This window comes from Streptomyces sp. NPDC059909 (assembly GCF_042730885.1).
In the GTDB taxonomy this organism is placed as follows: domain Bacteria; phylum Actinomycetota; class Actinomycetes; order Streptomycetales; family Streptomycetaceae; genus Streptomyces.
In genome coordinates this window covers 71,063-114,136 of record NZ_JBHWKX010000023.1, presented here as the reverse complement: position 1 = coordinate 114,136, position 43,074 = coordinate 71,063, and the positions used below count along the sequence as shown (strand labels likewise).

General features: G+C 71.6%; 30 protein-coding genes and 1 pseudogene. 9 read left to right on the top strand and 22 right to left on the bottom strand.

Features of this window, described 5'->3' with window-relative positions; translation table 11 throughout:
• The first annotated feature begins 626 nt into the window (after positions 1-626).
• Complete coding sequence (locus ACFV9O_RS18050; protein ID WP_385418740.1) at positions 627-1,613, top strand: lytic polysaccharide monooxygenase; 987 nt, start codon at positions 627-629, stop codon at positions 1,611-1,613.
• A gap of 92 nt (positions 1,614-1,705) precedes the next feature.
• Here the strand turns inward: ACFV9O_RS18050 and ACFV9O_RS18045 are convergent, their stop codons facing one another.
• From ACFV9O_RS18045 to ACFV9O_RS18035, 3 genes are all read right to left on the bottom strand, one after another.
• Positions 1,706-2,566: an esterase/lipase family protein gene (locus ACFV9O_RS18045; RefSeq protein WP_385418701.1), complete on the bottom strand. Its 861-nt coding sequence runs from the start codon at positions 2,564-2,566 to the stop codon at positions 1,706-1,708.
• A 185-nt stretch (positions 2,567-2,751) separates the two neighbouring features.
• On the bottom strand, positions 2,752-3,708 hold the full coding sequence (locus ACFV9O_RS18040; protein ID WP_385418737.1) for a hypothetical protein: 957 nt from the start codon (positions 3,706-3,708) through the stop codon (positions 2,752-2,754).
• 611 nt (positions 3,709-4,319) lie between these two features.
• Positions 4,320-7,814, bottom strand: coding sequence for a DNA polymerase III subunit alpha (locus ACFV9O_RS18035; protein WP_385418698.1), 3,495 nt, complete (start codon positions 7,812-7,814; stop codon positions 4,320-4,322).
• 318 nt (positions 7,815-8,132) lie between these two features.
• Between ACFV9O_RS18035 and ACFV9O_RS18030 the strand changes: the two genes are divergently transcribed.
• Positions 8,133-9,242, top strand: a complete 1,110-nt coding sequence (locus tag ACFV9O_RS18030) for an AI-2E family transporter (RefSeq protein WP_385418695.1) — start codon at positions 8,133-8,135, stop codon at positions 9,240-9,242.
• A gap of 75 nt (positions 9,243-9,317) precedes the next feature.
• On the opposite strand, the gene ACFV9O_RS18025 is transcribed toward ACFV9O_RS18030, so the two are convergent.
• Positions 9,318-10,403 carry a S1 family peptidase gene (locus tag ACFV9O_RS18025; protein ID WP_385418733.1) on the bottom strand — a complete coding sequence of 362 codons (1,086 nt, stop codon included), beginning with the start codon at positions 10,401-10,403 and terminating at the stop codon, positions 9,318-9,320.
• A 379-nt stretch (positions 10,404-10,782) separates the two neighbouring features.
• Here ACFV9O_RS18025 and ACFV9O_RS18020 point away from each other — a divergent pair, with 379 nt between their 5' ends.
• Positions 10,783-11,655 (top strand): alpha/beta fold hydrolase, encoded by an 873-nt coding sequence (locus ACFV9O_RS18020; RefSeq protein WP_385418693.1) that lies wholly within the window; start codon positions 10,783-10,785, stop codon positions 11,653-11,655.
• A 74-nt stretch (positions 11,656-11,729) separates the two neighbouring features.
• Here ACFV9O_RS18020 and fxsT read toward each other — a convergent pair whose 3' ends face one another.
• The 5 genes from fxsT to ACFV9O_RS17995 all read right to left on the bottom strand — a co-directional run bounded on the left by fxsT (position 11,730) and on the right by ACFV9O_RS17995 (position 20,302).
• Positions 11,730-15,659 carry an FxSxx-COOH system tetratricopeptide repeat protein gene (gene fxsT, locus ACFV9O_RS18015; protein ID WP_385418690.1) on the bottom strand — a complete coding sequence of 1,310 codons (3,930 nt, stop codon included), beginning with the start codon at positions 15,657-15,659 and terminating at the stop codon, positions 11,730-11,732.
• Positions 15,643-16,995, bottom strand: coding sequence for an FxsC protein (fsxC, locus tag ACFV9O_RS18010; RefSeq protein ID WP_385418687.1), 1,353 nt, complete (start codon positions 16,993-16,995; stop codon positions 15,643-15,645). The genes fxsT and fsxC overlap by 17 nt, the downstream gene beginning before the upstream one ends.
• A 110-nt stretch (positions 16,996-17,105) precedes the next feature.
• Positions 17,106-17,882, bottom strand: coding sequence for an aminoglycoside N(3)-acetyltransferase (locus ACFV9O_RS18005; RefSeq protein WP_385418683.1), 777 nt, complete (start codon positions 17,880-17,882; stop codon positions 17,106-17,108).
• Positions 17,872-20,097, bottom strand: a complete 2,226-nt coding sequence (gene fxsBH / locus ACFV9O_RS18000; protein ID WP_385418680.1) for a radical SAM/SPASM protein FxsBH, inactivated beta-hydroxylase extension form — start codon at positions 20,095-20,097, stop codon at positions 17,872-17,874. The genes ACFV9O_RS18005 and fxsBH overlap by 11 nt, the downstream gene beginning before the upstream one ends.
• A gap of 40 nt (positions 20,098-20,137) precedes the next feature.
• Positions 20,138-20,302, bottom strand: a complete 165-nt coding sequence (locus ACFV9O_RS17995) for an FXSXX-COOH protein (protein ID WP_385418678.1) — start codon at positions 20,300-20,302, stop codon at positions 20,138-20,140.
• Positions 20,303-20,533: 231 nt separating this feature from the next.
• Here ACFV9O_RS17995 and ACFV9O_RS17990 point away from each other — a divergent pair, with 231 nt between their 5' ends.
• A complete protein-coding gene (locus ACFV9O_RS17990; RefSeq protein ID WP_385418674.1) occupies positions 20,534-21,436 on the top strand; it encodes a DUF4231 domain-containing protein in 903 nt (300 codons plus the stop codon).
• A 30-nt stretch (positions 21,437-21,466) separates the two neighbouring features.
• Here ACFV9O_RS17990 and ACFV9O_RS17985 read toward each other — a convergent pair whose 3' ends face one another.
• From ACFV9O_RS17985 to ACFV9O_RS17955, 7 genes and pseudogenes are all read right to left on the bottom strand, one after another.
• Entirely contained in the window at positions 21,467-21,946 is a 480-nt protein-coding gene (locus tag ACFV9O_RS17985; protein WP_385418672.1) for a hypothetical protein, read from the bottom strand.
• Positions 21,947-22,104: 158 nt separating this feature from the next.
• Positions 22,105-23,007 (bottom strand): S1 family peptidase, encoded by a 903-nt coding sequence (locus ACFV9O_RS17980; protein ID WP_385418669.1) that lies wholly within the window; start codon positions 23,005-23,007, stop codon positions 22,105-22,107.
• 252 nt (positions 23,008-23,259) lie between these two features.
• Positions 23,260-24,074: pseudogene (locus ACFV9O_RS17975) on the bottom strand (DUF1684 domain-containing protein).
• A 13-nt stretch (positions 24,075-24,087) separates the two neighbouring features.
• Positions 24,088-25,443, bottom strand: a complete 1,356-nt coding sequence (locus ACFV9O_RS17970; RefSeq protein ID WP_385418666.1) for an NtaA/DmoA family FMN-dependent monooxygenase — start codon at positions 25,441-25,443, stop codon at positions 24,088-24,090.
• The gene (locus ACFV9O_RS17965; protein ID WP_385418664.1) at positions 25,440-26,507 is read right to left on the bottom strand and encodes an LLM class flavin-dependent oxidoreductase; all 1,068 of its coding nucleotides are present in this window, start codon (positions 26,505-26,507) and stop codon (positions 25,440-25,442) included. The genes ACFV9O_RS17970 and ACFV9O_RS17965 overlap by 4 nt, the downstream gene beginning before the upstream one ends.
• A gap of 98 nt (positions 26,508-26,605) precedes the next feature.
• Entirely contained in the window at positions 26,606-28,399 is a 1,794-nt protein-coding gene (locus ACFV9O_RS17960; protein WP_385418661.1) for an FAD/NAD(P)-binding protein, read from the bottom strand.
• Positions 28,400-29,160: 761 nt separating this feature from the next.
• Positions 29,161-30,384, bottom strand: coding sequence for a DUF5685 family protein (locus tag ACFV9O_RS17955; protein ID WP_385418659.1), 1,224 nt, complete (start codon positions 30,382-30,384; stop codon positions 29,161-29,163).
• Positions 30,385-30,679: 295 nt separating this feature from the next.
• Between ACFV9O_RS17955 and ACFV9O_RS17950 the strand changes: the two genes are divergently transcribed.
• Positions 30,680-31,114 carry a cell division protein SepF gene (locus tag ACFV9O_RS17950; protein WP_385418656.1) on the top strand — a complete coding sequence of 145 codons (435 nt, stop codon included), beginning with the start codon at positions 30,680-30,682 and terminating at the stop codon, positions 31,112-31,114.
• Between the two features lie 255 nt (positions 31,115-31,369).
• Here the strand turns inward: ACFV9O_RS17950 and ACFV9O_RS17945 are convergent, their stop codons facing one another.
• Together ACFV9O_RS17945 and ACFV9O_RS17940 are read right to left on the bottom strand one after the other, a co-directional pair.
• Complete coding sequence (locus tag ACFV9O_RS17945; RefSeq protein ID WP_385418653.1) at positions 31,370-32,560, bottom strand: acyl-CoA dehydrogenase family protein; 1,191 nt, start codon at positions 32,558-32,560, stop codon at positions 31,370-31,372.
• Between the two features lie 77 nt (positions 32,561-32,637).
• Entirely contained in the window at positions 32,638-34,359 is a 1,722-nt protein-coding gene (locus tag ACFV9O_RS17940) for an MFS transporter (protein ID WP_385418650.1), read from the bottom strand.
• A gap of 422 nt (positions 34,360-34,781) precedes the next feature.
• On the opposite strand from ACFV9O_RS17940, the gene ACFV9O_RS17935 reads away from it, so the two are divergent.
• Positions 34,782-35,843 carry a phosphatase PAP2 family protein gene (locus tag ACFV9O_RS17935; RefSeq protein WP_385418647.1) on the top strand — a complete coding sequence of 354 codons (1,062 nt, stop codon included), beginning with the start codon at positions 34,782-34,784 and terminating at the stop codon, positions 35,841-35,843.
• A gap of 141 nt (positions 35,844-35,984) precedes the next feature.
• Here ACFV9O_RS17935 and ACFV9O_RS17930 read toward each other — a convergent pair whose 3' ends face one another.
• On the bottom strand, positions 35,985-36,200 hold the full coding sequence (locus tag ACFV9O_RS17930) for an I78 family peptidase inhibitor (protein ID WP_385418644.1): 216 nt from the start codon (positions 36,198-36,200) through the stop codon (positions 35,985-35,987).
• Positions 36,201-36,655: 455 nt separating this feature from the next.
• On the opposite strand from ACFV9O_RS17930, the gene ctaD reads away from it, so the two are divergent.
• On the top strand, positions 36,656-38,368 hold the full coding sequence (gene ctaD, locus ACFV9O_RS17925) for a cytochrome c oxidase subunit I (RefSeq protein ID WP_385418641.1): 1,713 nt from the start codon (positions 36,656-36,658) through the stop codon (positions 38,366-38,368).
• Here the strand turns inward: ctaD and ACFV9O_RS17920 are convergent.
• From ACFV9O_RS17920 to ACFV9O_RS17910, 3 genes are read right to left on the bottom strand one after another with little or no spacing between them, the layout of a single operon-like run.
• On the bottom strand, positions 38,325-39,284 hold the full coding sequence (locus tag ACFV9O_RS17920; RefSeq protein ID WP_385418638.1) for a helix-turn-helix transcriptional regulator: 960 nt from the start codon (positions 39,282-39,284) through the stop codon (positions 38,325-38,327). The two genes, ctaD and ACFV9O_RS17920, sit on opposite strands and share 44 nt — an antisense overlap.
• Before the next feature lie 56 nt (positions 39,285-39,340).
• The gene (locus ACFV9O_RS17915; protein WP_385418635.1) at positions 39,341-40,117 is read right to left on the bottom strand and encodes a hypothetical protein; all 777 of its coding nucleotides are present in this window, start codon (positions 40,115-40,117) and stop codon (positions 39,341-39,343) included.
• Entirely contained in the window at positions 40,114-41,397 is a 1,284-nt protein-coding gene (locus ACFV9O_RS17910; RefSeq protein WP_385418632.1) for a glycosyltransferase family 4 protein, read from the bottom strand. Before ACFV9O_RS17910 ends, ACFV9O_RS17915 begins: the two co-directional genes overlap by 4 nt.
• Before the next feature lie 263 nt (positions 41,398-41,660).
• On the opposite strand from ACFV9O_RS17910, the gene ACFV9O_RS17905 reads away from it, so the two are divergent.
• A complete protein-coding gene (locus ACFV9O_RS17905) occupies positions 41,661-42,482 on the top strand; it encodes a hypothetical protein (RefSeq protein ID WP_385418629.1) in 822 nt (273 codons plus the stop codon).
• A gap of 110 nt (positions 42,483-42,592) precedes the next feature.
• Positions 42,593-42,931 (top strand): hypothetical protein, encoded by a 339-nt coding sequence (locus ACFV9O_RS17900; protein WP_385418626.1) that lies wholly within the window; start codon positions 42,593-42,595, stop codon positions 42,929-42,931.
• Positions 42,932-43,074: the final 143 nt, after the last annotated feature.

The following is a 43,074-nucleotide window of genomic DNA, read 5'->3' as shown; positions in this document are numbered from 1 at the left end:
CGCACAATCAGCAGTCGGGCGGCCCCGGCCCGCCCACCAGGGTGGACACATGAGCTTGTACGCGGCTGGTCACGTGAGGTTGTACGCCGACAAGCCGGCTCGGAGGCGACGCAGCCCCCATGGACATCCACGGACAACGCTGCGCCGGACCGCGTGGTCGGAAGTGCGCTCTGCGCGCCGTTCTTGAGGCCCTTCTTACCGCAGAGTTGTTATCCGCCGGACGGCGGGGTGAGTAGCGGGTCCTGTCGCCGCATCAGTTCGCCAGCACTTGCGCGCCACTGAATGGACCCAGCGGGGAGCCAAACGGGGAGCCAAAGGGGGAGCCAAACACGGCGGCACGGAGTGGCTCTCCGTGGACAACCACGGAGAGCAGCCCGCCGAACCGCGTGGTCAGGCCCCCACGCTCCGCACCGTTCCTGAGCCCCCTCTTACCGCTGTCTTAAAGGCACCATAAGGATCGCCATCACCCCCTCCCAGCAGCGGATTTCGCGGTTTCGAGGGGCTAGCTTGCTTGTCGTCCGGGCGGGATCCGGGCATCGATGCGGTCGATCGGGGGGCCGCATCGCGGTGTGGATCCTGCCCGGAAACCCGCTCGTATGCCCCTGCTGTTGAAGGAGTTCCTCACCATGACCGCTCGCCGCAGGGCCGCCGCCGTCGCCGCGTTCGGAATCGCGCCTCTCGCGCTGACCGGGCTGACCGCATCGCCGGCCGTTGCGCACGGATCGATGAGTGATCCGGTGAGCCGGGTCGCCGCCTGTTACGCCGAGGGGCCGGAGAGCCCGCAGTCGGCGGCGTGCAAGGCCGCGGTCGCGGCCAGTGGGCCGCAGGCGTTCTACGACTGGAACGAGGTCAACATCGCCAACGCCGCGGGCAACCACCGGCAACTGATCCCGGACGGCAAGCTGTGCAGCGCGGGCCGGGACAAGTACAGGGGCCTGGACCTGCCGCGCGCGGACTGGTCGGCGTCGAAGCTCGGCAGCGGTGGTCACACGTTCCGTTACAAGGGGACCGCGCCGCACAAGGGCTCGTTCGAGCTGTACATCACCAAGGACGGCTACGACCCGTCGAAGCCGCTGAAGTGGTCGGACCTGGAGGAGAAGCCGTTCGCGAAGGTCACCGACCCGCAGCTGGTCAACGGTGAGTACGTCTTCGACGGAACCGTCCCCGCGAAGTCGGGTCGGCACCTGATCTATTCGATCTGGCAGCGGTCCGACTCCCCCGAGGCGTTCTACACCTGCTCGGACGTCGTGTTCGGCCAGGACAACGGCGGTTCCGCGCCGGGCGGATCGGCGCCCGCGCCGACCGCGTCCGCGCCGACCGACGAGCAGATCGAGGAGGGGGCGGACGAGTCCACCGTGGACCACGGCGGTCACGGGGGCGACAGCCCGCAGGAGCACGCCCAGCAGCCGTCGGCGGACGCCACCGCGCCGGAGACGCGGACGGAGAGCCAGGCCCCGGCCGGCAACGCACCCGCGGCCAACGGCGCCGGTGAGAACCTCGCCGAGACCGGTGGCAGCAGCTCCACCGCGTACCTCGCCATGGGTGGCGCCGCGGCGCTCGCGATCGGTGCCGCAGTGCTGTTCGGCACGGTCCGCCGCCGGGCCACTCGCTGAGTCGTGGAGTGACCGTCGTGAAGTGACCGTCGTGAAGTGACGGGGGGTGGAGTGACGGGGGTGCCGCCTGTGGGTGGCACCCCCGCCGTTGTCTACTCGAAGACCGACGCGCAGGTGGTCGGGGTGGCGTGCGCCGGATCGAGGGCGTTGGCCACCTCGTGGTACGCGACCCGGTCCCACAGGCCGATCGCCACGTGCTCCGACAGATCGAGGGCGCACAGGTCCTGCAGCGTCACGTTCCGGACGCCGGGCCCGTCGAGGAAGCCCGAGCGGTACGGGGTGACGACCTCGTCGTACTTGGTGGCGATGACGGTGTAGCGCACACCGGCGACCGTGTCGCCGCCCGCGTTGAGCTTGGCGAGGAACGCGGAGCCCGCGATCTGGTCGGCGAGGCCGGGGGTCGCCGCGCTGAGCAGGTCCTCGGCACCGGGGAAGTACGGCAGCAGGTTGGCGAGGCCGCTGAGTGTGGTGCCGTGGTTGTCGGGTGCGATGCCGACGAGGGCGTTCACCTTGTCCGCGCCGCCCAGGAACTTCAGGTAGTAGCGCGGCATCATGCCGCCCTGTGAGTGTCCGACCAGGTCGGCCTCGGACGCACCGGTCGCGGCGAGGACCTGGTCGACGTACGCGTCGAGTTGCTCGGCCGACTTGTCGATGGGGCCGAGGCCGTGGAAGAACGGGACGCCGGGCAGTTGGCCGTAGTCGAGCGAGAAGACGCAGTAGCCCCGGTGGACGAGATAGGGCGCGAGGGCGAACCAGTTGTCGATCGCGTTGCCGAAGGTTCCGTGGACGAGGACGACGGGACGCGGATGTGCGGCGGAGGGCTTGCAGCTGTAGTTGTTCCAGCCACTGGTGGGGGCCGTTGAGGCGGTGGCGGTCGCGGCGGGGGCGAGTCCGATCGCGGCGGCCAGCAGCAGGGCGGCGAGTGGTCTGAGGGCACGCTTCAAGGGCAGCATCGGGCGATCTCCTTGCGGCTCAAGGGAATGGCGATGACTGGGGATGTGGGGATTCCCTGCGGCCCGGACCACAAGAGAGAGCTGTGCTCATGCCAACGTACGCACGAGTAACCAGCTCTGGGAAGTTACGCGTCGGTAAAAACTGATGGATGGTCAGAGCAACGCTCTTGTACGGAAAGATCCGTTTACGCGGCCAGCGAGCCCGGAATGACCGCCCGTGGGCCGAACCTGGCACGGGCGCGGTCGGCGGCCGCCTCGATCCGGCGGGCCTTCTCGTCGGCCGGGTCGAAGGTGAGCTGGTGCGCGGCGCGCTCGGCCGGGATCAGCCCCTCGGCACGCAGGGCGAGGGCGCGGACGCGGGCGCGTTGCAGGCCGAGACCGTCGAGGAGGCGGTAGGCGGCGGCGGTGAGGGACGCCGAGTGGGCGGTCGGTTCGGGGAGGGCGCGGGACTTGGTGGTCGTGGTCCGGTCGGCGTAGCGCACGGTGAGCGTCAAGGTGCGGCAGACCTGGTCCTCGGCGCGCATCCGGGCGCCGAGCTCCTCGCCGAGCGAGAGCAGGGCGCGGCGGTGCCGGGTGGGGTCCAGTTCGTCGCGGGGGAAGGTGCGTTCGGCGCCGACGGAGCGGGCGGCGGCGTTCGGGACGACCTGGGTGCGGTCGATGCCGCGCGCCTTTTCGTACACATCGCGCCCGGCGCGCGCGCCGAGGATCCGCTGGAGTACGGCGAGGGGCGCGGCGGCGACCCGGTCGACGGTGTCGAGCCCGTACCCGCAGAGGGAGCGGGCGGTAGCGGGTCCGACGCCGTGCAGCGCGGCGACGGGGCGCCCGGCGAGGAACTCCGCCGCGTCGCCCACGACCAGGGTCGTGCCCGGTCCGGCCTCGCGCGCCGCCATCCTGGCCAGCAGCGGGTTCGGGCCCGCCCCGATCACGCAGTCGACGCCGTACAGGGCGAGCGCCCGTACCCGTATCAGCGAGGCGAGACCTGCGGCGTCCCGCCCGAAGTAGCGCAGCGCACCCCGCACATCAACGAGCGCCCCGTCCGGCGGCGCCGACTCGACCACGGGCGTGAACGCACCGAGCAGCGCGAGCACCCCCGCGTACGCGGCCCCGTCCGGCGCCCCTCCCCCGGCCTTGCGGAACCGCAGGTACAGCACGGCCGCCTCGGCCGTCGCCTCCGCCCCGGCCCCGTCCGGCCCGCCGGTCGCCGCCGCGCCGCGGCCCGGACCGCGGCTGGCCGCCACACCACTGCCCGATGCCGACAACGCACCGATCGGCCCCGACGACTGAGCCGGACCACAGGTTGGCTCCGCCACGGCCCGGTCCTGACCGGCATCAGGCCGTACGGGCCTGCCCGGCACACGGGCGGCCGGCATAGCTGACCGGGCGTCAGTCTCCGCCGCGCCCCGGCCCGGACCGCGGTCGGCCGCCGCGCCGCTGCCCGATGCCGACGCGGCCCCCGTGGGCCTGTCCTGACCACGGTTCGCCGCCGCAGGCGCGCTGCCCGGCATCGGCGCCCGGGCCGGACCCACCGCATTCGTGGCCGCAGCGGATCGCGGGCCGGCCCGCCGCGCCGACGCGGCCCAGGCCGACCCCGACCCCGACCCCGGCCCCGGCCCCGACCTCGCCGCAGTCGCCGGGTCGGCCTCGCGGGTGGGCCGGGGGGCAGTATTGCCGCCGGCGTCGGCAGTACGCGCGGCCCGGGCCGGCTCCCGTCCCGGCTCCCGTTCCGGCTTCCGTCCCAGCCTCCGTTCCGTCGTCATCCCGCGCTCCCCGGGCTCTGGTGCCACAACTTCCGTGCCGGCGCCGTGCCTTCACCCGCCGGGCGCAGGTCCGCCCAGGCGTTCAGCTCGTAGCCGGTGGGCATGCGGATGGTGCGGTCCGTGGGTGGTGCGGCGGACGGTGCCGAAGAGTCCGCCGGGGAGTCCGTCGCGGCCAGCCGCTGGGCCACCGCGTCGAGACCGCCCGTACGCCGGACCTCGATCAGGTCCGCGAGGTTCCAGGCCGCCGAGCCGACCACGCTGAGGCTGCGCGGGCCGCGGCGCTGGACCACGCCGCGCACCAGGAGCAGCCAGGAGTGGAAGACGGTGTGCGCGCACGCCTCGTGGCTGTCGTCGAAGAAGGCCAGGTCGACCAGGCCCGTACCGTCGTCCAGGGTGGTGAAGATGACCCGGCGGCCGGAGCGGATCGGCGGGGTCTGGGTGGCCGCCTTGGCGCCCGCGACCAGCACGGTCGCGCCGTGCTCGGCGTCGCGCAGCCGCCGCGCGGGGATCGCGCCGAGCTCGTCGAGGAAGGCGTGGTGGTCCGCCATCAGATGGCGGGACGCGTCCATGCCGAGGACGCCCAGCTCGGCGCTGAGCCGCTCGGCCTCGTTGAGGTCGGGCAGGCCGACGGACGCGGTCCTGTGGCCGCCCCCCAGGGGCAGCTGGGCGCCACGGACGCCATGGGAGGCCAGGCCCCGCTGCGTACGGTGGAGTTCGGCAAGGTGCAGCAGCAAGTCGCGGCGGTTCGCGCCGAATTCGTCCAGCGCGCCGACCTGCGCGAGCCGTTCGGCGACCGGCCGCCCCGGCCGCGCCCGCTCCCAGAAGTCCAGCAGGGACGTGTACGGCCGTCCCGCCTCGATCCGTGCCGCTTCCGCCTCGCTGATGCCATGGACATCGGCGAGCGCGAGCCGTATGCCCCACTCCTCACCTTTTTCGCCAGACACCAGTTCGATCTGATAGGCGACCGCCGACCGGTTCACATCCAGCGGCAGCACCGCCACCCCCCGCCGCCGCGCATCCGCCAGCAGCAGCCGCTTCGGATACATCCCGGGGTCGTGCGTGAGCAGCCCCGCGTAGAAGGCCGCGGGGTGGTGCGCCTTCAGCCACGCCGACTGGTACGTCGGTACGGCGAAAGCGACAGCGTGCGCCTTGCAGAAGCCGTACGAGCCGAACGCCTCGATGATCTCCCAGGCCCGCGCGATCACTTCGGCCGTGTACCCCTTCCGCTCCGCCTGCTGCGCGAACCACACCTTGATCCGCCCCTGCGACTCCGGGTCGGAGAGCCCGCGCCGCACCCGGTCGGCCTCGTCCCGGCCGCACCCGGTCATGATGTTCACCATCTCGATGATCTGCTCGTGGAAGACGACGACCCCGTACGTCTCCCCCAGCGGCCCGGCCAGATCCGGGTGCGGGAAGCGGACCGGTGCCCGCCCGTGCCGGGCCTCGATGAACGGCCGGACCATGTCCGCCGCGACCGGCCCCGGCCGGAACAGCGAGATGTCGACGACCAGGTCGTGGAAGTTCGCGGGCTGCAGCCGGCCGACCAGATCACGCTGGCCCGGCGACTCGATCTGGAAGCAGCCCAGCGTCTCGGCGCTGCGGATCAGCCGGTACGTCTCCGGGTCGCCCGGCGCCACCTGCTCCGGGTCGTCCAGCTCGATCCGCTCGCCGGTCGCCCGCTCGACCTCGGCGACGGCGTGGGCCATCGCGGACTGCATCCGTACGCCCAGCACGTCGAGCTTGAGCAGCCCGAGGTCCTCGACGTCGTCCTTGTCGAACTGCGACATCGGGAAGCCCTGGCCGCTGGTCGGCATCACGGGCGTACGCCGCAGCAGCGAGGAGTCCGAGATGAGCACCCCGCACGGGTGCATGGCGACGCCGCGCGGCAGCGCGTCCAGGCTCTCGACCAGCTCCCACAGTCTGCGGTGTCCGCCCTTCTCCTTCGCCACCTCGCGCAGTTCGGGCAGCTCCGCCATCGCCGCGCGGGCGTCGCGGGCGCGGATGTGCGGGAACGCCTTGGCCAGCCGGTCGATCTCGGCCGGGTCCATGCTCAGCGCGGCGCCCACGTCCCGGATCGCGTGCCGCACCCGGTAGGTCTCGGGCATGGCGACGGTCGCGACCCGCTCCTCGCCGAAGCGGTCGATGATCGCGCGGTAGACCTCCAGCCGGCGCGCGGACTCGACGTCGATGTCGATGTCGGGCAGCACGAAGCGGCGCTTGGAGAGGAAGCGTTCCATCAGCAGATGCTGCTCGACGGGGTCGGCGTGGGCGATGCCCAGCAGATGGTTCACCAGGGATCCGGCGCCGGAGCCGCGTGCGGCCACCCGGATGCCCAACTCCTTGATGTCGTCGACGACCTGGGCGACCGTCAGGAAGTACGAGGCGTTGCCGTGGAAGTCGATGATGTCCAGCTCGGAGTGCATCCGCTCCCAGTAGGCGCGGGCGTCGGGCCTGCGGTCGTAGCCGCGCAGGACCATGCCAGCGGCGGTGCGGGAGGCGAGGACGCGCTGCGCGGTGCGCCGGCCCGCGCCGACGAGATGGGGCTCGGGGAAGTAGACGGACCCCATGCCCAGGTCGTCCTCGGGGTCGACGAGGCACTCGGCGGCGGTCTCCTCGGTCACGGCGAGCAGCCGGTGTGCGGCGTCGCGCCGCCACCCGGCCGCCTCGGCGATCAGCTCGGCCGCGCGGTGCATCTCGTCCGCGCCCTTGAGCCAGCGCTCTCCGCTGTCCAGGCCCTTGGCCGGGTCGACCGGGACGAGCCGGCGGGCCGCGTCCAGGACGTCGGCGACCGGGCCCTGGCCGGGGTCGGCGTACCGTACGGCGTTGCTCAGCACGGCCCGTACGCCCTGCTCGGCGGCGAAACCGGCGGTACGGGCGGCGAGCCGCAGCGAGCCGGGGCCCGTGCCCGCAAGACCGTGGTGCACCGCTTCGAGGCGCAGGGCGTCGCCGTACCGCTCCCGCCAGGGGGCGAGCAGCCGGGCCGCCCGGTCGGGGCGGCCCGCGGCCAGCGCCCTGCCGACCTCGGAGGCGGGGCCGAGCAGCACGGTGAGCCCGTCCGGGGCCCCGGGAGCATCCAGCGCGTCCCACTCGACGACGGGCTGACCGGCCGCGGTGTGCGCGGCGGTGATCAGCCGGCAGAGCTCCGCCCAGCCGGCCGCGCCGTCGCGGGCGAGGAAGGTGACCCGGGGTGCCGACTCGTCGACGAAGGCTCCGCCGCGCACCGGGGTACGCCGCCGGGCGGCGGTCGTGGGCGCGTGCTCCCGTACGGCGAGCTCGGCGCCGAACAGCGGACGCACCCCCTCCTTGACGCAGGCCTTGGCGAACCGGACCGCGCCCGCGAGGGTGTCGCGGTCGGTCAGGGCCAGCGCGTCCATGCCCCGCTCGGCGGCGCGCTCGACCAGCCGCTCCGGATGCGAGGCTCCGTACCGCACGGAGAATCCGGACACGGTGTGCAGATGCGTGAACCCGGGCACCCGCACCTCCTGGATCAATCCGTTCTCACCTCCCCCTCGCCTCCACCATAGACCAAGTTTCGAACATTCGTGCGACCCTCGCGGCGCTCATGCCCCATCCGCCACCCGATCCCGCCCCACCTGCGCAAACGGCACTCAGGACGCCCCGCACACGGCCTTGCTCGACCCGGCCGCGTTCGAGGTCGACGAGGACGACAACGACGGCCAGGAGCGCCGGCTGCTCGTACGCGGTCCGGGCGCACCCGGGGCCGGCCCGGGCACGGGCCCTGGGGTGCCATCGGGGGAATGTCGGTCCCGGGCCGTTGGCCGCCGCCCCCCGGGTGGTACGAGTCGGGCGTGCCGGGAAGTGGTGACGGGCAGCTGCCGGGGCGCACGGGCGGCGAGCCGCCGGTCGCGCCCGTCCTGCGCGCGGCCGCCGCCTACTCCTGGCGGCTGCTGGTCGTGGGCACCCTGGTGTACGCCGTCTTCTCGGTCCTCGGGCGCTTTCACGAAATCACCGTCGCCGTCTTCCTCGGGCTCGTCGTCACCGCGATGCTCCGGCCGGTGGCCGACCTGCTGGCCCGCAGGCTGCCGCGCCCGCTCGCCGTCGCCGTCGCGCTGATCGGCAGCATCGTCGTCGTCCTCGGCATCCTGGCCCTGGTCGGCGAGACGGTCGCCGGAGAGCGGGCCTCACTGCAGCGGGAGTTCGGCGACGGGATCGAGCGAATCGAACGCTGGCTGGAGCAGCCGCCGTTCCGGCTGAACCCGGAGGCGCTCACGGACGTCCAGTCACGGATCGGCCGGTTCCTGTCCAGCCATCGCTCGACGGTCATCAGTACGGCCCTGAGCGGCGCCGGACGGCTGGTGGAGGTGCTGACGACTCTCGCGCTGGCGCTGTTCAGCTCGGTCTTCTTCCTCCACTCGGGCGACCGGCAGTGGCACTGGTTCTGTGCCCAGCTTCCGGTGTCGGTGCGGGACCGGGTGTCGGTGGCGGGCTGCGCGGCCTGGAGGACGTTCACCGGGTACACACGGGGCATCGTGCTCGTGGCGGCGACCAACGCGGTGCTCGTCGGCGTGGCCCTCTACGTCCTCGGTGTGCCGCTCGCCGTGCCCCTCGCCCTGCTGGAGTTCTTCGCGGCCTTCATTCCGCTGATCGGCTCACCCATCGCCCTCGCCGTGGCGGCCGTGGTGGCGCTGGCGGCCAAGGGCCCGGTCATCGCGGCCGTCGTCATCGCGCTGATCGTGGTCATCGGCCAGATCGAGGGGCATCTGCTGCACCCGATCGTGATGAGCTGGGCCGTCCGGCTGCACCCGTTGGTCGTCGCGCTGTCGGTCATCGCCGGGGCCGTCGCCGCCGGAGTGATCGGCGCGGTCGTGGCCGTACCGCTGGTGTCGGTCCTCTGGTCGGCCCGCCAGGCCCTGCGCGCCACGCACGCCAAGCACGCCGAAGGCCCGGCCGGCCCCTGACGGGCGACCGGGCCGGACCGAGGGGTACGGGGTCCCGAGGTCTCCCGTATCCCCCGTATCCCTCGGCCGCCGACGTCAGCCGATCTGGGCGCCGAAGACCTCCAGCGCCTCCGTCACCGGCTGGAAGAACGTTTCGCCGCCCGAGGTGCAGTCACCGCTGCCGCCCGAGGTCAGGCCGATCGCGGAGTCGCCGGAGAAGAGCGAGCCGCCGCTGTCGCCGGGCTCGGCGCAGACGTTCGTCTGGATGAGGCCGTTGACGATCTGGCCGTTGCCGTAGTTCACGGTGGCGTCGAGGCCGGTCACCTCGCCGTCGTGCACCTGGGTGGTGGAGCCGCTGCGGCTGACCTGCACGCCCACCGTCGCCTCGGCCGCCCGGGTGATCTCCTGCGAGCTGCCGTCGTAGAGGTCCACGGCGCTCGGGTGCTCGGTGTCGCCGTCATACTTGACGAGCGCGAAGTCGTTCCCGGGGAACTGCGAGTCGACCATCGTGCCGATCCCGGGCCCGCCCGCGGACTCGGACCACTCGCTGCCGGCCTCGCCGCAGTGGCCGGCCGTGATGAAGTGCGGGGCGCCGTCCTTGACGACGTTGAAGCCGAGCGAGCAGCGCCCGCCCCCGCTGTGGATGGCGTCACCGCCGGCGATGAAGGGCTTGAACTCCCCCGCCGTCTTCTTCAGTTCCGCCTTCTCGCCGAGTCCCTTCACGACCTCCTGGAGCTTGGTCCAGTCGGCGCCCTTGACCGTGCGGTCGGCGGTGACGACCACCTTGTTGGTCACGGGGTCGGTGGCCCAGGAGGTGCCGGGGATGGTGGCGCGGTCGGTGAGGGTCTCCCGGGCGGACGTGAGCTCGGCCAGCGTGTTCCGGACGATTCTGGCCTTGCCGCCCGCCTCGCGCACGGACTTGGCGGCCTCCTCGTCCACGACGTTCATCACGAGCGCCTTGGCCTCGGCGTCGTAGTACGCGCCTGCCACGTCGCCGCCCAGCTCCTGACCGAGCGTCGAGGCGAGGTTTCCGGCCGCCGTCGCCGTCAGGGTCTTGACCGTGAGCTCAGGGGTTTCCTCGCTGGCGTTCGCAGTCTGGAAGGTGACTCCCGCGGCCACGAGGGCGACGACGGCTCCGGCAGCCGCCGTCGCGCGCTTCTTGGATATGCGTCGGTGCTTCAACATCGACCTCCTGTGGGGGCCGCGTACGGTCAAGTGGGGTGACCGCACACGGAGGATGGGGCGCCCACTATTCCGAGACCCGCCAGTAGCACACAAGGTCGACTTCCGGACGGGCACACGACCGCTCGAATGCGCCCTCTGTTCGTTCACAACCGCCGGTCACCACCGCCGGTTTCGATTGCGAACACCACCTGCGATCGGACCGTGGGCGGCGTGTGAGGACTAGTCCTGTCCGGATTTCGCCGCTGCGCGGCACTCCGCATCCCCCCACTGATGGGTAATCATCTAAGGGGCGGGGAATGCCAGGACAGTATTGCTGTAGACCGCACACAGCGGCACGGCAACACAACAGCACGCCACACAGCTGAGGAGGCGGGGGTTGCGACGTCGGGTGCGCGCATCGGACGGGCGGCATCTGATGGTGGAGCGCATCGGAGATCCGCGGGGCAGACCTGTCTTCCTGCTCCACGGCACCCCGGGCAGCAGGCTGGGCCCGGCCCCGCGCGGCATGGTGCTCTACCAGCGCGGAATGCAGCTCATCGCGTACGACCGCCCCGGCTACGGCGGCTCCGACCGGCTGGCGGGCCGCAGCGTGGCCGATGTCGTCGAGGACGTACGGGCGATCGCCGACGCCCTGGGGCTCGACCGCTTCGCCGTGGTGGGCCGCTCGGGCGGCGCGCCGCACGCCCTGGCCTGCGCCGCGCTGATGCCCGACCGGGTGACCAGGGCCGCCGCCCTCGTCACTCTGGCGCCGCGGGACGCGGACGGTCTCGACTGGTTCGAGGGGATGGCCGCGTCCAACGTCCTCGAGTACACGAGGGCCACCGCCGACCCGGACGGTCTCACCGCCCGGTTCATCAGCCGTTCCGACGAGATCCGCCGGGATCCGATCAGACTCCTCGACGAGCTGCGCCGGGAGCTGACCGACTCCGACCGGATGGTGGTCGCGGACGCCGGCGTACGGGCGATGCTGCTGCGCAACTACCAGGAGGCGCTGCGCTCTTCGGCGTACGGCTGGATCGACGACGCGCTCGCGTTCTGCAGCCCCTGGGGCTTCGACCCGGCCGAGATCAAGCCGCCCGTGCTCCTGTGGCACGGCGAGAAGGACGTCTTCTCGCCGGTCGGCCACTCCCGCTGGCTCGCGGAGCGCATCCCGGGCGCGACGGCCGTACTGGAACCGGCCGCCGCGCACTTCGACGCCCTGCACGCCCTCCCCCGGATCCTCACCTGGCTGCTGGAGCCGGACAGCTGAGGCCCGGTTCGTCCGGCGAGTGAGCCGAAGGGGCGCGCACGCTGCAGCGCCCCGTAGACGAACCGGGCCTCGGATCACACGGCAAGCGGCTCCAGATCCCGGTGGATCCTGCGCTCGTCCCGCGCGATCCTCGTCATCGCGTGGTCGTCGCCCAGCAGCCGCCCCAGCTCCTCGACGGTTTCCGCGCGCAGCGCCGCCGCCTCGTCCTTGCGGCCCAGTGCGCCGAGCGTGACGCACATGTTGGAGGCGACGGCGAGGGTCTCCGGATGGTGGGCGCCCAGCACCTCGCGGAGTTTCATGACGGCTCGCCGCTCGGTGTCCAGTGCCGCCTCCAGTTCGCCCATGTCCGCACGGGCGTTGGCGAGGTTGACGGTGCAGAACAGGGTGTGCGGGTGGGCACTGCCGAGGATGTCGGTCATCCTCCTGATGGCGGGCTGCAGCAGCTCCTCGGCGAGGTCGGGGGCGCCGCAGCCCCAGTGGTAGATGCCGAGGTTGTTGATCGCGGCGAGGGTGTAAGGGTGCTTCTCGCCCGGCACCTCCCGGTACTGGTCGACGACCTCCTGCGCCAGGTCCCTGGCGGCGACGGGCTCCCCGGCAGCGAACAGGTCCGCCGCCAGGTTCAGGTCGCAGGCCAGCGAGTCCGGGTGGGCGTAGGTGTACTTGGCGCGATAGCGGTTGCGCGTGGCCGTGGTGAGCCGGCGCGCGTCCTCCGTCCTGCCGGCCTTGCGCAGTGACACGGCGAGGCTCTTGGCCGCCGCCAGCGTGCCCGGGAAGGCCCGGCCGAGCGTCTCCTTGTAGCTGTCGTACGTGCGCGACAGCAGCGCCACCGAGTCCTCGTACCGGCCGACCTCCCGCAGGTCGCGGGCGAGTGAGGTGGCCGAGGAGAGGGTGTACGGATGCTCGGGGCCGAGCACCTCGGTGCGCCGGTCGAAGACGTCCTGGTCGATCTCGCGGGCGCGCGCGTACTGGCCGACCATGCGCAGGTTCAGCGCGAGGTTGTTGGCGGCGGCCAGGGTGCGCGGGTGGGACTCGTGGAAGATCTGGCTGAAGCCCTCGTGGGCCTCGGTGGCCAGCTCCATCGCCTTGCCGTACTGGCCGAGCGTGCCGAGGTCCATCGCGAGACCACTGGTGGTCATGTACGTATGCGGGTGGGACGGTCCGAGAACGGCCTGCTGCCGCTCCAGCGTCACCTCGTCCAGCTCCCTCGCCTCCACGTAACGCCCCTGCGAGCGGAGGATGTTGGAGAGGTGGAAGCGCAGGTACAGATACTGCAGGTCGTCGTTTCCGAGCATCTCCCGCCAGGAGTCGCGCAGTTCCTCGGCGAGCACTCCCGCGGTCTGCCAGTCGCCGCGCTTCCACAGGTAGCGCACACGGTCGATGAGCAGACGCCGGGTCTCCGGCTCCTTGCAGAAGCGGGCCTCGGAGGGGCCGAGGTGCGGCCAGATGGTGTTGAACCGCGGCCACGTCTCGGGGTTGTCGATCGGCTCGTCGTCGTCGGGGCGTGCGCCGGCGAGGATCCGGTGGACGGCGTGCCGCGCGTCCATCTGCTCCTCCTCGCTGAGCTGGGCCCTGATGACGGCCTGCACCAGCCGGTGGACCTGGATGGAGTTCGAGACCTGGTCGACCTTGGCGAGGGCGAACCGGCCGATCTCCCGGATGACCCGGCCGAGGACGAGCTTCTCCTGGAGCGACGGGTCGTACGGCTTGAGTGCCTCGATCATCTCCTTGCTGTAGAGGAGGTTCGCGGAGATCGGCTCGGGTGCGAAGAACGCACAGAGCTGGAGCAGCCGCACGGCCGCGGGCGAGCGTTCCTTGAGCCGTTCGATGGAGACGTTCCAGGTCGCGGCGACCGGCTCGGGATAGCCCGCGGGCTGGTTGAGTGCGAGGACGCTCGGCGCCTGCTGGGCCAGCTGTTCCAGGTAGGCGGCGACGGGCGTCGCGGTCTCGGCGATCCACGCGGCGGCCTGCTCGACGGCGAGCGGCAGGTCACCGACGGCGGCGGCGACCTGGTCGGCATCCTCCAGGGTGAGTCCGGGTGCCCGGCGCTGCAGGTGCTCGACGGACTCCTCGCGCAGGAAGACGTCGACCGGCAGCGCGTCCCCGTACTGCGACCAGGCCTGGTTCCTGGAGGTGACCAGGATGTGGCCGCCGGTGGGGAAGAACCTCTTCAGCTGCTCGGGGTCGTCGGCGTTGTCGAAGACCAGCAGCCAGCGCGACGACGGCACTCCGCGCCGCAGGAGGTCGACGGCCTCCTGGGAGGCCGCTGCCATGTCCTCGCCGCCCTGGGCGCCGAGCCGGACGGCGAGTTCGGCGAGACCGGCGACGACGTCGTCGGGCTGCTCCGACGAGATCCACCACACCAGGTCGTAGTCGGCCATGAAGCGGTGCACGTACTCCAGCGCCACCTGGGTCTTGCCGACGCCGCCGAGTCCGTACAGCGTCTGGGGCTGCGGCAGGACGACGGCCATGCCGCCGCCGAGCTGGTCGCGCATCCGCTCCAGGACGACGGAGCGGCCAGTGAAACCGGGGTTGCGGGGCGGTGCGTTCCAGATCTTGGGGACGGTGCCGGGGAAGCGCGGACCCGGCGAGACCCCGTCGGCGAGCTGCACGGGCCGGTCGAGGGCGCGCAGCAGGGCGGTGGTGGCGTGCACCTCGTCGAGACGGAAGAGGTCGACGGGGTTGCGGTCGATGTAGGGCGTGGTGAGGCGTACGTCGCCCACGCGGAGCGGCAGCAGATGGCGCCGGCCGCCGCCGGGGTCCTCGGACGCGGCGCGTTCCCACACCTCCATGGCCCGCGAGGACTTGAGGTAGGCGCTGGACAGGAGCACGACGGTGCGTGCGGCGGTCTCGGCGGCGTGCGCGGCGGTGCCCTCCTGCGGCGGTTCGGCGGAGACGTCGCGCGGGACGACGCGGAAGCCGGCGCGGGTGAGGACGGACTCGATCCAGTCGGCCCACATCCGGTTCTCGGCGACGTAGCTGAGGAAGAGATCGGCGGGCAGGGCGGGGCGGCGGCGGGTGAAGGCGTCCCTGATGCGCAGCCTGACCTCCTCGCCGACCGCGGGCATGGAGGTGATCTCCCCGTCGGTGATGACGGAGGTGAGCCGCTCGAAGGCGGAGAGCAGGGAGTTGGTGAGTCCCGCCTCGTCGCCGAAGGTGGCCAGGGTCTCCTCGTACGCGTAGTAGGGGCGGTAGGGAATCTCCACTGCGCCCCAGTAGGAGGTGAGTTCGTCGCCCGCGAGTCCGTTCGGGAAGCGGTCGAACTTCAGCCGGGCCAGCGCCCGTCCGGCGTCCGCCTTCTCCTTCTCGCCCTCGTCGATGCGCATCGGGACGGGGAAGATCCGGATGCCGCGGCCGCCGTAGCGTTCGTCGATCTGGCGGGCGACGGCGGCGGCGCCGTCGATGGACTGGTCGCTGAGGGTGAAGCAGTCGACGAGGACGTCGGGCAGATGGACGGTGCAGATGTCGGCGATGTCGCTGAGGCCGGTACGGCTGTCGATGAGGACGTAGTCGTAGTTGGCCTTCATGTCGTCGCGCAGCGCGTCGAAGAAGTGCCCGCCGCCGAGACGGTCGTAGAAGTTGTCCCAGTCGAAGGTGGAGACGGTCGCCGAGTACTCGCGGTTCTGCTTGCCCGCGGAGACGAAGTCGAGGGTGCCGCCCTCGGGGAACTCCCAGCCCAGGTTCTCGGGCGTGAGGGAGACGGCGTGCGGCTGTATGCGCGCGTAGTCGCGGTGCCAGTCGTCGGGGCGCTGCACGGGGCTGGTGGCGGCCCAGGCGTATTCGGTGATCAGGTCGATGACACCGGTGGTGGCGCCGAGCGTGGACGGGTCGAGGAAGGGGTGGAAGAACTTGTGCAGGCCGGGGGCCTCGAGGTCCCAGTCGACGGCGAGGACCCGCTTGCCGTTCGCGGCGAGTATCCAGGCCGTGTTGGCCATGGCCATCGTCCGGCCGGTGCCTCCCTTGTACGAGTAGAAGGTGACGATGCGTCCGTCACGACTGGCTGTCATCCGTGTCCTCCGCATCGGGCGCCTGGTCGAGCATGTCGTGGATGAAGTGCGTGGTGGCGTACTCGGCGGCCATCGGGCCTCGCAGCCGGGGGCGTTCGGTGTGGCTGCCGCCGGCCGGTGGATAGACCTGGGCGTGTCTCAGGTACTGCTGGGCGGCCGCTTCCACCACCTGCGGGAGGATCTGGCCGAAGGCCTCCATGCTGGGTACGCCGCGGGCGGCGGCCCGGCAGGCGGCACGGCCCTGGCTCAGCTTGGTGGGCAGGGTGGCCTCCAGTTTGGCGGTGAGTTCGCTGTCGGCGGCCCGGCTCTGGTGGTCGTCCCGGTTCCAGGGGACGACGACGCTGACCCAGGGGCGGTGCTCGGCGTCGAAGGCGGCGAGCCGTGCCCGTCTCTCCTCGTCCTCCAGCGCCCAGCGGTCGATGAGCAGCAGCTCGGGCTGGACCGGAGGCTGTTTGGCGTCGCCGGGCGAGGCGTCGAGGTCGAAGGAGGCCACGGTGGCCTGGTAGTTGAGGGAGCGGACCAGGTCCTGTGCGACGTAGCCGAGTGGCCGCGCCGAGTCCGGGTGGTACGGATTCCAGTCCTGCGGCATGTCGCCGTAGTACGCGGGGTCGCGTCCCTCGGGCAGTTCGTGCCGCGTGGGGGCGGCGACGGTGACCTGGATGGGGCGGGGCCCGCTGCTGCGGGACTCGGAGGGGTTGGGTGTGCCGAAGGCGCTGGGCGCCTGCCGGTAGTCGAGGGGCCTGCTGGGCCCGACCCCGGCGGTGTCGGCGACGCTGACGATCCGTTTGGCGAGTTCGTAGACCGCGCGCTCGTACTCCTCGGCGAATATGCGGAGTTTGATGAGCCCGTAGAGGCCGTCGGTGACGTAGCGGTCCCCGAAGGCGCGGTGGTTGAACTGCAACCGCTCGGCAGGGCCCGGGAGTTGCTCGGGCGGCACCGGCACCCACAGGGCGGGCACGATGGCCTCGGCCGGCCGGTTGCTCTTGGCCTGGTGGTAGATGGCCCGCTGGGCGAACGCGTACCACTCCTTCCCGCACATCTCGCTGGCGAAGTAGCGGGGCGAGAACAGCGGGACGAAGACGCGGCAGGTGGCGAGCACTTCGCCGAGCCGCTCCGACCAGCCCTCGCCCGAGCGTATCTCCCGGTCCATGAAACCGGCCGGAGCACCGGCCGGCAGGTCGGTCATGGCCATCACATGGCCGCAAAGATCGCGGAACAGCCGCTCGACCCACATATCGGGGTCGGGGCCTCCGGCTCCGTACCTCGGCGTGTGCGCATAGCTCAAGAAGAAGTACGGCCGATGGTCCGCCGCCCGTTGTTGCGATGACGCTTGCACACGACCCCCGTCCTGGTCCTGTGTGAACACCCGCGCTCACGGATGATGAGGCGCGAGCGAATTAATCATTCCGGAGCAGACCGTGCTTCATCCCCCCATCGTTCAGTCAATCAGGGCCGCTTTTCGGTCATCCACGCCACGGCATGGTCCACCGCATCCCTGATCGAAAACAACCTTGCGGCCGTTCCTCCCAGTTGTCCCTTCTGCACGCGATTCCCGTCGACGGCGTCGAACGCGTCTCCGATGATCCCGAAATCGCTGTCGTCCAGCGTGATGTCCTCGTATTCCGTCCATTCCGGTCCGTCCGCCCCACGCACCACACAGCGATAGCGCCGCTCGGGCGCACCGGTGCGGTATTCCGCGAGGTGGAAGGCGGTGCAGACGGAGAAGCCCACATTGATCATCAGTACGCGTGCCCCCGCCCGGTAGAGGGCCCCCATCGGGGAGTCCCCACCGAAATGGGAGTTCAGGGGGTGTGCCGAGAGCAGTTCCTCCGCCCGCCGGCCCAGCGCGGCGAAGGACACCTGCGGGTGCGTGCTCCGGACGGCGCCCGGGGCGGTCCGTACGGACTCGGCCAACCGGCCCATACCGGTGGAGGGCGTCGTGGCCGGGTCGAAGGCCGGCATCGTGGCCCGGAAGGCCGCCGCCTGTGTGGGTGTCATCCCGGCCACCCGCCGCAGATGGGCGGTGGACGTGTCCGAGTTGTCGGTGGTGAAGGCGGGCACGACCAGCGTGCCGTCCTCGCCCACAGCGGTCAGCAGCGCCTCGCGCAGCGTCGCGGCGTCGAGGCCGGTGCCGCTGAGCGAGGCGTGGACGAGCACGACGTCCCCCTCCGTAAGTCCGAGCTTCGCGAGCCCGTGTGCGAGCGCGTCCCCCTCAAGCGCCACGGGCCGCCTCTTCCTCCAGCCGCGCCAGCAGGCGCTTGCCGTCGACGGTCAGTTCCGGCGCGTCCTCAAGGGTCTCGACGGCCTGCAGGGCCTGTTCCGCGCTGCCCGGCTCGAAGGCGGCGAGCCCTGCCCGCTCGTAGGCCCCCGCCAGCAGTTCCGACACCCGGACCGGTGCCTCCTGCCACGGGGCCCGGTGGCTCCACCAGCCGTCCCCTGCGTAGAGGTCGGTGACGTCGAGCAGGGCGCCCAGCCGCGCCCGCCGGTGGCCCCGCAGCAGCGCGAGCGCCAGCTCCCGTGCGTCGGCGTGCAGGGGCAGCCCGAGTGCGCCGAGGCCGTGCCGGCCGACCGACGGTCCGTCACCGGGCGAGGATGCCAGCGGGGTCAGCGTGGACAGCGACCCGGCGGCGATCACGGCCTGTTCCGGTGTCCGCTCCCGCAGCACGCTCCAGGCGGCGGCGAGCCGTCCGGCCCAGTCGGCCGCCGCGGCAAGGTCGAGCCGCGGCAGGACGGGTACGCCGAAGCAGTCGCGGTACGGGTCGAGGTCGTCGATCGCGAGGTCCGGGGCACCGTCCCGGCCGAGCCGGCGCACGGGCGACCAGTCGGCGGCCGGCTCGTCGAGCCGGTCGATGCGCCGCTCGACGCCGCCCGCCCGCACGAGCAGGCCCTTCTCGACGGGCCGCACCTCCGCGGTGCCGCGCTCCCCCGCGTCGGCGAACCGCAGCTCGCCGAGTGTCGGCAGCTGCAGCACGCCGCCCTCGTACGGCACGTGCACGGGCAGATCGGGCCCGCCTCGTACGACCGCGGCGGCGACGGACGCGGACAGCCGGGCGGCCGGGGCCGCGGTCGCGCCCGGCCGATCCTCCTGCAGGGCGTCCAGGGCGTCGAGCAGCCAGCTGCGCGTGTACGGATGGGCCATCACCTCGTCGAGGCCGCCCCCCTCGGAGCGCTCGACGGCGCCCGTGAGCTCCCAGGCGCGGTCCCAGTCCTCGCCGCCCCGGCCGGCCAGCTCGCTGTTGAGGCCCGCGAGCAGCAGCCAGGTCAGCTCGTGCTGTTCGGTGCCGAGGGCGGCGTCGTCGGTCACCGCGGGGGAGACGGACGCGGCGGTGGTGCGCAGCTCGATGCCGCGCACCAGGGCCTCGAGGTCGGTGCAGTACACGGAGGTGTTGTCGAAGTCGGTGCCGGTGCGGTACCGGTGCGTGTAGAGGCCGCCTCCGCACGAACGCACGACAGGGCACCGGCGGCAGGTCTCGCTGACGCCGGCCAGGCCGAGCTGGCGGGCACGCACGCCGGGATGGGCCGCGACCTCGTCGAAGGAGTGCGTGAAGACGTCGAAGCCGGTGGCGGCGGCGCCTTCGTAGGCGCTCTTCAGGGAGTCGACCTGCTCGAGAGTGCCGTCGGTCTCGACGACGACGAGATCGGTGGGGGCGAGGCCCAGCGACTCGGTGAGGCTGGGGCCGCCGGAGAGCGTGGACAGGACCGACTCGAAGAGCCGCACCGGAACGCGGCGGCCCTGCCTGTCCCAGCGGTCGAAGACGGTGAGGATCCAGTCGGCGTACGCCGTGGGCGAGCCGTCGGGCCTCGGGGGCGGCTCGTCCCAGGTGGCGTGCGGCAGAAGGAAGTCGATGCGCGGGGGGTCGAGCTCCATCAGCGCGTCATGGACCGCGACGGGGTCGTTCGCCACGTCGATCGTGCAGAGCAACCCCAGGTTGAGGTGGCGGTAGCGGTCCTGGCTGAGCAGCTGCACGGCCCTGACGACCAAGGGGTGGCTGCTGCGGCCGTCGGCGAAGCGGCGGTGGCGGTCGTTGGCCGCCTTGTCACCGTCGAGGGAGATACCGACCTTGACGTCGAACTCGTCGAAGAGGTCGAGATAGCGGGGGCTGAGCTGCAGGCCGTTCGTGTGAATCCGCAGGTCGAGCGCGGCGACGCCGTCGAGGGCTTTCGTCAGCTCCTCGCAGATCCGTCGTAGCCGGGCGGGGCCCGCCAGCAATGGCTCCCCTCCGTGCAGGATCACTGACACGGAGGGCAGTGCATGGTTCCTTGCGTGCTCGGCCAGTCGCCGGGCCGTCCGGAGAATCGCTTCGTCAGAGATAGTTTTCGGGCGTGTGCGCCAGCTCTGATCTGCGTGTTCATAGATATAGCAGTGGTCGCATGCGAGATCGCATCTGCTGTGGACCTTGAGGACGATCTCGCGAAATGGGACCAGGGGTCCTGTCATTCCACCAGTCTAGGGTCAGACCGGAGGACCTGAGAGCCGACTAGAGGGCCGAGTTGAAACTCGATCCCCGCGCGGAGCGGTCGACGGCAGCGGGACGCACGCGACCCAGCTTCTTGGCGGCATCGGCGCCGCGCACGTCGATCTCGGTGACAGGCACACGATTCTTCTTCGCGGCGGCGAAGGTGGCTGAGGTCTGGAAGGTCACGACGGCCGTCCTAGGTCATCTTGTGCTAACAGGGGGTGCCGCACCGTTGCAGTGTCGGCGGCACGACTTTACTCTCATGGCCACCCACAGCAACTCGGCACGTAGAGCTGAGACAAAAGCGTTGCGCGAGTATTCCCCACTCCGTACGGAACAAGCCATTCCATCGAACGAGTGAAGCCAAATCTGCTGATGGGGGTACGCATGACCGCGGTTCCGGGACATCTGCAAAGCATGGTCTTCCGAAACGCTGATCTGCCGGTTCTCTTTCACCGCACGGACGAGACAGCCATCTCACGGCAGCGGGAGGCGGTCAACGGCACCCGGCTGCAGCTGCTCCTCCTCGTCCTCGGTGCCGCCCTGGCTGCGCTGCCGTGGCGGGGAGCGATCGGCGACTCCTTCCAACTCATGGGCGCGCTCAGCGCGTTGGCGTACGCGGGCGTGCTGGTGGTCAGCTTCCGCGGATCCCGCCATCGAGCAAAGTCGCATTGGCAACTCAACCGCTCCGCAGCGGAGTTCATCCGCTCCATGTGCTGGCGGTACGCGGTCCACGGCTCGCCCTTCGACTCCAACGACCCTGATCCGGACCGGCTGTTCACCACACGGCTGGAGGAGGGGCTGCAGGAGCTGCGCAAGGTGGGCTGGGTGGACCCGCGGGAGGCCGGCGAGAGCGCGGCGGGTGCGGAACTCATCACCACGCCGATGCGGCTACTGCGGGAGAAGGCCTTCAACGTACGCAAGGAGACGTACGTACGGGACCGGCTGATCGAGCAGCGCAACTGGTACCACCGGCGCGCGGAGGTCTCCCGGCGCGCCACTCTGCTGTGGCAGATCACGATCGGTCTGCTCACACTGCTGGCCCTGTTCTTCGGCATCCTGCGCACCTTCGCCGTGACGGACACGGCCGAGCCGCTCGGGCTGCTGTCGGCGGCCGCGGCGGCGTGCCTCGCATGGAGCGAGATCCGCCGGCACCAGCCGCTGATCGCGGCCCACTCGCTCGTGGAGGAGGATCTGGCGGCGATCCACATCGCCATGGAGACCTCGGTGACCGAGCAGCAGTGGCCGTCCGCGGTCTACGAGACGGAGCGCATCGTCTCTCCGCAGCACACCGACTGGCTGGTGCGGCACCGTAGTTGACACACACTCAGGAGTGCTGCGGGAGCGGTGTCAGCCGCGCTCGACGCCGTCCTGCCAGATCACCGTGACGGGTTTGCCCCGCTCGCGCGCGTACCGGACGATGTCGCCGGTACCGCCGAGCCCCCGGGCGGGGCGGCCGTCCCAGACCGCGAGCAGCCGGTCGCAGTGGTCGGCGATATAGGCGCCTGCCGCGTAGTACGCCTCGTCCGTGGAGTGCGGATACTCCATCCGGACCTCCTGGCTGGCGCGGCCCTTGAGCCGGAGGTAGCAGGCCAGGGCCTCCGGGTCGGCGAAGCCTTCCTCGTAGTCGCTGCTCGGGATCACCACGGTCAGCGCGGCGCCGCAGTCCAGGGCGATGTCGGCGAAGAGCTGGTCGGCGCCCTCGGCGAGGCTGGAGAGAGCCTCCATGGCCCCCTCGTGCCCGCACAGCGTCGCCTTCATGACGGCCTGGACATGGGCCAGCGCCTCGGGCGGGATGCTTCTGTGGCCGGTCACTCCGATGCGCTTCATCCGCCCCCCGATCCTTCTGCGGCCGACCGCTCTGTCATCCTCTCAAAAGTGTGCAATACGTCGAGCCCCCGCCCAAGACCGGGGCGGGGGCTCTGGGTGTCCGGATCAGTGGACGCTCGGATCGTCAGTGGACGCTCGGATCGGCGGACGACGCCGGATCAGTAGACGCTGACGCCGTACGCGCTCAGGGCCTCGGTGACCGGCTGGAAGAAGGTCGTACCGCCGGAGGAGCAGTTGCCGCTGCCGCCGGAGGTCAGGCCGAGCGCCTTGCTGCCGGAGTACAGCGGACCGCCGGAGTCGCCGGGTTCGGCACAGATGTTGGTGCGGATCATGCCGTAGACGATGTCACCGCCGCCGTAGTTCACGGTGGCGTTGAGCCCCGTGACGCTGCCGCAGTGGGTACCGGTGGTGGAGCCGCGGCGGCAGGCCGACTGGCCCACGGTCGGGTTCCCGGCCGAGGTGATGTCCTGGCTGCCGACCGTGCCCGACTTGGTGATCGACGTGTTGGTGTATCGGACGATGCCGTAGTCGTTCGTCGGGAAGCTGGAGCCCGCGGTCGGGCCGAGGACGGTGGTGCGGGACGAGTTGGAGTACCAGGTGCCCGCGCCGTCGGTGCAGTGGCCGGCGGTCAGGAAGTAGTAGGTGGTGCCGCTACGGACGTTGAAGCCGAGCGAACAGCGCCAGCTGGTGGCGTAGATGGCGTCGCCGCCGGAGATCAGCTTGGAGAACGTGCCGGGGGTGCGCTCGATGCGGAGCGCGGTGGCGTTGGTGCCCGCCTCCTGCTTGATCCTGGCGATCTCGGCCCTGGAGACGGTGGAGTCGGCCGTGACGACCAGGGTGTTGGTCGCCTTGTCGATGTGCCAGGCGGTACCTGCCACATCGGCGTCGAGTACGGCGTCGCTCGCGGCGGAGAGCTGGCTCGCACTGAAGGCGCGGGGTGCCTCGTCGGCGCTGGCGGTGGGGACGGCCAGCGCTGCGGCGGTGACGAGGCCGGTGGTGACGGCGAGCAGACGGATTCGTCTGGCGACGCCGTTGCGGAGGGTGGTGCGCTCGATCCTCACTTCTCGTTCCTCCCGAGGGGAATCGGGGGCCCGGCTGTGGGGTGACGGGCCCGTGAGGCGCAGCCAGGAGACGTCGGCGAATGTCCGGATTCCGGATCCGCCGTGCCCCTGACAAGCGCTGCTCGGGAGTATTCGGGGCGTCAACATCCCCCCGCAAGGGCGCCTTTCGGCCGCTTGCGGCGCTCCACGCCGAAGGGCCCCGGGCGGTGGTGCTCCGGCCGGGGCTGGTTGTGCTTCTGCTACTGAGACGGATCAGCGGGTGAGCAGGTTCCGTTCGCCGGCCGCGATCTCCACGGGGAGCGTGTTGCCGGGGGGTGGGGAGAGACAGATGAAATGATCCGCGAAGGCGCACGGCGGCAGTGTCGCCCGGTTGAAGTCGACGGTCACGGAGCCCTCCCCCGGACGTCGTCCGTACGGACCCCCGGACCGGTTCCGCCGCGCGCAGGAAGCGGCAGCGGTAACTGCTGTTCCCGCTGGTCGCGTCGGCGAGGACGGCCCACAGCGAACCGTCGGACTCGACGGCGGCCTGGAGGCTGTGCACGGTGCCTGCGAGTTCGAAGGCGATCTCGCCGGACAGGCCGAGACCGCGCTGCCGTCCGTCGGCGTCCTCGACCCGTACGGTGCGCTGTTCGTCGTACGCGCGGAAGGTGCCGGGCTCGGCCCAGCCCGGGTCGTACGGCGTCGTATCGATGCCGCCGAACGCCCGGCGCGCCGGTGAGACCGGGATCGAAGTCCCGTACCGCGAACAGCCCTTCGCGGCGCAGGACGACGAGTCGGCGCTCGCCGTGCGCGACGCGACACGCATGCACCGGGGCGTGGTCGACGCCGAGCCGGACCTGGCCGGTCAGGGGCTGTCCGTCGAGCGTGAGCCCGTCCTCGTCGGTGGCGGTCGGCACGACCTCTGCAGCGTTGTCGCGCCACTCTCCCGCGACGGCCGGAATTCGCCCTTCCGGGTAGTCGGAGAGCCAGTGGGTGCCGCTGGGGGAGAGCGGTCCGTACGGTCCCGAGACCGTGGCGACACGTTGCTGGTGCCAGTGCTTCCGGTCCCGCTGCGGGTCGGTGATCATGGTGGCCGACCTTTCACACGGGCTCGGCGAGCCCCAGATGCGACCGCAGGGTCGTACCGGCGTAACGCGTACGGAAGACTCCGCGCTCCTGGAGGAGCGGCACGACCTGGTCGACGAAGTCGTCGAGGCCGCCGGGGGTGAGGTGCGGGACGAGGATGAAGCCGTCGGCGGCATCCGTGCGTACGCATGTGTCGAGGGCCGCGGCGACGCCCGCCGGCGTACTGATGAAGGACTGCCGTGCGGTGGTCTCGATGACCGTCTCGCGGATGGACAGGCCCTTGGCCTCCGACAGGGCGCGCCACTCGGCGGCGACGGCGAAGGGGTCGGCGATGCGCACCCGGCCCTGGACGAGGCGGGAGTCCGGATCGGGGTCGTTGCCGGGGAGCGGCCCGTCGGGGTCGTACGAGGACAGGTCGCGGCCCCAGACCAGTTCGAGCGCGAGGATCGCGTTCTGCGGGGAGATCTGCTGTCTGCGGATCTCGGCCGCCTTCTCCTGCGCCTCGGCGTCGGTGTCACCGAGGACGACGGAGACACCCGGCATGATCTTGAGGTCGTCGGGCCGGCGGCCGTGGCGCGCCAGTCGTGCCTTGACGTCGGCGTAGAAGGCGCGGCCCGCCTCCAGGGCGCTGTGACTGCTGCCGGGTTCTCCCGAGGGCTCCCCGGACCTCCAACTGGTGAAGACGACATCGGCGGTCGAGGCGGCGAACTCGCGGCCCTCGTCGGAGTCGCCCGCCTGGATGACGACGGGGTGCCCCTGCGGGGAGCGGGGGACGGTGAACTCGCCCTCGATGGTGAAGTGCCGGCCGTGGTGGGCGAAGGGCCGGGGTGTGCCGTCCGGCGTCCATGAGTCCCACAGCTCGCGGGCGGTACGGACGAACTCCTCGGCCCGCGTGTAGCGGTCGGCCCGGTCGAGGTAGCCGCCGCGGCGGAAGTTCTCGCCGGTGAAGGCGTCGGACGAGGTGACGACGTTCCAGGCGGCCCGGCCGCCGCTGAGGTGGTCCAAGGAGGCGAGGCGGCGGGCGAGTTCGTACGGCTCGTTGAAGGTGGCGTTGACCGTGGCGGCGAGGCCGAGCCGGTCGGTGACGGCGGCGAGCGCGTTCAGCACGGTGATCGACTCGGGGCGGCCGACGACGTCCAGGTCGTGGATGCGGCCCTTGTGCTCGCGCAGCCGCAGCCCTTCGGCGAGGAAGAAGAAGTCGAAGAGTCCGCGCTCGGCGGTGCGGGCGAGGTGCTCGAAGGAGGAGAAGTCGATCTGGCTGCGGGAGCGGGGGTCCGCCCAGACGGTGGTGTTGTTGACGCCCGGGAAGTGGGCGGCGAGATGGAGGTCCTTCTCGAGCGGTCCACTGCCCCGGGGCATCCGCTTGGTCATGCCGTGCTCCCCGTGTGTGCGTAGCGGCTTGCGGGACGGGCGAGGCCCAGGTGCTCGCGTAGCGTGCCGCCCGGGTGGAAGGTGCGGAAGAGACTGCGGTGCTGGAGCAGCGCGACCGTGCCGTTGACGATCCGTTCCAGGTCCCGGTGGGGCGCGATCGGCACGAGGTGGAAACCGTCCACGACGCCCTCCGCGTGCCATGCGGCGATCAGCTCGGCGAGCTCGACCGGGCCGCCGCTGAAGTGCGGGCCGCCGCCCGCGAGGGGCGGGCCGCAGTCCAGGCCGGGCTCGGGCACGGACTCGCCCGCTCCGAGGTCGACGACGAGCGAGACGAGCACCCGGAGCGTGTCCGGGTCGCGGCCGTGCTCATCGGCCCTGCGGCAGATGTCCTCCCGCAGGGCCGCCGCCTGTTCGGGTGCGCCTGCGCGTACGAGGACGACGTCGGCGTGACGCGCCGCGGTCCCACGGCTCGTGGCGGCGGTGCCGTCGACGACGGTGACGGGTCTGCCCTGCGGCGGTCTCGGGACGATCGACGGGCCGCGCACGCTGAAGGTGCTGCCCCGGAAGTCGACGTGGCGGAGCTTGTCGCGGTCGATGAAGCGACCTGTCGAGATGTCGCGGATCTCGGCGTCGTCCTCCCAGCTGTCCCACAGCCGGGCGACGACATCCGCGACCTCACCCGCCTCCCGCCACAGCTCCTCGGGCGGCGCGGCAGGGCGCCGCCCGAACAGCCTGGCCTCGGCGTCGGTGGCCGAGACCCCGACCGCCCAGCCGGCCCGGCCACAGCTCACCCAGTCGAGGGTCGCCACGGCCGTGGACACATGGAACGGCTCGGTGTGGGTGGTGGTGACGGTCGGCACCAGACCGATCCGGTCGGTCGCGGGCGCGACCCTCGCCAGTACGGCCAGGGCGTCGAGCCCCGGCCGGGCGAAGGAGTCGCCGAGGGTGACGAAGTCGAGGGCGCCGCGCTCGGCGAGGCGGACGAGGCCGGCGTAGTACGCCGGGTCGTACTGCGCCGGGCCGTCGAGGGCGACGGCCAGATGCAGCGGACGGGTGGCAGGCATGCTGAACCTCTCCGAAGTGGTCGGGGTCGGGAGCGGAAGCGGGAGCGAGAGCTCGGTACGGAGGCTGGGCACGGGAGCTGGGGCGGGGTGCGGGGCGGTCAGGCGCTGAGCGGGTCCTGGCAGGAGAGATCCCGGAGGAGGCGGAGTACGGCGCGTGCGGCTGCGTCGTTCTGCGCGAACGCGGGCCCGCCCGTGCGTGGCCGGGTGAAGGCGGCGCCCGCCCGGGCCGTGGTGTGCGGGCCGAGCGCGAAGCGGCGCGGGTGCGGCCGGTCGCCGCGCTCCAGGACCCGGCCGTCCTCCGGATCGACGCGGAGCAGCCCGTCCGGGGTGGCACGGGCCCCGTCGGCGTACAGCGCGCTCAGCAGCGGGCTGCGGGTGCGCTCCGGCGTGGGATCGGGCAGCCGGGCCTCGACGAGCGCACGCGCCTCGGTCCACTCCCCCGGTACGGCGGGGCTGCCTGCCCGGAAGAGCCCGCGGCGTTCGTCGGCCTCGACGGTGACGCCGGGGCCGAGGAAGCGCACGGCGCCCGCGCGGGAGAGCGCGAGCAGTTGCCGCAGCCGGGGCCCCGGCGGTCCCGAGGCCAGATAGGAGAAGAAGCCGTGCCAGCGGCCGCCGCCGTCGCCGAGGTCGCCGAGCCGGACGAGCTGGCCGTAGACCGAGAGGAGCCCGAGGAAGACGGCGAGGTCCTCGCTCCGGCCGGGGTCGTGGCGGCGGTTGAGGTCGGCGGTGATGTAGGCGCGCAGGCCGTCCTGGAGGGCGTCGGACGTCGGGTAGCGCAGGCCGTCGAGCGGGTGGTCGAGGGCGTCGAGATCGAGCCGGTCGGCGGGGTCGGGCACGGCGGTGCTGACGAGGGCATCGAGTTCGGCGCTGCCGGGTCCGGCGGCTGCGTACGCCGGCTCGAACGTGCGCCAGTCGCCCCTGGTCCGTTCGGGATGCGCGGTGAAGAGGCGGTGGAGGTGGGCGTGGCCGAGCTCTTTGCCGATGAGCGGCCAGACGTCCCGCCGGAAGTCGAGCGGCCCTGGCCGGCTCAGCAGCTCGTCGGTCTGCGCGGGTCCGAAGAAGCGGGGCAGCGGGGGGCGTTCGCCCTGCCAGGTGTAGCCGATCTTGGAGTGGTACGGGACGCCGCGCCGTGAACCGACGTACAGGAGGGGTTCCCGGCCCGAGGGGTGGTACGTGTCGCCTTCGTACCGGCCGCCTCGGCCCTCGGTCAGCAGCACCATGAGATCGACGAAGGCGAGTCCGAAGCCCCGTACGATGACGGGTTCCCCCGCCGGGACGACGGACAGATCACTGTCGGCGGTGAAGTCCGGGGGCAGGTGGACCAGCCCGTGCCGGGCGGCGAATTCGGCCAACTTCCGCTGCTCGTCGTCGGGTTCGGCACCGAGATGGCCGATGGTGAGTACGACCGCTTCGGTGAGGAGGGGCCTCCCGCGCCCTTCGAGCCACACCCGCTGGCGGCCCTCGCGCGGGCCGCTGACCCGCAGGGCCTGTGTCCGGTGCTGGTGGACGGCGATGCCCGGGGGCAGCGCGGCGACGGTCTGCTCGTGCACCCAGCGCAGATACGCGCCCTGCTGTCGTCGGCTGGGAAAACTCCGCCCGTCGAGCTCCGCCCACTCGGCGAGCGTCGGCCCGGGACGCACCGGCCCCGCCAGCTTCACCGAATCGTCGGTGAACATGGTGACGTCCTCGGCCATGGAGTTCATCCAGAGCAGCGGAGACTGGTCCGCGCGCCAGATCCGCCCGCCGCCGGCCGGGAACGGGTCCACGAGATGGACGTCCAGTTCCAGATCCCGGTACAGGGCGGGGGCGTTGGCGGCCAGCCGCTCGAGGAAGCCGGTGCCGCGGGGGCCGGCGCCGATGACGACGACGGACGGCCTCGGAGTGAGGGACATACGAAGGCTCTCCGTGGATGCAGCGATCGAACACGGGAAATGCCTTCACACGGACCGAGCCCCTCAGCAGGGTCCGCCCCCTGAGGCTATGGGGTGCACACGGCAGGGTGTCAAGCGTGTCCGGACTGTGAGCCGTACGTCTCAGGTCAGTTGACGGGAAAACGGATGCCTGTTCCACTTGGGCCATGCATTCGCAGCGGCGACTCGTCACGCGCTCCCACATCGACTTCGGTCGGGTGTGGTCCTCGTCCTGTTGAGACGACCTTGTTGAGCTGACGCCCTGCGTTTCCCTCCGCGCGGTTGCCCGCGCGGCTCCTCGGTGCCTTCACGCGCGTTGCTGTACCCCCTCCCCTCCCCTCGCCTGCCGCCTGCGGCGGGCCCACGCGGCGAAGCCGTATGCCCCTTCCCGAACCGGGGCTCCGGCCCGAACCCCGCTTTGCGAGGCGGTGCCCTGGACCCTTGCGGGGCTCCGCCCCCATGCCCCTACGCCCGAAGGGCGTGGGGGACGCCGGGCCGGTACCGAGCCCGCACATCAACCCCGTCCGGCGCTGAGGACGGACACACGGGCCCCTCGGCCGGTACCGGCCACACTCAGCCCGTCCGGCGCTTGAGGACGGACACACGGGCCACCCGGCCGGTGGCGGCCACGCCCCACGCCCCGGGGCCCGGGGCGTGGGGCGTGGGGCGTGGGGCCCGACGCGAGGGGCGTGGGGCCCGGCGCGTGGGGCCTGCCCCAGTTCGAAGGCCCCGGCCGCAGGCAGCTAGCAGCCGTCGCAGGGGCAGCAGCAGTCGCAGCCCCCGCAGTCACAGTCGCAGTCGCACTTGTGGCAGCAGCCCTCGCGCTTCTTCCGGGACCACGGCCCCTCGTATTCCTCGGCGCAGCAGATCCTGCAAGTGCAGCAGAGGCCGATGAAGGCCGCGCAGCCCGCCCAGAAGCCGCGCGGCTTCGGCGTGTGCGGACCGCCGCCGAAGTGGGGCGGCAGCCCGCCGGGGCCCCCAGGGCCCCCGGGCATGCCCGCGTCGCCGCCGTACGGGTTGTTGGACCCGTAGGGGCCGACACCGGGAGCGCCGCCGCCGGCGTACGGGTTCCCCTCCGGCGGCTGCTGCCCGTACCCCTGGTGCGAGCAGGTCGTGGTGCCGAACGCCCGGTCGACCGACCGCCGCAGCTCGTGCGCGAGCAGCACGTGCAGCAGCTTGTCGTCGACGAACTCCGCGTCGCGCAGGGCGAGCCTGATGCCGTGCAGCGCGTCGTCCGCGAGCCGCCGCGCCTCTGCGAGTGGGGTGCCGGTCGCGGTGAGCGGGTTCCAGGCTCCCGACGCGTCGTCAGCTTCCCTGTCCTCGACGGCATCCAGCAGATGCGCGAGACGGCCGAAGAGCCGGCCCGCCTCGGCGAGCGGCGCGATGTTCTGCGGCCGCCCGGCGAGCACGGCGGTGTGGGCGAAGGCGGCCGCGGTCGCCGTCTCCGTCGGCTCGGTGACCGTCAGCAGGGGTGTTCCGGGCCCCGCCAGCGCCTCGATCCCGGTCTGCCGGTCGACGGCGTCGACCAGGACGGCGGTGTCGAAGCCCAGCTCCCGCCCGGTCCGTGCGCCCGCCCGGTCCCAGGTCAGGGCCACCTTGCGGGCCGCCGCGGCCACCGGCCTGCGCGCCAACACCCCGTCCCGGTCGGCGACGTGGTCCCGCACCTTCGCCGACGCCAGCACCAGCGAGACCGCGGCGGCCAGCCGGGCGCCCTCGCCACGTGCGACGGGCGCGGTGCGCATGGCACGTAGCGGACAGGGCCCCGCCGTGCGCCGCTGCTCCGCCGTGCGCGCGGTCTGAGCCTCCGTCAGAACCGAGACGATGAGCCCGTCGTAGTTCGTGACGATCCTGGCGAACTGGCCGTGGTCCGAGCGAAGAGCCAGACACAGCCCGCACAGATGGGCCATCCATTCCGTCCTGAGGCCGTCCGCGAGCCGGTGGGTGCAGGGCCTGACGATTCCGAACACGACGTCCCCCCGAGAGTCGTTCGAGTGCGCGGCGGCATCGTAGCGGCCGGGTCCGTTCACCCGTACGCCACTGCGTCACCCATCCGGCCCGAAATTTATATTTTGAGTCGATATGAGGCTTATGAGGCCCCCTCAGGCCCGGTACGCAGCAGGAATCTTGACGAATCGCCACATCTTCTGCACCAGGTACGTCACGAATCCCCTGCGCGGCGACTATCCACTTGGCGCACGATCCGCATCATGGACGACCATAGGGATGCGGAACCACAAGTGACCGCGGTGAAAGGAGGCGTCCATGGCATCGGTGCGCAAGGCGAGTGCATGGCTGGGACTCGTCGAGGACAACGACGAGCGGTACTACGACGACGAGTACGCCGAGGGTGCGGGAGCTGCCGACCAGTGGGTGACCGACCCGCGGGTCCGGGTGGCCTCCGAGTCGGCGCAGGAGCAGGGTCGCCGGATCGCCACCATCTCGCCGGACAGCTTCCGCGATGCGCGCGTCATCGGGGAGCTCTTCCGGGACGGCGTCCCGGTCATCGTCAACCTCACGGCCATGGAGCCCGCCGACGCCAAGCGCGTCGTGGACTTCGCGGCCGGGCTGACCTTCGGCCTGCGCGGCTCCATCGAGCGCGTGGCGACCCGGGTCTTCCTGCTGACCCCCGCCGACACGGAGATCGTCAACGGGGAGTCGTCGGGCCGGACCACCGACAGCTTCTTCAATCAGAGCTGAGGCCGGGGTGGCTTTCGGCCGGGGGTCCGGGGGTCGCCCCCCGGAGAATGCAGCAATCAGAGCCGAGACCGGGGTGACTTCCGGCCGGGGGTCCGGGGGTCGCCCCCCGGAGAATGCAGCAATCAGAGCCGAGACCGGGGTGACTTCCCGCCGGGGGTCCGGCCCGCGGGGCAGCCGCTGTGGAACGCAGCGCCCCTGGACCACCATCCAGCAACCAGAACCCAGCAGGGCGCTCGCCGGCCGGATCGATCCGGCCTACCTGAAGGCATCCAGACCGGTGAGCGCCTTGCCCAGCACGAGCTGGTGCATCTCGACGGTGCCCTCGTAGGTGAGCACCGACTCGAGGTTGGTCGCATGCCGCATCACCGGGTACTCCAGCGAGATCCCGTTGGCGCCCAGGATCGTGCGCGAGGTGCGGCAGATCTCGATCGCCTCCCGTACGTTGTTCAGCTTTCCGAAGCTGACCTGCTCGGGGCGGAGCGTCCCGGCGTCCATCCGCCGCCCGAGGTGGTGGGCGAGCAGGATTCCCTTGTGCAGTTCGAGCGCCATGTCGGCGAGCTTGGCCTGGGTGAGCTGGAAGCCGCCGATGGGCTTGCCGAACTGCTCGCGCGTCCTCGCGTAGTCGAGCGCCGCCTCGAAGCTGGAACGGGCCGCTCCCATCGCGCCCCAGACGATGCCGTAGCGGGCGTGCGACAGACAGCTGAGCGGGCCCTTCAGCCCGGTGACCTCCGGGAGTACGGCATCGGCGGGCAGCCGCACGGCGTCCATGACCAGTTCGCTGGTCACGGAGGCCCGCAGCGACCACTTGTGCTTGATCTCGGGGGCCGAGAAGCCGGGCGCGTCGGTCGGCACGACGAAGCCGCGGATGCCCTCGTCCGTCTGCGCCCAGACGACCGCGACACCGGCGACCGAGCCGTTGGTGATCCACATCTTGCGGCCCGTCAGCACCCAGTCGCCGCCGTCGCGCTTGGCGTACGTACGCATTCCGGCCGGATCCGAGCCGTGGTCCGGCTCGGTCAGCCCGAAGCAGCCGATGGTGGAGCCCTCCGCCATGGACGGCAGCCAGCGCTGCTTCTGCTCCTCGGAGCCGTACTTCCAGATCGCGTACATGGCGAGTGAGCCCTGTACGGAGACGAGGGAGCGGATGCCGGAGTCGGCGGCCTCCAGCTCCAGGCAGGCCAGTCCGTACTGGACGGCGGTGGCGCCGGCGCAGCCGTAGCCGGTCAGGGACATGCCGAGTGCACCGATCGAGCCGAGTTCGCGGGCGAGCTCGCGGATGCCCGGGAGTTCGCCGCGCTCGTACCAGTCGGCGATGTGCGGCAGCACCCGGTCGGCGGCCCAGGTGCGGACGGTGTCGCGGATCGCGAGATCCTCGGGGTCCAGGAGGTCGTCGATGCCGAGCGGGTCGGCGGGGTCGAAGGGCGGCAGCTTCGAGGATGCGGACATGAGGGTGCCTCCGGCGGCTCGCACGGCGCTGGCAAAACCTAGCGGTGTTAGTTAATGCTCGGCGCTGACGTTACGGCTCAGTGTGCCGTGCGTCCAGGGCCGGCCGCGCCCGCCGCCTCCGCGGGTGCGCGGCACGCCGGGACGGCCAGGCTCTCGTGGGGTCCGGCCGGCTCCTGCGCGTCGCGGGACTCGAGCGCGTCGCGCGACTCCTGCGGCTCGCGCGACTCGAGCGGCGCCTGCTCGGGAAGCTTCGGCGGCTGGGCCGCGCAGTCCATCACCTTCGGCAGCCGCAGCGCCGCCAGCGCCCCGAGCAGCAGCAGCCCGGCGCTCACCAGAAGCGTGACGTGCAGACCGTGCACGAACGAGGACCGCGCCGCGATCCGCAGCGCGTCCCCTGCAGGTCCGCCCAGCGCGGCCGCCACCTGATAGGCCTCGCCGAGCGAGTTGGCCGCGGCGGTGCGGGCGGCGCCCGGCACGCCGGAGGCGCCCGTCAGCCCGGGGGCGTACGCGGCGTTCATGACGCTGCCGAGCAGCGCGATGCCCATTCCGGCACCGAGCTGGTACGACGTCTCGCCTATGGCCGCGGCCCCGCCCGCCTGCGCTGCGGGGGCCTCGCTGAGCATCGACTCGTACGCGGCGAAGAGCGTGGTCTGCAGCCCGAAGCCGAGGAGCACGAACCCGGCGGTGAGCAGCAGCGGCCGGTCGTGATGCCCCATCAGCGTCAGCAGCAGCACGGCCGCGGCCGTCACCACGAAGCCCCACCCGACCATCCGGCGCGGGCCGACGCGGCGCAGGGTGTACGAGCCGGTCGCGCCCGCCGCCATGGCGGCGAAGGTGAGCGGCAGCAGCCGCAGGCCGGTCTCGAGCGGGCTCAGCCCGAGGACCAGCTGGAGGTACTGGACGGCGATCAGCTCCAGGCCGACCAGCGCCAGCATGGCGAGCACGATGCAGCCGACCGCCGTGGAGAAGGTCGGCCGGTGGAACATCCGCATGTCGATGAGGGGATGCGCGCGGCGCCGCTGGCGGCGTACGAAGAGGACGAGGAGCAGGGCTCCGACGAGCAGCGGGCCCACGGTGCGGAGCTCCAGCAGGCCGTGGCCGACACCGAGACGCTTCACCCCGAGGACCATGCCGAGCACACCGGCCGCGGCCATCAGCGCGCCGACGACGTCCCAGGGACCGTCACCGCTGCCCTTGGACTCGGGCAGCAGCAGACGGCTGACCGGCAGGATCAGCGCCATCAGCGGGATGTTGATCAGGAAGACCGAGCCCCACCAGAAGTGCTGGACGAGGAAGCCGCCGAGCACCGGTCCCGTGGCGGCGCCGACGGCGGCGACCGCGGTCCAGATGCCGATGGCCGTGGCCCGTTCGCGCCGGTCGGGGAAGACGGCGCGGAGGATCGACAGCGTCGCGGGCATGATCATCGCGCCGCCGACGCCCAGGAGGGCGCGCGCCGCGATGAGCACCTCGGGGGTGGTGGCGAGGGCGGCGACGGCGGACGCCACGCCGAAGAGCCCGTAACCGAGCAGCAGCACGCGGCGGCGGCCGACGCGGTCGCCGAGCGTGCCGAAGAGGATCAGCAGCGAGGCGCACACCAGGGGGTACGCGTCGACGATCCAGAGGAGCTCGACGCCGCTGGGGCGGAGGTCCTCGGTGACGGCGGGAACGGCGACGTGGAGCACGGTCGCGTCGAGCGCGACCAGGAGGAGGCTGACGCACAGGACGAGAAGGACGACCCAGCGGTTGGCACCGCCGCCGGTGGCACGCGGGCGTGCTCCGGCCGTGGTCGTCCCGAACATTCACGTACCTCCCATGAGTCTCTCGCGTCGGTGGGCCAGCCGGGGCGGGGCCCGCTGGGCGGCCCGGCATCGACGGGCGAGTGATCAGCCAGCGTACGCGAGTCCGGGCCGCCGGCGCGTGGTGCAGCTCTCACCCCGACGGGCCTCGGGGTGTGGCGTACGCCACGCCCGACGCGCCAGGGAGTAGTACCCGCCCTGCTCCGAACGGCCCTGGAATTCCGTGCGGCAATCGCGTGAACTGTTTTCTCCGCGTACAAACACACTTACGGAGAAGGCCACGTCAGCAATAGGGAACAAGGTCACTTCCATTTCCGGCCGCGACCGGAATGAATGTGCGGCTGAGACATACTCCACATCACATCGTCATCACGAACAGCGGGGATCGGCCTGGCCCCACACTCACTCGCTGTAACGTCGATTGGGTGCGTACCGACATCTTTGCCCGTCTGGACCGGGAGCCGGAGCCGCCGAAGATAGAGATCCCGCGGATGAGCCGCACACGTCTCGCCCTCTTCGGCGGGACGTCGGCGTTCTATCTCGCCATCGTCGTCGCCGTGCTCGTCTCGTCCTGGCTGGTGACCCTCGACTGGAAGGTCATGCTCTTCCGGCCGTATCAGCAGTGGCCGGAGCTGCACGCGTTTCTGGACTATTTCGTGGTGCTCGGCCAGCGCGGCCCCACGGCCGTGATGGTGGCGGCCTGGCTGGGCTGGCGGTCCTGGCGGCAGCACACCGTGCGCCCCCTGCTCGCGCTCGGCGCCGCGCTGCTGCTGCTGAACGCGACGGTGGGCTCGGTCAAGCTCGGCCTCGGCCGGCTCGGTCCTCACTACGCGACGCAGATCGGTTCCGCCGAGCTCTTCGCCGGCGGCGATATATTTCCTTCGGGCCACACCGCCAATGCCGTCGTGACCTGGGGAATCCTGGCCTACCTCGCCACCACCCCGCTGGCCCGGCGCTATCTCTCGGCGCTGTCCGCCGTGGTCGCCCTGGGTGTCGGACTCACGACCGTCTACCTCGGTACGCACTGGCTGAGCGATGTCCTGCTCGGCTGGGCGGCCGGGCTGCTGATCCTGCTGGCGCTGCCCTGGTGCGAGCCGGTGATCGGACGCGCCGAGGACGTCATCCTGTCGCTGCGCGACCGGGTGCGCGACCAGCTGCGGACCCGCCGCCTGCCGGCGCCTTCGCTTCCGGTCGCCTCGGGTGGTCCGCGGCCCGCCATATACCCGCAGCGGGTGGCGTCGGAGGAGGGCGAACCGGTGCGCAGGCCGGTGGCCGCGGGCAGCGGCGGCGGCCGGAGCCCGGGCTCGGGCGCGGCGGCTGCCACCACGGCGGCAACGGCGACCGCTCAGCTCACGCAGTCGCGCCCGCACGCGGTCGCGCGCTCGGGGCACGGCGTCCACACGCCGCACGCGGCGCACACCAACCCGGTCGCCCCGGCCGGCAGCCGCCGTCCGCCGCGCTCACGGCCGGTGCCCGGCAGCGGCTGACGGCTCGCGACTCCGGAGGTCCGCGGGGGCGGTAGCACAGCCTCCCCGCATGGTGAAGGCCCCGACCTCGGTCGGGGCCTTCACCATGTCCGGGCGGCGGGTGCGCCCCGCCGAGACCGCGTCAGGCGGTGTCCGGCTTCTTCAGCCCTTCCAGCAGCGGACGACCCTGCCGCCGTCGACCTCGAAGTTCAGTCGGCCGACCAGGTACTCCATGGTGATGATGGCGCCGGGCGGCAGCGATCTGATGGTGCTCCACCCCCGGCTGCGGGCAAGGCGCTCCGCCCGGTCGGCGTCGAGGCCGACATACGTTTCGGGGACGTCGGCGGGCTCTGGGGAAGGGGTCGGAATCGATGCCATGGGCCTCACCGTAGGTGGCAGCGGACGGTGACGGAAGTCCGCGGGGCGGGAGTTGGTTCGCGTATCAACATCCCCACGTACCTCAGCGGTCACACTTGTGTCACAGGATCACGACACGCGTTTAGCGCGAGCACGCTCATTCGTACGGGTAAACGAACTCGCCCGCACAGGAAATTCACGGATCGGCCCGAACTTCACCGGATGCCCCCATTCCAGATCCCTGAATTTCCTCTGCCGCCGTCTTTTCCCGCACCGCGCGACGACTGGGAATTCATCGTTCCTTATGCATTGTCTACTTCGGGACGAACCGGCCGTCACCCGTACGCGTATCACGGTGTGTCCGGATCCGTGTCCGCACCCTGTCGGGTGGTTCCCCGTGCCTAGCATCATGGCTCCAGCCCGAGACCGAACCAGTACCGGACGAGGCCCGCGCCGCGGACCACGAGGGGGCAACGATGGGGACGGACACCGCTGGGGCAGCCGCCGCCGAGGCACCCCTACGGAGGCGGGGCCGGATGGTGGTGGACTGGCTCACGACCACCGACCACAAGAAGATCGGGCACCTCTACCTGATCACGTCGTTCGTCTTCTTCCTCGCCGCCGGGCTGATGGCCATGCTCATGCGCGCCGAGCTGGCCCGTCCCGGGCTCCAGCTCATGACGAACCAGGCGTTCAACCAGGCCTTCACCCTGCACGGCACGATCATGCTGCTGCTGTTCGCGACGCCGACCTTCGCCGGCTTCGCCAACGAGCTCGTACCGCTGCAGATCGGGTCGCCGGACGTGGCCTTCCCGCGGCTCAACATGTTCTCGTACTGGCTCTTCCTCTTCGGCGGGCTGATGGTGCTGGGGTCGCTGCTGGTGCCCACCGGCCCCGCCGCCTTCGGCTGGACCGCGTACGCCCCGCTCAACAGCATGCAGCGGTCCCCCGGGGTCGGCATCGACCTGTGGATCATGGGGCTCGCGCTCTCCGGATTCGGCACGATCCTCACCTCGGTGAACTTCCTGGCGACGATCATCGGGATGCGGGCGCCGGGCATGACGATGTTCCGGATGCCGATCTTCACCTGGAACGTCCTCTTCACCACGATCCTGGTGCTCGCCGCCTTCCCCGTGCTGGCGGCGGCGCTGCTGGTGCTGGAATCCGACCGCAGGTTCGGCTCGGTGGTCTTCCAGGCGGAGAACGGAGGGGCGCTGCTGTGGCAGCACCTCTTCTGGTTCTTCGGCCATCCCGAGGTCTACATCATCGCCCTGCCGTTCTTCGGCATCATCACGGAGATCATCCCGGTCTTCTCCCGGAAGCCGATCTTCGGCTACGTCACGCTCGTGGGCGCCACCATGGCCATCACCGGACTCTCGGTGGTGGTGTGGGCGCACCACATGTTCGCCACCGGAGCGGTGCTGCTGCCCTTCTTCTCGCTGCTGTCCTTCCTGATCGCCGTGCCGACCGGGGTGAAGTTCTTCAACTGGACCGGCACGATGCTCAAGGGGTCGCTGTCCTTCGAGACCCCGATGCTGTGGGCGGTCGGATTCCTGGTGTCGTTCCTGCTCGGCGGGCTGACCGGCGTCATCCTCGCCTCGCCGCCGATGGACTTCCACGTGACCGACTCGTACTTCGTCGTCGCCCACTTCCACTACACGGTCTTCGGCACGGTCGTCTTCGCGATGTTCGCCGGCTTCTACTTCTGGTGGCCCAAGTTCACCGGCAAGATGCTCGACGAGCGGCTCGGCAGGATCCACTTCTGGACGCTCTTCATCGGCTTCCAGATCACCTTCCTCGTGCAGCACTGGCTGGGCGCCGAGGGCATGCCGCGGCGGTACGCGGACTATCTGGCGGCCGACGGCTTCACCGTGCTCAACACGGTCTCGACCATCGGCGCCTTCCTGCTCGGCATGTCGACGCTGCCGTTCCTCTACAACGTCTGGAAGACCACCAAGTACGCGCAGAAGGTGGACGTCGACGATCCATGGGGGTTCGGCAGGTCCCTGGAGTGGGCGACCTCCTGTCCGCCGCCCCGCCACAACTTCACGGCCCTCCCCCGGATCCGCTCCGAGTCCCCCGCGTTCGATCTGCACCACCCCGAGTTCACGGCGCTGGGCGAGATCGGGTCGCCAGGCCTCCGGGTCATTCCCCCAGAGCCCGGGACAACCGGTCCCGGACCGTCCTGACGTGCTCGGTCAGCTCCTTCGGCTCGACGACCTCGAAGTCGAAACCCATCAGCACCACATGAATGACCATCACGTCGAGGCTTCCCGCGCCCGTGCGCAGCAGACAGCTCTCCGGCCCCTCGGCCTCCAGCACACCGGCCGACGGTGACACGGCCTCGGCGGCACGCTCGACCGGCACCCGCAGCCTGATCACCGCCTTCGCGGCGTACGCGGCCGTCGACACCCCCTTGGACACATACGCGGCGAGATCCTCGGCGGGCGGCGTCCGGGGCGCGAAGCGCGGGCCGTGCGGCGGCTTCGGGGTGATCCGGTCGACCCGGAACGTACGCCAGTCCGCGCGGTCCACGTCCCAGGCGACGAGATACCAGCGGCGCTCGGTGCACACCAGCCGGTGCGGCTCGACGGTGCGCCGGGTCGCCGAGCCGTTGTGGTCCTCGTACGCGAAGCGCAGCCGCTCGCTGTCCCGGCAGGCCTGGGCCAGCTCGGTCAGCACGGACGGGTCGACCTGCGCCTGGGGTGCGCGGAGCATCGGGACGGTGAAGGAGGTGAGGGCGCCGACCCGGCGGCGCAGCCGGTGCGGCAGCACCTGCTCCAGCTTCGCGAGGGCGCGTACGGAGGTCTCGCCGATGCCCTCGACGCCGTTGCCGGCGGCGGTGCGCAGCCCGACCGCGACGGCGACGGCCTCGTCGTCGTCGAGCAGCAGCGGCGGCAGTTCGGCCCCCGCGCCGAGCTGGTACCCGCCGCCCGTGCCGGGGCTGGCGTTCACGGGATACCCGAGCTCGCGCAGCCGGTCGACGTCCCGGCGCACCGTGCGCGGGGTGACGCCGAGCCGGTCGGCGAGCTCGGCTCCCGACCATTCGCGGTGGGCCTGCAGCAGGGAGAGCAGGCGCAGCAGTCGTGCCGAGGTTTCCAGCATGCAAGCGAGTCTGCCAGGGCTTGAGGACAGCGACCGTCCTCAAGCCCTGGCCGGAGTCACTTCGCCGTCAGCCGCACGCACAGGTCGTTGTCGTGGGAGTAGCAGGGCGTGGCCCGGAAGCCGTCGGCCTCGTGCACCGGGTAGACGAAGATGCTCCTGCGGTCCCACACGTCGTCGAGGATGCGGGAGATGCGCACGGGCTCCGCGCCCTCGGCGGGCCGCAGCCACAGCGTCCACATCTGCTGCTTCTCGACGGGGGCCTCGACGAGCGCGGCGTAGGCGAGCGTGAAGCGGAAGCTCGCGCCCTCGCTCGTCACGGACAGCTGGTGGACCGTGCCGCCTAGCCGTGCCTCGGCCACCGCCCCGGCGCCGAGATCCGTCCCGTACAGCACGCCCTCGATCGTGCAGGAACCCTGCGCGAAGGCGATGTCCCCGGCCTCCGCGTGCGGTTCGCGCACCCAGGAACGCACCGCGAGCCTCCCGTCCGCCGTCGGATAGGGCACGCGCACGACGACCCGCCCGGACTCGGGGACCCTGTCGAGGAGCGCCCGCAGATCCCGGATGCCGGGCTCGATGGGCACCTCGTCGTCCGTGTACGCGTCCCAGTGGCCCTCGGCCAGCTCGACGGTGCTGGGCAGCACGGCCCGCGAGTGGTCCCCGCCGGCCGGGGTGAGCGGCAGCCGCACGGTGTCGTCGGCGGCCGTGCCACCGCGCCGGCGGAGCACGAGCGCGGCGTCGGGCGCGGTGACTCCCGCTATGTCGAACGTGACGCCACCCGCGGCGTCGGCGATGCAGTCGGCACGCGGCGTCCGCCGCGCGGTGGACGTCGTCATGCCGTCCTTCCCTTCCGGATCACATCGGCGGCCTTGTAGCGCAGGGCGTACGCCCCGTCGAGCACCGCACCGCGCGAGCGGTGCACGGCGTCGCGCAGAGCGCTGCGCGAGCGGCCGCCGGTGCCCCGGGCGACCAGTTCGGCGAACAGCGCCTCGTGGCGTTCGGCGATCCGGGCGGGGTCGAAGCGCTCGGCGGATCTGAGGGCCGCCTCCCCGGTGCGCCGCCGCAGCTCGTCGTCGTTGATCAGGGAGAGCAGCGCGTCCGCGACCGCGTCCTCGTCGCCGACCGGCACGAGCCGTCCGTCGACGCCGTCCTCGATGATCTCGCCGGGCCCGTGCGGGCAGTCGGTGGAGACGACGGGGACGCCGCAGCGCATCGCCTCGACGATCGTCATCCCGAAGGACTCGATGCTCGATGTGACGGCGCCGAGCGAGCCCTTGACCCACTCCGGCTCCAGCGGGTTGGCAGGGCCCATCAGGAAGACGTGGTTGTGCAGTTCCCGCTGTTCGATCAGGGCCCGCAGGGCGCCCCGTTCGTTGCCGGTCGCGTCGCCGCTGCCGTAGATCCGCAGCCGCCAGTCGGGGCGTTCGGCGACGACCTTCGAGAAGGCCTTGACCAGCAGGTCGTACCGCTTGACCTTGGTGAGCCGGCCCGCCGCGACGACCCACTTGCTGCCGGCGTCGGCGGGGGCGACGGTCGGCGCGGGCACACAGTTCGGCACGGACTCGATCCGTACGCCGGGCAGTTTCAGGCGTGTGCGGTACGACTGGGCGTCGGCCTCGGTGACCGTGGTGACCGCGTCGAGCAGGGCGTACCGGTGGCCGATCTCGCGGCGCAGCCGGTAGCCGTGGCTGTCCAGGGTGAGGTGTTCCTGGCCGACGCGGACGGGGCCGCGGCGGGCCTGGCGGGCGATGTGGACGTTCAGCCCGGGGCGGGTGCCGACGACGACATCGGCCCGGAGGGACTTCAGATGGGCGGCGATACGGACGTCGGTGAGGCGGCTGTACTGCTTCCAGCGGCCGTCGCCGCGCGGGAACACCTTCGCGGGCCTGGTGTAGTCCGGGTGGGCGCCGTCGAAGGCGGGGCTGCCCTTGCGCAGATCCACGAGGTGCCTCATGGACACGCCGTCGGGGGCGCCCAGCATCGGCTCGTCGCGGTGCCGGAAGACGGAGACGATCTCGACGTCGTGCCGCTCGGCCAGGGTCTGGGCGAGGTTGAACGTCGTACGGATCGTCCCTCCGATTCCGTACGCGTTGTGGAGCAGGAAAGAGATATGCATGCGCTGCCGCGTCCCCCGGGTCTTCATGTGGTCAGGAATGGACTGTACTTGGCCCTTGAGGCTGTTATGCGCGTCGGGGCGGGCCGGGTGCGTCGTGCTGACGCCGGGCCAGGAACGGTGGTGCCGAACATCGATCTGTCGACTTGACGATGTGTCTCTCAGCATCCGCTTCTCGCGTGACCCCGGCCACGGATCGCCCGTTGTGCTCGTTATGAGCCGGGAACCCCCGGCGGCCACCAAGCACCGAGTCCGAGGAGCCACCCGTGCCGCGCATGCTCGACGTCAGCGAGGACGTACGCGCCGAGATCGGCGACGAAGAAGCCGACCGGCTGCTCGCCGGCGAGAACGCCCCGGGCAGCTACGACTGCACTTCCTGCCGCACCCCGGGCGACTCCGAGCAGGAACGCACCAGCACGGTGCTGTTCGTCGGCGAGGAGACCGCCGTCCTCGCGTTCGCCCACGCCAGCTGCATCCCCTCGCAGGTCGTCCAGGTCGCCGAGGAGCAGCTCAAGGGCGCCGTCCGGTCGATCACCGGCGAGACCCCGGCCCCGGCCGCGGCCCCGACCGCCCCCTCCGCCCAGCCGGCCCCCGGCGTGGCGAACGCGGCGCCCGGTCAGGCCGTGCTCGGCATCACCAGCGGTCTCGTCCTGATCGAGGACGAGCTCCACCCCGCGCTCGTCGTCGAGCCGACCGCGCCCATCGCCCGCCCCGGCTCGTTCGGCGGGGGCGACGACTTCCTGCCGCTGCTCATCGAGCAGGGTTTCCTGCCGGTCTCCGCGGTCAACGAGGTGCCCCGGACGCTGCCGGGCTGGTCCGTCCTGCTCGCCATGGGCCAGCTGCACGCCGTGCTCCAGCCGGGCACGGGAGGCGGCAGCCCGGTCGCCTGGTGGCAGGCGCACCAGCCGCTCCAGGTCACCGAGGGCTGGCGGACCGCCGCCAACAAGTCCCATCGGGTCCTCGTCTTCGCCGCCCCGGCCGGTTCCATCGGCCAGCAGCCCCGCGAGGACCTGCTGCGCGACGCGCTGGACAAGGCGGCGGCGAACGGGCGGCTGGTCGCCGCGGCCATGCCGCTCGCGGGCACCTGATCCCGCCCGGGACACGGCCGGGCGCCCCGTGCGCCCCCGCGTACCCCCGCCGAACTGCGATTTCCCCGGCGGGCCCGCATCCGACGGGCGTGCAGGTCGTTGGCTCATACGTGCAGACATACGACCTCACCCGCCAGCCGTTCCCGAGCCAGATCCCTTCGGCCACGCCGATCTACGACGCGCTGTACTCCGAGTACCGCAGGGCGTTCCGGACGCTTCCAGGGGATCGGAGCGGCGAGGAGGATTTCGGCTTCAAGGGCTTCGGAGGCGGTCGGCACGGGGGCCGTTCCGGCCACAGCGGGCACACGGGATTCGGCTCCGGAGTCGGTTCCGGGCTCGGCTCGGGAGGCGGGCAGACGAGCGGCTGGCAGTCGGGCGTCCGGCAGCACACCGGGGCGCACCATCACGTCCCCGCGGCGCTGCCGCCCGCGCCCCGCAGAGGGCTGTGAAGCGCGCGAGCACACGGGCACAGGCGCAGGAACGACGAAGTGGCCGGGGCGGCTTCCGCCCCAGGCCCGTCGTTCTTTCTGCGTCTGCCCCCTTTTCAAGCTGCGCTGGTTTTTTTTTTCGCGCTTCCTCTTCTTTTCGTTCT

Excerpts from the sequence above, each read along its gene's own strand:
- ACFV9O_RS17970 (WP_385418666.1), bottom strand. The coding sequence starts at position 25,443 with ATGACCAAGCGGATGCCCCGGGGCAGTGGACCGCTCGAGAAGGACCTC.
- ctaD (WP_385418641.1), top strand. The coding sequence starts at position 36,656 with ATGGGGACGGACACCGCTGGGGCAGCCGCCGCCGAGGCACCCCTACGG.
- ACFV9O_RS17915 (WP_385418635.1), bottom strand. The coding sequence starts at position 40,117 with ATGACGACGTCCACCGCGCGGCGGACGCCGCGTGCCGACTGCATCGCC.
- ACFV9O_RS17920 (WP_385418638.1), bottom strand. The coding sequence starts at position 39,284 with ATGCTGGAAACCTCGGCACGACTGCTGCGCCTGCTCTCCCTGCTGCAG.
- ACFV9O_RS18045 (WP_385418701.1), bottom strand. The coding sequence starts at position 2,566 with ATGCTGCCCTTGAAGCGTGCCCTCAGACCACTCGCCGCCCTGCTGCTG.
- ACFV9O_RS18050 (WP_385418740.1), top strand. The coding sequence starts at position 627 with ATGACCGCTCGCCGCAGGGCCGCCGCCGTCGCCGCGTTCGGAATCGCG.
- ACFV9O_RS17930 (WP_385418644.1), bottom strand. The coding sequence starts at position 36,200 with ATGGCATCGATTCCGACCCCTTCCCCAGAGCCCGCCGACGTCCCCGAA.
- ACFV9O_RS17945 (WP_385418653.1), bottom strand. The coding sequence starts at position 32,560 with ATGTCCGCATCCTCGAAGCTGCCGCCCTTCGACCCCGCCGACCCGCTC.
- fxsBH (WP_385418680.1), bottom strand. The coding sequence starts at position 20,097 with ATGACAGGACCCCTGGTCCCATTTCGCGAGATCGTCCTCAAGGTCCAC.
- ACFV9O_RS17965 (WP_385418664.1), bottom strand. The coding sequence starts at position 26,507 with ATGCCTGCCACCCGTCCGCTGCATCTGGCCGTCGCCCTCGACGGCCCG.
- ACFV9O_RS17990 (WP_385418674.1), top strand. The coding sequence starts at position 20,534 with ATGGTCTTCCGAAACGCTGATCTGCCGGTTCTCTTTCACCGCACGGAC.
- ACFV9O_RS17960 (WP_385418661.1), bottom strand. The coding sequence starts at position 28,399 with ATGTCCCTCACTCCGAGGCCGTCCGTCGTCGTCATCGGCGCCGGCCCC.
- ACFV9O_RS17910 (WP_385418632.1), bottom strand. The coding sequence starts at position 41,397 with ATGCATATCTCTTTCCTGCTCCACAACGCGTACGGAATCGGAGGGACG.
- fxsT (WP_385418690.1), bottom strand. The coding sequence starts at position 15,659 with ATGACAGCCAGTCGTGACGGACGCATCGTCACCTTCTACTCGTACAAG.
- ACFV9O_RS17950 (WP_385418656.1), top strand. The coding sequence starts at position 30,680 with ATGGCATCGGTGCGCAAGGCGAGTGCATGGCTGGGACTCGTCGAGGAC.
- ACFV9O_RS17985 (WP_385418672.1), bottom strand. The coding sequence starts at position 21,946 with ATGAAGCGCATCGGAGTGACCGGCCACAGAAGCATCCCGCCCGAGGCG.
- ACFV9O_RS17940 (WP_385418650.1), bottom strand. The coding sequence starts at position 34,359 with ATGTTCGGGACGACCACGGCCGGAGCACGCCCGCGTGCCACCGGCGGC.